Genomic DNA, 57671 nt, shown 5'->3' with positions numbered 1-57671 from the left:
AGTATTTATCGTTTATTCAACAAAGTAATATGGAAAATACACTTATTATTGATATTACATGCTTGGATTTTGTCAAAAATAAGGAAGATTACGATTATATAATTCAAAAAATAAGCAATTTTTCAAAATAGAAACGTAAAACCTCAGCTTTTAGCAACTCCTTCTGACGATAAAATATTGAATTGGAGGTAAAATTACATTACTATTTTGAACAGTGTGATTTTCGTTTCAAGTCACAACATAAAACTCTGATTATTATATGCTTACACCTGTTTTATCAACAAAAAAATTAAATCTTGACCAACAAAATAGATTATTAAACAAGGGGTATCAGTTGGTAGAATGGGATTTTATTACTACTGAATATATTGATATTCAATTGGACAGAATAGGAAATCTTTTGCTTTTTACAAGTCAAAACGCTGTGAAGAGTATACTCAGAAACAGAAATATTGACTCTCTGAAGCAAATTACAACAATCTGTGTAGGTGAAAAAACAGCTGATTTATTGACAAGAAATGGTTGGAAAGTACTTTGTTATAGGGAATATGCAACGGAATTAGGAGACTATATACTGCAAAATCACACTGAAGATAACATCACATTTTTCTGTGGAAATCTGCGTAGAGATGTACTACCTAATATATTAAAAAACAACAATATAACACATAAAGAATACGAAGTATATCGCACAAATTTTTGTTCTCGTCAAATTGAAATTCCTATCAAAGCTATTCTATTCTTTAGTCCCTCAGGTGTGATAAGTTATATGCAGAAAAACCTCATTTCGGATCAAATTTGCTTTTGTATTGGGACAACCACAGCTAATGAGGCATCGAAATACACAAAAAACGTAGTTATTGCCAAGAAGCCTACGATTGATTGTGTTATAGATGCGTGTACTGGATATTTTGAGAAGGATTATAGAGAAGTTAATGATGGCAAAGCCATTTAACGACTTTTAAAAAAAATCTCCTGTTTGAAATCTTTCGTTTATTTTTTCATATTCAAACATCTAAATTTCTGTAATCATCTCTTTAGACTTTTGCAGAAAGAATTTCTTACAAGGAGATTTTAAATTAACTTTAATTTTTCGTTGCAAAGATAGTGTTATTTTTTATCAATCCACATATTATAGCGAATTTTATAGTAAAATTAACATTTTTTACAATTGAATGAATAAAATATTCTCATAAAAACGTCTCAAATTACCTTTTTTTGATTATTTTTTAGAATATTTCATTGAAGAAATATAATTTGAGAATATGACTTACAAGTTTTTCATATTGAGAATTTTGATTCGCCATTCCTTCTTTGGTTTGCTGAAAGTTTATATGTGTAGTGAATTTAAAATAATTTGTTTTCCGTATCTTTGCCTTCGTGAAAAAATAAAGCAATGAAAAAAGTACTTATCACGGGCGGAGCAGGTTTTTTAGGTTCGCATCTATGCGAACGTTTCCTTACAGAGGGTTTTTATGTCATCGCTATGGATAATTTAATCACCGGAGACATCAAAAACATAGAGCATCTGTTACCTGACCCTAACTTCGAATTTCAACATTACGACGTAACCAAATTTGTACACGTTCCAGGAAATTTAGATTATATCCTACATTTTGCCTCTCCTGCAAGTCCAATTGATTATCTCAAAATACCTATACACACGCTCAAAGTAGGTTCTATCGGCACATACAATTTATTGGAATTGGCCAAAAATAAAAAAGCTCGTATCCTAATAGCTTCGACCTCTGAAGTTTATGGAGACCCCTTGGTGCATCCGCAATCGGAGGAATACTACGGAAATGTAAGCACTATTGGGCCTCGTGGAGTATATGACGAAGCCAAACGTTTCATGGAATCCATCACTATGGCATACCATCGTTCTTACGGATTGGAAACACGTATCGCGCGGATTTTCAACACGTATGGGGAACGTATGCGACTCAATGATGGACGCGTAATACCTGCCTTTATCGGACAAGTGCTTCGAGGTGAAGACCTTACCATTTTTGGCAATGGAGAGCAAACACGTTCTTTCTGTTACGTAAGTGACCAAATTGAAGGTATTTTTCGATTACTGATGAGCGACTATATTTATCCTATAAACATCGGTAATCCAGAAGAAATTTCTATCAATCAATTCGCACAAGAAATTTTAGAAATTACTCAAACTCAACAGAAAATCACTTATCTACCTCTACCAGAAAATGATCCACTACAACGACAACCCGATATTAGCAAAGCACGGGAAATTCTGGGCTGGGAACCTCGTATAAGCCGAAAAGAAGGGATGCTACGAACGTATAACTACTTCAAATCATTACCTAAAGAGGAACTTCTTAAAAAGGAACATCGAAATTTTGAAAATTATTTATAACCTCCACTAATCATAAAAAATTCAACCCTTGTGGCGTTGGTAAAAAAGAGACATGTCTCATCTCTACACTAAAATACAATTTGTATTTCTTCTTTGTAGTATTGTATCGTAGCGTTGAGACTTGTCGTCCACCCATCTACAAAGATTTTACCGTTATTTTTGGAAATATCTTTAATGACGTTAGCAAAATAATCTTCACTAATGCGTTGACTGTTGGTAATGTAATAATAATGACCGATTTTGTATATACAATCCTTTAAAACCTCCTGTGGCACTTGGCTTGGCTCGTCTAAACCTACTTTGAAAATCATCGTATAGATACGCGATAAAGCATCAGTGTGCAAGGTAGGGAATAGGATTTGTCCGTTTTCGTCGGTGGTGAGTTTTGGGGCGTTGGTATGGTCAAAGACTTTAAAACCGTAGTCCGTATCCTCCCCCAACCCCCTCCTTCGGAGGGGGCTTTGCGAAGCGTTTTCCAATTTTTCTGATGAAAACAAATCTGTTTTTGGGTGCTTTTTTGCTCCCTCTCCTTCGGAGAGGGCAGGGGGAGAGGATACCCTTTTTAACCGCTCGATGGTGATGCTGGATATTACAGGCGGTAGGTCGTTGTCTATACAAAACTGATAGGCAGGCTTACCCTCGGCGATAGGCTCGTCTATCTGACAAAGGATAAACTTGCGGTTACCCCCATCTTCGGCATTAAGTGCCATTACGGCGTGTCCCGTGGTGCCTGAACCTGCGAAAAAATCAAGGATGATATCATTGTCTTGGGTACAAGAACTTATAATATCGTATACAAATTTAACTCCCTTTGGATAAGAAAAATACTCTACCAATTCCATTTCTTTTAATTCTTTGGTGGCTACTTGGTTCATATACTTGTTATCTGTAAAGTTCAAACTATCCAATGTACTATCCAAAGTTTTAAGGTCCTTTAAATATCTTTTATAGATAAATCCTCTTTCATCGGGTTTATGTTCTTTTTTAAAACAGATACGTCCTTCATCTATGTGTTTTTGAATCGTGTTTTTAGAAAACCTCCAAAACATTCCTTTTGGTGGATAATCTTCCTTACCTGTATAAGGGTTAATTACTGGGAAATAACCATTTTGAAAGCTCCCAGACTTGGCTGATGGGTCAGTAACAGCCCACCTGCCATTAGGGTCATTGTCTGGATTGGTATATTTTGTAGTATCTTTAAGACCTCCCTTCAGACGGTCTATTTTTTCGATATTTTTAGCATAACATAGTAAAAATTCGTGTTGATAATTTACGCCAGTTTTTGCGTCATTTGTTGTGGACTTTGTTTTACGAATAAAATCCGCCACAAAATTTTCTTCTCCAAAGATTTCATCACAAAGGAGTTTGAGGTTGGCTTGTTCGTTGTCATCAATAGAGATAAATATAACGCCGTCTTTTGAGAGTAAATCCCTTGCCAACAAAAGGCGTGGGTACATAAAGGCAAGCCAACCGTTATGGCTCCTTTTGGTTTTAAAGCTAAATTCCATACGGTCAAAATCCTCATCAGAAAGGCTTTCGGCAATGCCCAATACTTCGGCTTCGTGGCGGTCAAACTTATCGGGGTAAACAAACTCATCGCTACTGGTGTTGTAGGGTGGGTCTATGTAGATGCACTTTATCTTACCGCTATAATGGGGTTTTAGCAGTTTGAGACTATCGAGATTATCACCTTTGAGTACCATATTTTGGGTGGTGTTGGTGTTTCTGCTTAGTGTTCGGTTGAGCAACAATTCTTTTTGAGTTTCTTGTGCGTATTTGGCACGAGCCACGCCACGCCCTACAAAGTTCAGCCCGTAGCCATTTACTTTTTCGTCAATGGGCAATCCTAAAACGGCTTTGAGTTCGGTAAGGTTTAGTTCGCCGTCTTTCAGTACTTGTGGATAGTGTTCTTTTAGAAAATGTATCAATTTATTTTCCTTGTTTTCGGTGTTTAGTACGGAAAATCCAGCGTTTATGAATGTTTGTTTATCGTTCATTTTTTTTCTTTTATACTTTATGTACTTTGTCAAAGTTTGAGACTTTGACAAAGTGCTATCGCTCTATTGTTTTTGATTTATTTTTTTATTGTGTTATCTACTTTGTCAAAGTTTGAGACTTTGACAAAGTGCTAAGTGCTAAAAGTAAAATGTTAATTGTTAATAATTCCATCGATATAAACTTTCTTTTTGATGACAAAATACGAAATTTTCTACATCTTCAAAAAGTGCAATTACTTCTCTTCTTTTTATATCGGTAATTGCTGTAGATAAAATAGTTGGATATGATGAAAATAGATAATCTTCCATTTTATTGTTAATATCCAAAGAATTACGATGTACATAAACAATTGCCTGTCTTAAATATTCTTCACTAATAATTCGTTTTCTTTTAAATGGCTTTTCCAATAATGCACCGTGTCTATGGTATTTTTTGTTAAATGCTTGTGTATAGCTACTCATTAACTTTCCTATTTGTTTACTTACGATAGATTGCTGCGAATGTAAGCCCATTTTAGGTTTTAATGGCGTCAGAGTAATATTGTTTTTAATCCTCAATATCAAATGATAATGATTAGACATTAAACAATAAGCATAAAAATCAACATAATCTAAAAGGTATTCTTTTAATCTTTTAAGAAAAAAATATTTATCATTATCATCTTTAAAAATGACACAACTATTTATTCCTCTATTGTAGATATGATAAAAATATCCACTTTCTAAAAAATCTACCCTTATATCCATTTCAATGCTCTTTTAGTTATATTTTTTCAGGTACTTTTTAGGTACTTTGTCAAAGTTTCAGACTTTGACAAAGTGCTAAAATCTACCCTTTTACCAACGCCGATAACTGCGTTCTGTTAATTCGTTCCTTGAATGATATTTTTATGTACTTTGTCAAAGTTTTAGACTTTGACAAAGTGCTAAAACTTACCCTTTTACTAACGCCGATAATTGCTGTCCTTTTATTCGTTCTTTAAAGGAGATTTTTATATTTTGTTTTTTGTAATATTCATTGAGTTTCTCAAAATATTTTTTAGCAAAATCGATTTTAGCTTTTTCCTTTTTAGAAATATCGCCAGAGGTTTCATAGCCTTTTGCTTCTACCACCAAAAACACTTTATTGCCTTGTTCGCCTTTAATGGCGTAGCAAAAATCAGGGTTGTACTCGCCCAAAGGAGTTTTGATTTTGAGTTTTGGCAACTTCCCAAAAATGGCTATTTCCGAAATATTGGGGTCTCTTTCTATCACTTCCAATTCAAACTCGCTATCGTACTCGATGACTTCCTCAAAAATCCATTTTTCTTTGAGGGCAAAATCTGTATCAATATCCTTTTGGAATTTGCCTACACTCCCTTCTTTGAGATAGGTTTTGTCATTTTCCGTTTGAAATACATTGGCAAGGGCTTTCCCGCTGATGCCGTCGTATCGGATATGGGCTTTTATAGTATTGATGAGATTGTCTTCTATGATTTTTACGATTTCCTTTTGCACTTGTGCAGGATTATTGGCAATGGTTTGGGTTTTAAACACCTCGTTCAACGCATTAAAAATCTGTACTACAAAGGCAAGTGGCGTTTTGGTTTTATTGGCTATCCATTGTACCATTCTCAAAATATCCACTTGATTTTTACGCTGTTGCACTCCCACTATTTCGGTAGTAATGGCATCTTTTCGGTCTATTTTATCTACATTGAGAATTTCTCTTTTGGTTTGTAACAAGACTTGATGGATTTGCAAATTTTCTATATCGGTCTTGATATTTTCAATGAGTTGCTGTTGTCTTTTTTCGTCCAATGTATCCAATACATAAAAGGCATTTTGGCTGATGGTATTCCAAAGGGTTTTGAACTCCTGCAAATGGTTTTGCTTGATGAATATTTTTTTCTTATCTCCTGATTTATTGTTGCCATTATCTATAAAAGTATTCAGCTCCTTAGGTGAGACAAACACATGTAACAGGGCTTTTTCTTGCTCGGCAGGAAGATTTTGCTCTTTGAGTAGCGTAACAAAATTATCGGCTTTTTCGAAGATGCGTTCTCCATCAATAATCGCTTTACGCACAATCAATTTTTCGCCTCGCAAAACATCATTGATCAAAAAATCAATAGTATCATCATCAAAAGTGGTTTTTTCTTTTAAAATATGAATGATTTCTTTTTCGGTAAAATTTTCAGAAACAAGAAACGAATTACTTAAAATTTCTTTTTGAATACCTTCTACAAATCCTTGTTCTTTGCTCGATACGACAACATCTAAATTGTTGATTTTCCAAAATTCCTCTTGATTGTTATTGAGATTTTTAAAAGTTTTTCGTTGCAGATTTTGGTCCACACAGATACGCAACCCACGTCCTATCTGTTGCAGTTTAGAGATTTCGCTTCCTTGGTTAGAGAGTTTGCAAATGGTAAATACATTGGGATTGTCCCACCCCTCTTGTAACGCCCAAATGGAGAAAATAAAACGCGTAGGGCTCTCAAAGGACAAAAGTTTTTTCTTGTCTCGCAAGATTTCATCTACCCCTGCTTTTACTTTTTGGTCGGTATTTCCTTTGTCGCCCGAAAAATACCCTTTATGCACTTGCAAATTTCCGTCCGTATCAAAGCTGTTTTTCAGATAGTGATAGTAGGCTGAATTGGCATCAAGGGTAGCGATAACCTCGTCATATTTCTTTTTAAATTCTTCTTCAAAAATGATTTTAATTTTCGGATTATCGCCACGAAACAAGCGGGTATCACTTTCGATAAAAAACAAGGACAGGGCTTTGATACCCTGCTCAAAAAGCATCTGTTCTTTTTGAAAATGAATCTCGATAGTTTTTGAAATCATCGCACGGAGCGACTCATCTGTAAGGGAATAATCTACTTTTTCAATAGTATCATTTTCCAATACGATATTGTCTTTGTTGATTTTCTTGATAGTTACCTCATTAAATGTTCCGCCCACGCCTACTTCTCTTCGCACAATGGTTCCATTGCTAAGTGTGTCAATCAAAGCGATGTTTTTGGAACCTTTTTTCTCAATACTCACAAGTGTATCTATACGCTCTACAATATCTTGGGTATAGACCACGATTTTCTTTACCAAATTTTGGCGAAAAGACGAAATACTATCCAACATATACGCCACATTGGAGAGCTGTACGCTGTCTTTTTTTCGTGGAAAAGTCGCCCCAAAACGCAAGTAATAATTATTAAACCCTTCGAAATACTTTTTAAATGCATCGCCGTCAAATCGGTGGGGTTCGTCCATTATCACAATCGGATTGAGCTGTTTGAGACACTCCAAATAGGTTTTGGGCGTTTGGATTGGATTTTGGTAAGTGAATAAATTATTGATTTCGCGTTCCAAAGGTCTGTTCAAAATATTATCCTTGCTCGAAAAGGAGCTTGGCGTCATTATCAACACCGACAAATGTTGTGAATGAATAAAATTATTGACCGCCGAAATGTTTCCGCCCTCGTAAGTAAACACTTCTATTTCTTTTTCCTTTTCATTGGCATACAATCCTTTGAAATAGGCTTTGGTATCTTCCAAATTGGTTTTCGTTCCCTCGCGAATGGGCACCGTGGGAATGAGAATAATGAATTTTTGGTAACCAAAATTTCGATTCAGTTCAAAAATCGTTTTGATGAAAGTAAAGGTTTTTCCTGTACCTGTTTCCATCAGTATATCGATGTTTTTGGCATTTTGTACAGAAAAAGAGTATTGATTTTTGTTTTTGTGTTCGGTAAGTGTTTTTTCAAAAAGTTTTTGCTTTTGTTCCTGCTCTTGTAGATTGTCAAAAGGCTTTTGTTGGGACAAATTTTCAAAAATCTGCACAATATTACGGATACAATCTTCCTGATAAGATTGCGTTTCGTATTGAAATTGTTTTAGTTTCATTTCACTATCATATTTTTTATACTTTGTCAAGGTTTCGAACTTTGACAAAGTGCTTATCTTTTCAACCTCGACAAATTTACAACGGAAAAGCTGTACTTGCAAAATTATGATGTAAAGAAGAAAATTATGAGCGGAAAAAGTTAAACACGTTAAATATTATTTTGGGTACTATTTATAGTTAAACCACATAGATACATAGATTTTACTCTATATTTCTATGTGGTTTACAATTTTTCTACCTCTATCAAAACAAAAAAAAGGGTCAAATGAACATTTGATTATATACAATTATTTTTTCTTGCCTCGGGCTTTGACCACCTCGTTCATATCGTCGATGATTTTGGATGTTTCACTCACAAAAGCGGTGTATTTTGCTTCATCAACGAGCATCATTGCTACCAAATACGGAATCAGTTTTTTGTTGATAAGTTGCAAAAGCGGTTTTCTTAGGCTACTGGCAGAGGCTTTGCTTTGTTGCTGTGCAAAATCCTTTTCGTACTGGCTACGCACTTTGTTAAAATTGTTTTGTGCTGTACGAATCCCTGCTATTGCCTCGCTAACGCCCAAAAGTGCCGTAATAGCATCTTGCACCTCCGCCGCCGACAAGTCTTTGAGCAACGAATCTACAAGGTTAGACTGACTGGAATAATTTTCCTCGGTGATTTTCACGCCGTATTTCTTAAAGATGGCAGAGAGTTTTTTGCCGTGAGCGTTGAGCTCTTGCACAGGGATGTGTTCATAGCCTTTTAGGAGCTTGTCCAACACGCGAATGGCTTCGTCTCTTTGGGCATCGGCATCTTCGAGCTGTGATACGGCTTTGTCGCGCTTTACGGCTTCGGTGATGGCATCGCCTTGGGTTTTTAATTCTTTAAAAAAGGTTTTCAAAAAAGCATCGTCTTGCAAGGTAGCAGTACCTTTGTAAAGGTCTGCCAATCGATTGGCTACATCGCCTACTTCGGTAACTCTGGATTGATAATTTAATGGCTTCATACTAATATTTTTTTATGGATTACTTATTCTTGTTTCGTTCACTACAGTGAAAAGGGTGTTTTGTCTTTCGGTAAGGGTTTTCACTGGAGTTAAAGGAATGTTTGATTTCTCGGCGAACGATTTCACTGCAATGAAAAAGGCATTTGGTTTCTCGGTTAGGCTTTTCACTCTGGTGAAATACCTCTACGAACTTACCTTCTTGCTTTTCACTGGAGTGAAAGCTTTGCAAAGGTAAGGAAAATGTTTTTTTATATTTTCTAGTTTAAAATAAAGCTACCTAAAAGATTTTTAGACAGACTTATATTTTTCTTGGAAAAGGAATCTTTTTAATCAAATAGACATTTCTTTTCCCTAAGTTTATTCTTTTTCTTTTTAAAAAACTCTAAATCCTTTCAAAAAATATTCCCTCAATGTCAATCATTTAAATTTTAAACATCTAAGTACTTATCATCTTTTATCTTTACAGAATTTGTTGCTCTCAATATTACATTATGTTTCGTTTTTAAATCTGTAATTCTATCTTGTGTTAAAGTGAAATTAAGAAAAGGTTCTTCTTGCTTAGGCATTGATATGATCAAATAACAGTTGTTTGTCTTATCAAAAACACCTTTCTCTAAGTAATGATATCTCGTTTTATATAGTTGTTTAATTGCCTTATTAAAATGTTTTTTATTTCTTTTGGGTGTATTTGCATATTTTAACTCAGTAAATAATATCCAACTATCTTGATTACTCTTATATGGGAAAAGACAATCTTCACATTGAGATTTCGATTTACCATTTGGATACCTAAAACTTTGATTGTCAAAAACCACATTCCCCATTCCCACTCCATTTGGATTATGGACGCTAAAATACTCTATATCTGTAGGAGGATTATCAAATATTTCTGTTCCTCTTTTTGTGGCATTGCTTTTGGTTTGTTCTGTATAGTCAGCAACATAAACATCTCCTGAATGTTGTGTAATGGTATGATGCGGAAATTCAGTATTAATTTTTGTTTTAATCATATTTAAAGATAATTTAAATATTGATAAAAATCATCCATTACCTCTTTCATTTGTTGGTCAAAATAATTTTCACCTATCAAACCATTTTCTTTTTGAATGGATCTGTTTTTTCCATCTTCTATTTCAAAGATATTTATATCCTCTGGAGAAATCATTGAGTTTTTTAATTTTGAATCCTCATTTTTATCTTTTACCAAATGAGCCAACATACAATTATTAATAGCATACAAAATATATGGACTATGGGTAGTGAGTGTCATTATATGTTGTGTATGTTCATACATCTCATCATTGATGTATTCAGCAAGTTTATACATTAATTCTTTTTGTGTAGCAGGGAAAAGATTTTGTTCAGGCTCTTCAATAATAAGATTTGTATGATGATATCTATACAAATTAGCTCTGGCAGATATAAATTTTTCTGTATAAATACTAAGTTCTTCTTTATATTTTTCATTATCTAAGATTTCTTTTATTGTTTTTTTAGACAATGAACTTTTATGTAAATTTTTGAAAATTAATTCTTCAGCAAGTACCTCTAAAACATCACCTTTTATTCTACTCATTTCGTAAGAAGAGGTTTCTTCATCGGTATCAAATAATACGGTAGTTAAGTAATCTACCATAGTCAATAATGAAGTTACAGATTGTAATCCGCTTGAAGCTACTGACAGAGGAATACTATATCCGTCACTTTGAATAGTATTTTGTCTATTGTCTTCAGAAAAGTAATATTGAGTATTGGTATCTAGTATTCCAATTTTATTTTCTAATGAATAATTTTTCCGTATATCCAACCAATCAAATAGATAACTTCTTAAATAATTATTAGGAAACTCTACTTTTTCTATTTCTGGTAAAGCAATTAAATTTCTTTCTGATGGAATATAAGAAATCTTAGGTCTCTTGTAATCAAATCTTGATTCTAGCCACTTTATGGATACTTTAGAATTAGAATATTCTATATGGACAGCATCGCCATAGTACTCAATGTAACTATCTTCTTTAATGTATCTCTCCATTTTATGGAAAGATTTCAGATAATTTATAAAATAATCTCCATCTAAAAATTTATCAAATGACTGATTAAAGGAAATATCTTTTTCTACCCAACTACAAAAACTTAAAATCTTAGCAATGGTACTTTTACCACTACTTTGTTTTCCCATAAAAACATTGACTTTTTTAATATTGAAAGTCACTTCTATTATAGGACCTATATTTTTAATTGTTAGTTTTTTCATTTTAATATTATTTTATAAAACATTAGCCAACTACACCACCACATCCACGATTTTCCCTTTTACTACGATGATTTTTCATTCTAAACTTTGATAAAAAACTCTTGAACTATCAATTAAATTCATCATTTTTATTACCGACCCCTACTAAATGGTGTAACTTAGATATTAAAAACTTTAATTTCATAAGTGTTTTTAAGCTATAATCCTCTGTTTCTTCTTCACTCCATAAAAAATAACATTCAATAGCTCTTAAAGGAAGTTCTAAACTATACTTGCCTTTATAGTGTTCGTACTTTAAAATAAATTCCGAATAAGTATCAACTCCTACTATACCTAAATGTTTATTTATGTATTCAATATGAGTAGAGGGAATTTTAAAATTCTTGATTACAAACTCCCCTAATTCATAGAAAGCATCTACAATTTCTCTATTTTCCTCTGTATTAAAATTTGCATTATACAATCTAATTTCATCTAATCTTTTTGCAATATTTTTCATCTTTATCTATGATTTAATTTAGAACAACCTCCTTGTATTATTTAATTACATTTTTTCCTCTTCAATTAATAATAACATTATATTAGCTAAACAATCCATTTCTGTTTTTCCAAATTGCAACAAATTGCAATACTCTCCTTGTGAATTTTGTCTAAAAGCTATTACACTACCTTCATAAGCATATTTAACCACATAATCATCCTCATCTATCTTAATAAAATCTAATATAGCATAATCACTCTTACCTATTTTCCTATAAGTTCTTCCATCTGCCACATAAGTATCCGAATTAACATCTAAACTATAGGGAAGAAATGACAGAAGCTCCGAAAAAGTATAACAAAAACATACAAAATCATCTTCATTACTTTTCAGATTTGTTTCAGCAACATAAATACTACCTAAACTATTTCTATAATAACTGAAAATTGATTTCTTACAAAAGTTTATTTCTTTTATTTTTTTTGATATTTCTAATGAAGTTACTATTTGTTCTAATTTCATATCTATCATTTTTACATTACAATGTTAATAATCTTCCCTTTTACCACGATGATTTTTTTCGGAGGGTTGCCACCAAGTTGAGCTTGGGTGCGTTCGTCTGCCAAGATGATTTTTTCCACTTCTTCGTTGGGCATATCCAAAGGCAATTCGATTTTGAAACGCACTTTTCCGTTGAACGACACCGGATATTCTTTCGTGCTTTCCACCAAATATTTCTCTTCAAAAGTAGGGAACGGCACTCGGCTAATGCTTTCATTATGACCTAAAACTTCCCAAAGTTCTTCGGCAATGTGCGGTGCATACGGCGAAATCAGCACTGTTATTGGTTCTAAAATCGCTCGTTTGTTGCATTTGATTTTTTGCAATTCGTTTACCGCAATCATAAATGCCGACACCGAAGTATTGAACGAGAAATTCTCAATATCGTACTCCACTTTTTTGATGAGCGTATGCAAGATTTTGTATTCTTCTTTGGTCGGTTCTTCATCGGAAATGGAAACCGCATCGTCATCGAAATACAAGTTATAAAACTTCTTCAAGAAGCCTGAAACGCCTGTGATTCCTGCCGTGTTCCAAGGTTTTGCCTGTTCCAACGGACCTAAAAACATTTCGTACAAACGCAATGTATCTGCTCCGTATTGCTCACAAATATCATCAGGATTCACTACATTGTATTTGGATTTCGACATTTTTTCAACCTCGTGACCAACGATATATTTTCCGTTTTCGTCCAAAATAAATTCCGCATCGGCAAAATCAGGTCGCCATTGTTTAAATCCTTCAATATCCAATTCCGATGAAGTATTTACAAGTGAAACATCGGCGTGAATGGCTTGTACTTTTTTGTCGCCAATTTGCCCTTTGGAAATGAAAGTATTTGTACCTTCCAATCGGTACACAAACGCACTTGTTCCTAAAATCATTCCTTGATTTATCATTTTTTGGAAAGGCTCTTCGGCTTGTATAAATCCTCTGTCTTTGAGGAATTTATTCCAAAATCTCGAATATAATAAATGCCCTGTGGCGTGTTCGCTACCACCGATATACAAATCTACATTTTGCCAATAATTGAGGCTCTCTTGTGAGGCAAATTCCTTTTCGTTGTGTGCGTCCATATAACGCAACCAATACCAAGACGACCCCGCCCAACCCGGCATTGTGTTGAGTTCAAGAGGATAAACAGCCTCCCCTTGCCCCTCCGAAGGAGGGGAACAAACACGATTTGTTTTAGTATCCCAATACCATTCTTTAGCGTTCCCCAAAGGTGGTTGTCCGTCTTGGGTTGGGAGGTATTTTTCTACTTCTGGCAATTCGATTGGTAAATATTGCGTATCAATGGTTTGAGGTAATCCGTTTACATAATAAATTGGAAATGGCTCTCCCCAATATCTTTGACGCGAAAACACCGCATCACGCAAACGATAGTTGATTTTTGCCTCTCCAACGCCCAATTTTTCCAATTCGGAAAGAATTTTTTCGGTAGCTTCTTTATAATCCATTCCGTTGAGAAAATCTGAATTTTGTAAAGCAAATCCGCCTTTTTCAGTATATGCGTTTTCTGAAATATCTTTATCAAAAATGTTGATAATTTCAGGCATCCCTTCTACACCTACAAAATGTTTTGCAAAGGCATAATCACGTTCATCACCCGCAGGAACTGCCATTACAGCCCCTGTGCCGTAACCTGCCAACACATAATCGCCTATCCAAATTGGTAAGTAATAACCTGTTGCTGGACAGACAGCATAAGCTCCCGTAAATACGCCTGAAATAGTTTTGGTATCCGCCATTCTATCTCTTTCCGAACGCTTAGAAGTGGCTTCGATATAATCCAAAACGGCTTGTTTTTGTGCTTCGGTTGTGATTTGTAAAACCAATTCGTGTTCAGGAGCCAAAGTGAGATAAGTTACGCCGAAAATGGTGTCGGGTCTTGTTGTAAACACCTCAATCCCCCGTTCCCCCGAAGGGGGACAAACCGATGCACTCACACTAATTTCTTCTCGAACATCAACTTTTAAAGCTAATTTTTCTTGTATTTTTTGAAGGATATTATCTATATCACTGATAACTTCTTCATTTGTAAATCGAATAACCTCAAAGCCCAATTCATTTAGAATTTCTGTTCGTTCCTTATCTAAAACTTGCTGATTTTCAGCATTGTGATAACCTCCATCAATTTCTATAATCAATCTTTTGGCAAGACATACAAAATCAACGATATAATCCCCAATAACGTGCTGTCTTCTGAATTTAGCATCTAATTTCTTAGATTTTAACTTCTCCCAAAGAATGGTTTCGGCTTGGGTCATATTATTTCGTAAATCTTTTGCTTTTTCAGCCAAAAGATGGGCATTATTCCCTCCTGTCATATACCCTTGCTTGGACGATTTATCCGTCTGTGCATTTGTTCCCCCTTCGGGGGCTAGGGGGAAAATAATTTTCGCTCCCTTCGATTTTCCTATCCAATTGCGTTGGCTTTCTTTTACAGATTCACTCCAATCCACCGTTTCTAAGCCTTGCAACAATCGCTCGGAATAAGCGGTAATACGCATACTCCATTGCGTCATTTTCTTTTGAAAAACAGGATATCCGCCTCGTTCCGAAACGCCATTTACTACCTCGTCGTTCGCCAAAACCGTTCCCAAAGCCGGACACCAATTAACGGTAGTTTCGGCACGAAACGCCAAACGATAATTCAATAAAATGTTTTGTTTTTCTTCTTCGCTGTAATTTTTCCATTGCTCGGCGGTAAAATGAAGCTCTTCGGTCTGAGCCGCATTTAGGTTTTCCGTTCCGAATTTCTCAAAATGCTGAACAAGTGTTTGGATATCTTCCGCTTTATTGGTAGTGTTGTTATACCAAGAATGAAACAATTGAATAAAAATCCATTGTGTCCATTTGTAATAATCAGCATTTGAAGTTCTTACTTCTCTACTCCAATCGAACGAAAAGCCAATTTTGTCGAGCTGTTCGCGATAACGAGCAATGTTTTCACGAGTGGTTTTTTCGGGGTGTTGACCTGTTTGTATAGCGTATTGCTCGGCAGGTAATCCGAACGAATCGTACCCTTGCGGATGCAACACATTAAAGCCTTTGTGACGTTTGTATCGTGCGAAAATATCTGATGCTATATACCCAAGCGGATGCCCCACGTGCAATCCCGCTCCCGATGGATACGGAAACATATCTAATACATAAAATTTCGGTTTTTCTGAATAGTTTTCTGTTTTAAAAGTTTGGTTTTCTGACCAATATTTTTGCCATTTGGCTTCGATGTCTTTATGGTTGTAGTTCATTTCTCTCCGCAACCCTCTCCAAAAGAAAGGGAATTTTTATTAAATGGTTAATAATCTGATTAAAATGCAAAAGTAATATTTTTATGTTTAACAAACGTATCTCCAGAAAATTTATCTGTCATCGCTAAGTATGTCGTTAAAAGAAATCCAATCGCCACGAGTAAAACGCCTTAAAATACTATCTTGCTTGTATTGATTTTTGAGTATAAACAAACGCGTTACGTGGGTGGGCTGTTTGGTAGTGTCTGCCTTTACGCCATCTTCGGTAACTTCGATGCCCAATTTTAGGCTGCTTTCTTTGTTGTCGTAACGAGAGAAAATTGCTAATAGGCGGTCGTCCAACTCCCAATGGTAGGTAAATGAGCCGTTGTAAAAACTATTTTCTTTTACCGTTGGTTTGCCGTGTTTTTGCTTTAAATAATCAAGTAAGGCTTTAAAATCGTCCGTACCTTTGCTTTCGCTTTCAGTAACCAACGCCATAAAATCGCCTTTAAGGCTGGTTGCCATATTGATTTTGCAAAAGTGCATTTTCTGAAAATATGCCAAACTATCACGAGTACTCCAACTTCGCATATCGTATCGATACGCCATCGGAGTTTTTTCTTTCGTAAATTCACCTTTAAAAACGGTGTCTATTTGAATGACGTGAAAACGCAAAAGTTCCCAAATTTTCTCAGTCAATTTTTCTCTTTCCTTTTTGGAAAGATTTTCCTTGTTTCTTTTTTCCAAAAGATTATCGGATTCTTTCATATTTTTTTGAGCTTTTTCGATTTCATCGGTATAAAAAGCGGCTACATCAAAATTTAGATCGAATTTTTCCAAATCCAATTGATTTTTTCTGAGCTTGGGAGACGAACAACTATGCAACATAAGGATAAAAATAAAGAATAAGGTTAAACTTTTAATGGCTTTCATACTTTTATAAATATTTAAAAATTAAACAATTACATTATTAAAATACAGAAAATCACTTTTTGAGAACTGCATTAAAATCTATCCAATCGCCAGAGCGAAAATTACTAATGATACTATCGTGTTTGTATTGGTTATTGAGTATAAACAAATGGGTTGTATTAAATCTAATGGTATCTGTCGTTGGATTGTTTTCAGTAGCTTCTTTACTTAATTTCAGTATTAGATTTGCCTGTTTTTGTTGTTTAGAAATCATTGCCAATAGGCGGTCATCCAACTCCCAATAATAAATAGGAAAATTTCGGAAGAAGTTTTTTTCTTTTACCATTACCTTACCGTGTTTTTGCTCCAAATAACGGAGTAAGGCTTCAAAATCGTCCGTACCTTCGCCTTGGCTTTGGGCGACTAACGCCATAAAATCACCTTCAAGGTTTGTTGCCATATTTATTTTGTGAAAGTGCATCTTATGATAATTCGCCAAACTGTCAGCAGAATTCCAGCCCCACATATCATATTGATACCCTATCGGATTTCGTTCGTCCTCGTAAAATTGGGCGTTAAAAATCGTATCTTTTTGAATGCTCTTAAACTTGAGAAGTTTCCAAGCCTTTTTGACCAATTCTTTTCTTTCCTTTTCAGAAAACCCCTCCTTTTCTCTTTTTTGCTCGAGTTTCTCTAATTCTTTCATATTTTCTTTGCCTTTCTTAATTTCATCGGTATAAAAAGCATCAACATCGAAATTCAAGTCGAATTTTTCCAAATCCAAACGGTCTTTTCCGAGCTTGGGAGATGAGCAACTATACATCATAAGGGCAACTGTAAATAATGGGATTAAACTTTTAATGGTTTTCATATTTTTATCTATTTGTAATTACATTCGTATTAATGATTTTAATTGGGGGCTTTTTTCAGCGTTTTTTTATCAATTTTTCGTAAAGGTATAAATTTTTAGGTTTAAAATGACCGATACGGCTATTTTATCGCTATTTCACCAATCTCTCAATCATATACATTCCAAGGACAATGACCACGAAAAATAGCACCCAGTTGAGCATAGTCGTTACATACCAATGAGCATAAGGGTTGTATTCTTCGGATTTTTTATGGGGCGAAAGTTTGTTTTTTATGGCAGAAATCAGATAAACCACGCCAGCCACCAAAAGCATTCCCAATAAAGCCAACATTCCCAGCGTATCGCCTACGCGTCCAAAAGAAAAGATACGCAAAAAAGAAGACGCCATCGCATCGGGCATCATTGCCACAGCCACATAAACCACGATTCCGACCAGCAAAAACAGCCCTCGCATTAGTTTTTCTATAAGATTTCTTGCAGGGGGCGGCGGACTGAACAAAGTTTCGCCCTCTTGGAAGGGCATTCTTCCTTTTAGGCTCAGCCAAGCCCACCCCACGCAAATCATCAGAACGATAACGCCCAATAATACGCGTTCGGCAGACAGCTCCAAGCCCATTTTACCGAACAGAATCACCAAGCCCAGCCCAACACAAAAATAGTAGGTATTAGAATGGCAAAAAGTCGGATGACTTCTGTGCGTTTGTTGGTGCCGATGTTGTCGGCGATGTCAAAGTTATAAACTTTTTAATGATATTATGCAAAAAAAATCACTCATTAAAGAAAGAATTTAGAAAATCCGTAAAAGATTCGGAAACCAAAATATAATTTTTATCCTCTAAAAATTCGGCTTCAATGATATAAATCTTACCATAATCTGAATCATCTAATGAAATTAAGAAGATATTATCGCCATTATCATTTGCAAAAGGAATTTTATTATTAAAATCCACACCACTTTCTTGAAAGTCGTCTATCAGTTTTTCTATGGGAAGTGCTCCATATTTAATGGAATCAAAACTATTTATCGTAAAAATATTTCTCAGCCCTTTTACATATTCAAAAGAAGGATAACCTCCGTTGAATTTTAGATAGTGTTCTTTAAAATCTTGCGGAAGTTTTAGCCCGATTTTTCTTTCAAAATCATCCATATCCGCCGAGGTCAGCTTTTGTTCTGTTTGTGAAAATTCCATAATGTTTTTATTTTAATTTACCCTTGCCAATGCACCATATCGTATGGGGAGTATGAGTTGTCTTTAAAAATACTGTCATTCATACCAATTTCCCGCAACTACATTGTCCATTTGTTTATAATATATTTTTTTTAAATCTTCATCATACTTAATCAATTTAGACTTAAATTCTGCTAATCTTTTTTGTATCTCTTCTATCGGATAATTTAAAAATTTCATCAAAATTAAAGCCCTTATAAAAACATTCTCAGTATTAGCATATCTTGCCCCTGTAGCTATCTGCTCTAATAAAAAATTGAGCATATTTTGGGGCTGGGTAATAAAGGGAATAAAATCTTTTACATATTTAGTATAAGAATCTATTAGCGCCTGACTAAAAGCTGGAATATCTTCCTCTGCTCTTATAGACCATATAGGATTGTTATTTATCCAATATTCTATGTTTAAAAAATAAGATAATGGAAAAACGAAGGTATGTCCTAAAATCCCAAATCCATCTATTTTACCGAATATTTTTTCTACTTCTGTAAGCTGTACAAAAAGTACAATATCATACATATATTCAGGGTGATATTCAAGATAAGTAAAACCGTATTCAATACGATAAGCATCGGTCTTTTTTACATACGCCATATCTTTTTTTACATATTTAAACCCCTCTTGTTTGAAAAACTCTTCTGTTTGCTCTTGAATAATTGTGTTTATTTCTTTTACTCTCATATTCTTCCGTACTTTGTTCTTGACAACCTTTTTCCCCTCTAAATAATCCTTTACCTGCTGTATTTTTTGCAGGTCATTGGTCATTAAAACAAAACACCCTCTATCTTCTTGAGCAACTTTAACGCCAATAAGTTCGGATAAAATCTGCTCAAAATTGTCACTTTCCTCTTCCGAAAAATAATTTTCCTCTTCATCCATAGGAAATTCTTCAAACAACAAAAAACTCGTACCATTATCAAACACATTGATAACGGGGGTGTTATCCTCAGGATAATGATTGATTTCTATTTCTTTTATAATATTCATCATTGTATTTTTTTAACTTTTTACCAATTCCCTGCAACCACATCGTCCATTTGTTTATAACTGATTCCGATAAGCTCCAACAATACCATTATTTGTCGTCCTCTGTTTTTTGCCGTACTTGGCAACGGAAATAAAGCTCTCCCGCCTTAGCTACTTTTAGCATATCTTGGCTGTTTTCCGCATCAATTTCTTCTGTCTGTTGATAAAATTCATTCGTTTTGAAGGTAAGATGCCCTAATAATTCCTCTCCGAGGGTAAAAGTAGGCTTTTTTGCCAAAATGAGTTTTTGTTGTTGCATTTCAAGAGTGATATTGTCCGTTAGTGTATCGGAAAGAGTTTGTTTATAAGTGTTTCGCTCGTGTGTATCTTCCCAATAAAGGGTTTGGAAATCGTTCTTACTCAGATTGATATTAAACTGAAAACCTCCGAAAACCCAAATTCCCATTCGTATTTTGATGGTATCATTATCCAACACGCACGTACAATCGGTAGTGAAAGGCTCCTCTTCCGCGCTTAAAAAGGGATATTCCTTGCCTTTTGCCAAAGTTTTGATAAAGTATCGGCTGCGGTTATCTTTGTATCGCAGCGCAGTGATTTTATGTTTTTCAATCATTTTTTGAACAAACTCTTGGGGTGCTTCCGCTATAAAGGCCTTGCCGTCAAGCATCATTTGTAGTTCTTCTTTTTGGTGCTTGTCTTTCAAAGAATCCAAACGGATTTCGTTTTTAGTCAGCGTTTCAAATCGTTCCAATTGAGGAATTTTTCCGATGTGGTACGCAGTTGGCGTTTGTCCGTTACTACAAGAATACATCGCCAAAGCAACAAATAATTTCAGTAAATGCTAAATTTTTAGTTTTTTGTTCATCATTTTTCTATGTTAAAAAGTTGATATTATTTTAATGCTTCCGCTTGATTACCTCAACCGATACGTATCTATTGATTAACGGGAGCGCACCTATTTACTAACAGGTACGCTCCCGTTTAACAATGCAACCGCTTCCGTTGAAGGTTTCCAAAAAGGCGTTATTCATAATAGGTAATGACTCTTTCGGTGATGCCCGTTCGTTTATCGTTAATGTATTCATATCGAAGCATCCAATTACCTTGATTATCATACTCATACGAAAATGTTTTGGTATATGCTCCGTCTATTTCTTGTATCAAATCGCCGTTGGGGTTGTACTGCATCGTTTTTGTTTTTACAACAGCATCGTTTTCAAGTATCGTTTCCTTTAAAACCCTTCCGAGTGAATCGTTAGTATAGAGAATATCCAAAATTCCGAGCGGACTTACTTCCTGAATTTTAGAAAGATAGCCATTTTCATCATATTCCAAATTATGCTCTCCTACTGATATTTTTTTTCGGGAAAGCGTTTGTTTTATGACGTTTCCCTTCTCATTAAGGATAATTTTACTTTCGGTAACGGTATTTTCTGTCTTTAAAACAGCTCCCACAAGTAGTCCGTTTTCATAAAAATACTGAATATTTGCCCAACGACTGCTCACCGCAATCGGCTGATGGGTTGGGTTATACTTCCAAACAACGGGAATAGAATCGTGTGGGGGATGGTGTTCAGTGAGGTTTCCGTGTGGGTTGTAGTGAAACAATTCAAAAAATCGTTTTTCCTGCTTCATAAATTCTTTTCCCTGCGGAGAAAGCGAACCTTCGTTATAAAAATAAGTTTCGATTGATTTTATTTTTCCTTTGAGGTTTTCGGATTGTAGGTCGTTTTGCCAATCTAATTTTGAGAGTATCAGTCCGTTTTTCTGTTCGGAGAGCGGTCTGTATTGCTGTGCCAAGAGCATTCCGTTTAGGAAAATTAGTGCGAGTGTGATTATTTTTTTCATTGTATTCGATTGTTTTTGCCTGTGATTTATTTTACTTTTTTCAAAACAAACTCCCCTTTCGGACTGATTTCATAGGTAAAAGTTATCGCATTTTCGTAAAATTCTTTTCTCACAACAATAGAATCTTTGTTTAAAACGGATTCCGTAAATACAGCACTTTCGGCAATTTCATCATAAGCAATCAAAAGATAATCAATAATTTGATTGTTTTTATCCAAATTAAAAAGTATCGTTGAAAATTGATGTTCTCCCTGCTGAAAAGCCACCACTACGGAAGTAAAATCGTCCGAGAAAGGCACGCTATAAACGCGTTTGAAATTTTCCGCATCAGGAAACAATCCTGAAAGTAATAATCGGGCTTGATTAGCACTTAATGCGGGTAACAAATCGTAATTATCGGCGTTGGTTTGTTCTTTTTTAGGAAAAGAAACGGTCGGAAAATCAGACCACGTTACATCAGAAATGGTAGGTTTTAGAATGATTTTGTAATGGATAAATTCCATTGTTCCCTGCTCGTCATAATTGGGATGTGCAAGATACAAGGTAGTGTCATCTGCCCAAAAAGCACTGAGATTACAAAGCATTTTTGTCGTAATTTTTTCAAAAATATGGTCTAAGTTGATGGTTTTTTGCCACTGACCATTTTTGTACTGCTGAATGAAATAAAACACGCATTCTTGCCCTCCGTAGAAACCATTTAACCGAGCTTTATTATTCGGCGAAGCCACCACAAATTCAGGGTTACCGACTTCTTCGGTTTGTTTGCCATTGGAGAGATTAAAACTTACATCAGAGCTATGCCCTCCCTCGAAAAGTACGATGTCTTCAGTAGGAAAATAAGCGACAAAACCAATTTCGTTCAACAAATCATAAATGGTGTCGAGCTTGGTTCCGTTACGAAAACGAATTTCCTGCGGAAAGTGTGTCCAATCCCTATCTTTTCTAAATGTTACAATGTCTTTCAAATGTTTTTCTGCCTGAGCAAAGTTTGTAATTTTAGGAATCGAGTCGCTTTTTATTGCTTTGGATTGAGCGGTATGAAATTCCTTTTCGCTTATTTGATGAATTTCAAGGGGTAAATCTTCATTAAAAAATGATTGGATATACGTTACCTCTGTTATTGAATCATTGTTAGATGCCTCACTTTCATATATTTCATTATTTGAAACGCTCTCTTTGCTTTCTTGTTTTTTCTTTGAAGAAAAATCGCAAGAACAAAGCAATAATAGCAATAGAAATACAATATTTTTCATAAATTCAGGTGTTTAACAGTCGTGTGATTCGTAATGGAGTCGCTCGTAATGGTCTTCCATACGCTCGTAACTTTTTGGGGATTGCGGTAAGGCTTTGAGTTTCACTGGGAGTTGTTTTTTTCCGTCAGGGGCTATCCAAAGTCCTTCCAAGGTGTCGCCTTTGCGATGGAGTAGCAAAACGCCTGTATTTCCAAATTCTACGAAAGTAAATCGTTCTTCTTTATCGTCCATATAAGCCGATAACAAAATGCGTTCGTTGGATTTTTCGTATTTGTAATAGGCTTGGGCATAGGTGGTCGGACACTCATTTTCTTTAATGGCGAGGTAAAGCCCTACCTTCAAGTCCGTTCCGATAGTGCCTTCGTAATACGTTTGCGAAATGATGGTTTGTGAAAACCCTTGTAAGGAGAGTAAAAATGTTACGATTGTTGCTATTTTTTTCATTATCAATTGGTTTTGTTTGTTATTTAATATTGTAATTTTTTAATAAAACATTACTCTATCCATAGAGGTTTGGAAGACAAATGGAGAAAAAATTTTTATTTGTATCCTAAAAAAACTACTTTTCAGCATTTCCTTTATGAATTCCTTTGATGATGCCCTCAGCTAATTCTTCTTCTACATCTTCAATGTTTTTATCTTTTTCAAGATTGTCTTCCTTATTGCGTTTTGATGTACTCACGGAAAGAATTAACCCTAAGGCAAGACAAGTCATCCAAATTGAAGTACCCCCGCTACTGATAAGAGGAAGATTTTGCCCCGTAACAGGGAATATTTCAACGGCAACACCCATATTAATAAACGCCTGAAAAATAATGGGTAATCCCATCCCCAAAACTAACAACTGACCAAAAACCGTCCGTGCGTTCATGGAAATCACCATAATTCGGAATAGTAGTAACATATAGAGCAACAACACTATCAAAGCTCCGAAAGAGCCATATTCTTCCGTAATGATTGCATAAATAAAATCGGAAGAACTCTGTGGTAAAAAGTTTTTCATGGTACTCTTTCCTGCTCCTTCGCCTAAAAAACCTCCTTTAGCAATTGCCATTTTGGCTCTTTCAATTTGAAATCTTCCACTACTATTTTCATTGCTATCGGTAAATGAGTCAATACGACTAACCCATGTGGAGGCTCGGCTCGGAAGCAGTTCTGGAAAAGCTTTTGCTGTTATATAGAACATAACAACACCTACGGCACAAATTGATAGAAAATTTAAAATATTTCGCATAGGAAGTTTCCCGATGAAAGTAAGTATAATCACAGAAAAAGCAACCAACAGCGAAGTGGAAAGATTTGATGGAACAATGAGTATTATAGTAACACCAACAGGCATCCATAAGGGCCAAAAACTATCTGAAAATGTAGGTTTTTTCTCGAAATTTTCTGCCAAATATGAAGCCACATAAATCATAATCATAACGAAAGCAAAGGTTGAAGGCTGAAACGATACTCCCACGAATGGAACCTCAATCCAACGACTCGCATTAGCTCCCGCAATGACTGTTCCTTTCACAGCCGCAAAAACCAAAAATATGGCTGCCAAGACAATTCCTATTTTAGAAATAGGTCGTGAAAATCGATAAGGAACCTTGTGTACCAAATAGATGATCACGAATCCAACTCCCATCAAAAATCCGTGTTTTATGAAATGTCCAAAGGTTGTTCCTTTGCCCACAACATAAACCAAATTAGTACTGGCACTATAGACCGCCAAGAAAGATAGTAATGTGAATACCAATATGATAGCCCATACAACCTTATCTCCTTTAATGTTTTGTGCTATCCACTTTTGCATTTGAATTTATTTATAGTTTTTCTACTTCTTTTCTAAACGTATTTCCGCGGTCTTGATAGTTCTCAAATAGGTCAAAACTTGCACAAGCGGGAGCTAATAACACTGTATCTCCTACAGTGGCAAATCTACGAGCGTATTTTACGGCTTCCTCCATACTTTTTGTTTCCACTATGTTGGGAATAATGTTGCCAAAAGATTGTAAAATGGCATTATTGTCAATTCCTAAGCATACAATGGCCTTTACTTTCTCGTGAACGTAAGGCAATAAAGGAGAATAATCATTCCCTTTGTCCACACCACCTACAATCCACACTACGGGCGTTTTCATTGTGTCCAAAGCAAAGAAAACAGAGTTTACATTAGTAGCTTTAGAGTCATTTATGTAAGTTATACCCTCTACAGTTTTAACGAACTCCAAACGATGTGGTTCACCAATAAAACCTTTTAGGCTTTCGCGAATTTTTTCTTTACGAACTTTTAAAAGATGTGAGGCAACGGAACTTGCCATTGAGTTTTTCACGTTGTGTTTTCCTTTAATTGCAATTTCTTCTGTATTCATCTCTACCATATGATTATTAATCGTAATTATTATTGTATTTTTGTGATTATAAGAACCCTGTTTAATTTCTTTTTCCAATGAAAAAGGCAATTTTTTTGCTTTAATGGGATTTTTTTCAAGCCATTGCTCTATCACTGGATCATCAGCATCGTAAATGAAATAATCATCTTCGGTCTGATTTTCAGTAATTCTGAATTTCGATGCGATATAATTCTCCATTTTATAGTCATACCTGTCCAGATGGTCGGGGGTGATGTTCAGTAAAATGGCAATGTGCGGCTTAAAACTCGTAATTCCGTCCAGTTGAAAGCTGCTGATTTCCAAAACATAATATTCTTTATCATCTTCCGCTACCATTTGAGCAAAACTCTTCCCGATGTTCCCTGCTACGCCCACATTCAGTCCGCTTTCTTTCAGAATGTGATATGTTAGGCTGGTTGTGGTGGTCTTTCCGTTGCTACCTGTGATGGCAATAATCTTCCCTTTGGTATAGCGATAAGCAAATTCAATTTCGGAAATGATTTCGATATGTTTTTCCTTTGCTTTTTTGATGATTTCTACCGTATCAGGAATTCCTGGACTCTTTATGATACAATCTGCTGAGAGGATTTCACTTTCGGTATGCTTATTTTCCTCCCATCGAATGGTATGTTGATTGAGTACCTCAGCATATTTGGTTGCTACCTTGCCTTTGTCAGACAGAAACACATCCCAATGCTTCTTTTTACCAAGAATTGCAGCCCCAACACCGCTTTCGCCTCCTCCTAAAATTACTAATTTTTTCATTTTTTATATTTTGAACTATAAATCGATGTCATTTTTCATACATTGATTGTTAAGTTAGTTATCAAAGTCTTCGTCTTCTTCCATATCTTCCTGAAAACGATTATTAAACTCACTATTTCCCCTTATATTTTGCTGAGAATAGTTGTTTAAAACATTTTCATAGTTAATTAAAAGAGAATCTATCTTCTGTTTGGTTTCAATTGAGGTATTTCCTTCCTTTAGTTTTATAAGTTCTTGCTGAGCATTTTTAGTAAACTGCGTGATTGCGAGTATTTCCAACGCTCCTAACTCTCCTCCAGTGATGTTTTCTTGCAGAAGAGAAATTCTCTCGGCAATATTTTGATATTCAACTACTTTTAAAGCTACATTTTCAATACTTTCCAGATGTTTAACGTTCAGTAACTCGTTGGTGATGGCTTCCAAATTGACGTTTTTTAAAACTTCGTCTTTAATTTGGTTTGTACTTTTAGAAATTTCTGTCTCAATGCGTTCAGAGCTTTCCGATATTTCGTTACTGATATTATTTACCAATTGATTGACGTTCTCACACGAGGCAAAGATGTTTGCACAAAGTATGATAAATAGTATTTTTTGTTTCATTTTTTCTTTTATGTTAAAATTATTAATCGTTTTTACTTTAATTTCCAAATACCTGTTTTGTCACTCCCCACGCGATAGATAACTCCTTTTTCTTTAAATGCTTGGATACGTCTTTTCGCTGTACTAATACTTATTTTTAAAATCTCACTTATTTGCTTGATAGTAATATTTGGCTGCTTTTGAATGAGCAACAATAGAGGGTCATTTACAGGTTCATTTTGTGTGTTTACAGGTTCAAAGTGAACGTGCATTTCTCGATTTCTAAGCATATGATTTTCTCCTAAAAGTAAATTCGATAGAAATCGGATTAAAAAAACATCGGTTTTATGTATTCCTTGTGACAAGTCTTCATAATTAGCTCTGACAAGAGCATTACGAAAAAACCACGAATGACGAGCGAACATATCATTATTTATTTGTTTAAATCCTAATTTTCGAAGATATTTTATAAGAAAAACAGCCGTAGTCCGCGTATTTCCTTCTCCAAAAATGTGTATTTGCCACAGATAAGAAATGAAATGTGCGATATGCTCAACAATCTGTTGCTTGTTTAACCCTTTGTAGCTAAATATTTTTTCCTGAGCAAAGTCATAATCCAAAGTTTGTTTTAAATTTTCGGCACTTGCATAAATCACGGTTTCTCCATTTAACACCCATTCGGCTTTGGTAATGTTGTAGGTACGGATTTTCCCCGCGTGTGGATAAATCCCTTCAAACAATCGACGGTGAATACTCATATATTCTATGGGCGAGAATGAAAAAGTATTTTCGCCTAATATTTCCGCAATGCGAACAGAAACTTTATCAGCTTCTTCTGTGCGATTTTCTTCATTTTTAAAGTTTTGCTGCTGATAGTAGTTGTTTATTTGTTGCTTCGCTTCTTCGATAGATATATTTCCTTCAATATTCTGCTTTGCTGTTTTTATCAGATAGTCCGATGGTTTTATGCCATCAACCTCTTGTAAACCAATAGCAGTATTCCAAGCGTTTGCTTTTTCGCGCTTATTGGGTTCTCCTTGTTGCAGATACTCCTCGAAAATATCCATTTTGCTCTGAATTTTATTATTGATTGTCTGTTTGATTTTCTTTCTGAACTTCGATTACCTAATTTTTAAGGTCACGAAGGACATTATTGCCAGAATGATGCCCACAATTAGGAATCGCATCACAATTTTACTTTCGTGATAGCCTTTTTTCTGATAATGATGATGCAAAGGTGACATCAGGAAGATGCGTTTGCCCTCGCCATACTTCTTTTTTGTGTATTTGAAGTAAGAAACCTGCATCATAACCGATAGATTTTCAATCAGGAAGATACCACACAGCAACGGAATGAGCAATTCTTTACGAACTGAAATGGCAATCACAGCAATTACCCCCCCAATGGTCAGGCTACCTGTATCGCCCATAAAAACCTGAGCAGGATAGGTGTTATACCACAAAAATCCGATGAGAGCCCCAGCAAATGCAGCGATGAAGATGGTCATTTCTCCTACATTGGGGATATACATTATGTTGAGGTACTGCGAAAAAATGATATTCCCAGATACCCAAGCGAAAATCCCAAGTGTTAGCACAATGATTGCTGAACTTCCTGCTGCCAGTCCATCAATTCCGTCGGTGAGGTTAGCTCCGTTGGAGACTGCCGTCACAATTAAAATAACTATCGGAATAAAAACCACCCAAACCCAGTCTTTACTTCCTTCACCTGCCCACGAAATCAGGTCGGCATAATCAAATTCGTTGTTTTTCATAAACGGAATGGTGGTTTTGGTAGATTTTATTTCTTCTTGCTGAATTTGAACTTCGGTTACTGTACTTGCTTTTGTGCTTTCGTTCTTCACGGTTACATTAGGGTTGAAATAAAGCATCGCTCCGACAAAAAGTCCGAGACCTATTTGTCCCAAAACTTTGAATTTGCCTTTAAGTCCGTCCTTGTTCTTTCTAAAAACCTTGATGTAGTCGTCCGCAAACCCGATGATTCCCATCCAAATCATTGAAACTACAAGTAAAATGATGTACACATTTGCCAGATCAGCAAATAGAAGCACCGGCACAAGCGTTGCCAAGATGATAATCACGCCTCCCATTGTAGGTGTTCCTGCTTTTTCGTTCTGTCCTTGCAGACCTAAATCACGAATGGTTTCCCCCACCTGAAGTGCGTACAGCCTACGGATAATTTTCTTTCCGAAGATTGTAGCAATTAAAAGTGAGACAATCGCCGCAATCCCCGCACGGAACGAAAGGTATTGAAACAATCCTGCTCCCGCCAAATTGTATTCTTTTTCTAAGTAATCAAATAGATAATATAACATTTTTAAATTGTTTTTGTTGTTGTAGGGGCGTAATGCTTACGCCCTTATGATTATTTTTTTATTAAAATTATTTGTTTGGACGTACGCAAACGCCTCTACATTGTTTTATTAATAAAAACAATCCTCTTCCCATTTTGCGGGATTGTTTTCGATATATTCGTGAATTTTAAAATACGATTCCTCATTTCGGATAATGTGTTCGTAATAATTCCGTTGCCAAACGGAAAATCCTATTTTTTTCGACACCACCGATTTGTAACCGCGAACAATTGCACCTAATGTTTGCGATGGTGACCGTAGGGGCGTATTGCATACGCCTTTTTCATTATCATTGGGTGTATGCAATGTTATATCATTGGGCGTATGCAATACACCCCTACATTGGTGGGTGATTTCTATAATGGCGTGAAAATGATTTGGCATCACCACAAATGAATGTAATACCACATTTTTGCGAATTGTTTCCGTATTTATCCATTCATTATAGGCAATTTTTCCTATTTCATTCAATTGCATTTTACCATCTACAATTTCACCAAAATAATGTTCTCTGTTTTGACAACAAATCGTAATGAAATATAACCCTTCACGACTGTAATCATATCCTTTCAGACGAATCGAACGCCTCTTGTGTATGTCGGAGTTGTATTTTTTCATCGTTGATTTGTTTTTTGTTGTCGTAGGGGCGTATTGCATATGCCCTTTTTTATTTCATTATTATTGGGCGTATGCAATACGCCCCTACATTCGTAAATGGTAATTCGCCCTCTTACGGGGTTAAAATTCCTCTTTCAGTTTGCTGTACACTTCCAAATCTCGGAATGCATTTTCAGAAACGCGTTCGCCTTGCCGTTCGATGCCTTCAAAAATGAAGTTCAATCGCTTCGGAATGCTTTTACTTGCAATGTTTTCAGTGGCACAACGGATTTGTACGCGGTTCATTCCCATTTCGGTAAAGGCAAATTCACACATTCGTTTAGTGGCTTTCGTTACGATGCCCTGTTTTTGGTATGTTTCTGAAATCCAATAACCGATTTCGGTTTTTTGATTGAGTTTGTCCGTTTTGATAAAACTGATAAGCCCGACAAAATTGCCTTCTTTTCGAATGCAAAACACATATTCTTTGGTCTGTTCCATCGTTTCCAAAACCGATTTTATAAAATTTTCTTCATCAGCAAGATTTTTTATAAAAGAAACGAACGGAAGCCACTCGCCCAAATATTTTCTTTGTGTGTCTATTGTGTTGAAAATGGTTTCAGCATCAGATAATTGTGCCAATTCGAGATATAATATTTCGTTTATGATTAGTTTCATATTTTGTTTATAATGAATGGGTTATTTAATCATTGTGGCTAATGTTCCCAAAAAATTACTGAAATTATGGGACAAAATCGCTAATAATATACTTCGGCTTTTTAGGGTTATCCATCCCCAAAGGTATCCTGCAAAAGCAGTTTGTATAAAATAAATAGGTTCAAAATCAATCGCATAGTTTTTATCAAGAGTCAAACCGTGCATAAATCCAAACAAAATTGCTGTTAATAAAACACTCGGATTTCCTACAAAAGCTGTTTTTTCTTTCAATGAGGAAGCCAAAAGTCCAAGTAATATTCCGCGAAACATTATCTCCTCATCAATTCCCGGTAAGGATATTTGAAAAGCCAATGTTTCCATATCAAATTCCGATTTACCCAATAAAAACCAAACCACAGTTGATAATAATACCACTCCCACCGCTACAACGAGAGTTGGTTTAAAATTTTCTTTATTTTGCCTTATTGTGAAAAAATCATTTTCTCTAAAATACCTTCTGAAAATCAAATAACAACTTATTCCACAAATCACACCCAATGCTTTTCCTTCCCAATTCCAACGGCTTTCTACTATGTCAAACGCTAAGATTTTTGGAAGCACGAGAAAAAGCTGATACACCATATAGCAACCTACAAAAATCAATAATCGCAGAAAATTGATTTTGCTTTTTTCTTTCAGAAATAAAATTGCAAAAGGAAGCAACAGAGCAACTTGCAAAAAAGATTCGGCTAAAATTTTTATCATTTTTTTAACTTGTTATTAGGCGTATGCCTATTATTTTCATTATTGGGCGTATGCGATACGCCCCTACGGGGTCAAAAATTGTCTAATTTCCTCCATATCATCAAAATGAGTGCGTTCGCCTTTGATTTCCTGATAGGTTTCGTGTCCTTTGCCGGCAATGAGAATAATATCTCCCGACTGAGCAAACTGACAGGCGGTTTTTATTGCCTGACGGCGGTCGGCTATGGTTACGAACTTTTTGTAATTTTCTGCCTGAACCCCAGCTTCCATTTCGTCCAAAATGGTTTGTGGGTCTTCGTCTCGCGGATTGTCAGAGGTAAAAATCACTCGCGAACTTTCCTTCGTGGAAATATCCGCCATTAAAGGTCGTTTGCTCTTGTCGCGATTGCCTCCACAACCCACCACCGTGATAAGTTGTTCATTTTTGGTACGAATGTTGTTAATCGTATCCAACACGTTTTGCAGGGCATCGGGCGTGTGGGCATAATCCACAATGGCGGTAATTTTGTCTTTGGAAACAAAATATTGAAAACGTCCGCCCACCGATTGCAACGTACTCAAAGCAGTTAGATTTTGCATTTTATCAAGTCCGAGCAAATCGGCTACGGCAAAGACCGCCAACAGGTTATAAGCGTTGAACTGCCCGATGAGGTTTGTCCAAACTTCCTGTCCGTCAATTTTTAGCACCAAGCCCGAAAACTGATTTTCCAATATCTGCAAATGATAATCGGCAAAGGATTTTAGGGCGTACGATTTCTTTTTTGCTTTGGTATTTTGGAGCATTACGCTTCCGTTTTTGTCGTCTGTATTGGTCAGGGCGAAAGCGGTTTTGGGCAATCGGTCGAAAAATTTCTTTTTGGCATCGCGATAGTTGGCAAAGGTCTGATGATAGTCGAGGTGGTCGTGCGTCAAATTCGTAAACACGCCTCCTGCAAAGGTAAGCCCTTCGATGCGACGCTGTTCCACGCCGTGCGAACTGACTTCCATAAAGCAATATTCACAACCTGCATCGACCATCATTTTCAGATATTTGTTCAATGTAAGAATGTCGGGTGTAGTGTTTTTGGTGTCGTACTTCTGCTCATCAACATAAATGGCGATGGTAGAAATCAGTCCCACTTTGTAGCCCACTTTTCTAAACAACTGATACAGCAAACTCGTGGTGGTGGTTTTTCCGTTTGTACCTGTTATCCCCACTAACTTGAGTTTTTCCGACGGATTTCCATAAAAATTACTCGCCATTGTTGCCAAAGTAGAAGTAGTATCTTTTACCTTTATGTAAACGATTTCCGAAATAGTTTCTTGCGGAATCTCCTCACAAACGATGACTTTTGCTCCCATTTCGATGGCTTTGCTAATGAATTGATGTCCGTCTGATGCCGTACCTTTTATAGCAATGAATACATCACCTTGCTTAACTAACCGTGAGTCTTGCACCAAATCGCCTATTTCGGTATTGATTTCTCCCGAAAGGGAGATGATTTCTATGTTTTGTAATATATCTTTTAGGTTCATAGTTTTTGGTTTTTATGTAATAGAAAAATGTATTGTTTTTATGAAAATATTACTTTTTGTTGTTGTCGAAACAAGATACTTTCAATAAAGCAATGTGTTTTTTTCTTTCTGTTCTAACTGCTTCCACATCGTTGGGAAACAGTTTGTTGATAAGAGTTATTGCGAAATCTGTTGCCCATAATCCGTGAAATTTGGTGTGCGGACTTGCAGCAATTTGAGCCATCGTTCGGTAAAATTTTACTTTTGCTACATCACTTTCTTCTTTTGCTAATCTGCTGATTTGGAAACTTATGTTTCTTGCTTTATGATAATTGGTTTTTCCATCAAGCCATTCTTTCATCGCCTCAAAAGCCAATAACATTTCATCGCAAGGCTCAAACTTTGTAAAATCTATGAGATGTTGTGCTAATGACAGACAGAATAGCACAATTTCCTGACGATTTTTGGTGTCGAAAATCGTGATGAATTCATCGCGTAATGCAGAAATATCTTCTATTTTTCCGACAGGTTTTTGATATTTATAAAAATCCATTTTTTCATTTTTGTTATCATCGAAGCGGATATATCCGTCTCCTAATAGTACGAATTAATTTTCCATTTCCTCCGCCAACGCTACCAACTTCGTTAATGTATTCAAATTGCGTGTGGTAGCGGTGAATTTTAATCTATTTTAATTTAAGTAATTCTTTACCACGATATATTTTTTTACAATTGCTATTCAAAACATTATCATAATAACTAGATATTTTCTGGACAATATCACTATTAGAATCTCCTAGCTCTGATGTTTCTATTTTGATAGCAAAAGTCATAGCAGAATCTCTTGAAACAGGAGAAAAACCTAAATAAACAATTTTATCATCTATTATTAACATATTTATCATAGAAACAAAATTATGACTAACCTTGTAGAAAGTCATCTTTTCATAATCGTTATCTTGTAATGATTTCCTTTCAATAGATTTTTTTCTTGAATCAAAAGAGACTCCTTTCGAAAAACAACATTTATAAGTCAAATTTTGTTTAGTTTTAATACTCTCATGCAAAACATCGTAATAATCACTAATTATTTCATCATCTGTATTTTTTTTGAAGCTAGTAACTTTTATCGTATCATTTGCTTGTCTTATATCTTTTTTAGAAGATTCAAAAATACTATTTCTATTATCAAACACAATTAAATTTCTATCCTCTATTTTTTTTACTAGATATTCGATTTTTTCTAGGCTTTTTTCTTGTGGAAATACAATATAAATAAGCATTCCCCACATATTTATTAGTAACATTATTATGATGGTAATATTGTTTTTTAGAAAAGACACATCCATAAAAATTTCTAGTATTACATATATCACTGTTGCTATCATAAAAACAATGACCTTTACGTTCGTTATTTTTTTTATATATTTTCTCATGTTATTAAATTGATTGTTTATGAAATTAAACATTTGTTATTGTATCACAAATTTATCTCCCATTTCCTCCGCCATTGCCACCAACTTACTCAATGTATTCAAATTGCGTGTGGTAGCGGTAATTTTCAGTTTCTTTTCCAAAAAATTGTTACTGAGTTTGCTACGACTAGCATCGGTTGGGATATACATATATATTGCTTTTTCGGTAAAGTCAAATTTTTCCTCGCCAAAATCCTGCATTTTGAGTTCCTTTGCCAATGGTTGCGGTAGCTCGTCATTAAAAAGGGTAAAGAAAACGCGTTTGATGTCGTGGTTTTCGCTAAACGGATTTTCGTTTAAAACTTGCCTCATTTCATCAGCGGTTTTTACAATCACAGGAAGTTCGGCTCCAATATTTTCCTTGATAAGCTGATGCACTTTCCCGCTCACCCCCGCAGGGGAAAGCTCCGTTTGTAAGACCACATTTCCACTCTGAATATAAGTTTTTACATTCACAAAACCGCCTTTTTCCAAAATTTCTTTCAGAAAAGCCATACTCGGAATTTTGTTTTTCCCTGTGGGCATCACACCACGCAAAAAGACGATATAGGTGTTCATATTTTTGGTTTTTTACCATTTACTATTTCATTGTTGGGGCAAAATATTTTTTGCCCTTACATTATCGAGCGTACGCAATACGCTCTTACAATATTTTACCTTTCTATTTTGAAAGTGTTCTTAAAGCTTTTTTAATAATATATTGCGTTGATTTTGTAAGGCTTTCTTTTTCCCAACGCTTGCACAACTCCTGTACAAAGTCGGGGCGAGATTTACTTGCATCATTCAGCCAATTGCCTACGCTATCTTGCACATATTTAGCCGAATCCGATTTTAATTTCTCCAAAATAGGCAATGCCAATTCAGGTGAATTTTTCAAGGTCTCGATATGCGAACACCACACCCCACGCGGACGCAAGGCTTCCGAAGAAAAACGACGGATATTTTCATCTTTATTTTCTGCCCAAACCGATAGAAAATCAATTGAAAATGCCAAATTTTGGCTCAATTCAGGTCTGAGTGCCATCCAAACCACTTCACGCACCCCAAAATGCTTGTCTGCCACCAACGGCTGTAGCAAGCCGAGCTTTTTTTCAAGCGAAAAATCGGTATTCAGAGCCATAAAATAAGTGGCATAACAACGCACCGAATCAGACAAATGTGTGGCTATTTTTTCAAAAACAGCTAAATAATCCGTTGATTTTGCGTATTTCCCGTAAAGAAACGCTCCAATCAACTTGATGGTATTCATCGTTGACGGCTTTTTTTGATTTTTTATGAGCTCTTGAATTTCAGAAATATTCGCATTTGAAATCCCTATTTTGGGGAACACCGTAGCCACCAAAGCCGTATGATTTACAGCAAGCCACTCGGTTAAATTAACACTTGCTATCCTACCCTCGTTTAATAATTCCAACACTTCTTTCGGAATGTTTTCAAGTTTTGTTGCTCCTTTGCGGTTTTGTATTTCAGGTTTCATACTATCTATTTTCCTTTTTAAAAATTAAACGATGTGTATCTCTCATACGAGGAGGCACTTTTAAAATTTACTTTCTCAAAATATGCAAGGCTCTTTTTACTATAAAACATCTAATGAGTGCGATGTAGGTGTTCATTTTTGAGCTGTTTATTTGACACTCAGAAAAACCTCCACTTCGGACTCACTGCCGTTTTGGGATTTTTCACCATACACTTCAAAATCGTACTGGTAGGCACGATTCAGCACTTCATCTTGTTCCCAAATGGTTTTCCAAGTCTGCATAACGGCATTGGGCATTTCTCCTTTGGCAATGAATTTCTGAAATTTTGTAACAGGAAATTCTCGCCCAATCATTCCGTTTGGAATTTCGTCTAACGAACTGACTCTCTTTCCGATAATCGCGGTATAAGCTCCTTGATAATCACTTTCGTAATCGGTGTAAATGGCGATAATTTCCCCCGAAATGGTATTCGGGATTTTTGAAATGGTGTCGCTCATAAATTGTCCCCAAAGTTTGCCCAAATCTGTTGCGGCTTGTCCGTTGGCATTGGTTGTGCGTACCGCTATGCCTATAATTTTAAATTCGTGTGTCATATTTTTATTTTTTTCCAATTTTTCCCAAATGAGTATTCTTAAAATCATCGCTGTATTTGAGTCCAAAGCCTAAGATTCTATCAAAAGCCGAATGAGCTAGGAGAATATCTCCTGCCAATGTCAATTCATTTATAGATAAGTACTTACCTAATATAAAAACAATAACAGCCGTCCCGAAGTGATGAGCAAAATTATAAAACATTGCCCCAATTTTAGGATTTGCCAAATAGCCCACCATAGACAAATCAGGCACGAAGAATAGCACTAAAAACCACCACCATTCGTATTCTGATTGCCCAAACATCACAACGCCCAACACAAAAAGAGCGATGTATTCTAATTTTAAAAGTGTTTTCATAATTTACCTTTTTATGATGATTTATTTTTATATTTTTTTCTTTCTTCTCACCAAAACCATAATTCCCAATCCGAAAAATGCTAACAGATACAGTACTACAAAGAGATTTTTTAGCAAACTGAAAAAAGGCAATACCGATAAAATGGTATCCGAAAGCGACGGAAAGCGGTAAAGCGATATGCCGATGCCGATATTTTCCAAGTAGTCAAACACTGCCGCCAAAATGGGTAAAAAGATCACCCATCTTCCTCTTTTAAAGTTCAATGTATCAATGAAATGCTTTAATATCTGTCTGTAAGTAAAGGCATAAAGTAGCGGGTATATCATATCAATGGGTAATTGCCTGTACAGATAGTAATGTCTGCCCTCACTTTCTAAATATTCCAAAAGACGCACCACATATTCGCTATCGTAAAAGGGAAGGACATCAATAATATCCAGTCCGTTGGCAAGGCGGTTCAGTGTGGAGATGGTAATAAAAACCATCAGTAAGTACACCGACATTGTGATGATAAAATATAGCCAAAGTAGGGGTAAAAAATGTTTTACCCTTACATTGAGGGGCAAAAATGTTTTACCCTTACATTGAGGGGCAAAAATGTTTTACCCTTACATTGAGGGGCAAAAATGTTTTACCCTTACATTGAGGGGCAAAAAATGTTTTGCCCTTACATTGAGGAGTGAAAAATGTTTTACCCTTACTTTTATGGTTCATAAGTTTTAGATAAATGGTTATTTGCTCCTACCTAGATTTCTTTGTGTGGAGACGATGTTTTCCTATCTCTACGGAAAAAACCACCGCAGGTTTTGGGCAAAAGCACGGCAAGTTTGAAATAAAACCAAGTGTGGTTTTAGGTGAAACCACGCTTGGTTTTTAGAAATACTGCTGCTGGTTTTTATGAAAACTATTTTTTCTTCTCGAAACCTGCTGCTTTCATTGCTTCTACAATGCGGGTACCTGGGCGATAATTCACACTGACGGATTTTATCTGGTTAGCCGTAAACTCCTTTTCGGTAGCTACTCCATTACTGCTGAGCGTAGGGTATAGACTGCCGAGTTTTTCCAAACGAATGATTTTGCTATCGGCTAATCCTTGTTGAATTACATTTTCCAAAGCGATAATCACCCCGCGAATGTCCGCCTCACTAAGAGCGGAAAATTTCTCGATTTGCTTTACCAAATCATCTACCGATAGCTCTCCTTCGGTTACTACATTGGCATAAAACTTTTTGGTTCCGCCTCCGGCAACGCCCGGTTGCCCTTTCTCGATAACTTTGTACTTGATGCTCATAATTGAAAATTTTTAGAAATGATACATTTATTAAGGAATACCTTGTATGTCCTATGGCTAACAAAGATAATATTTTTAAACATTATACGGCATTGATTTTCATTTTTATATCTTTGAATTATCAGGGCTTATAGCATCTTATTTTCGATGTACTCACAGATTTGCTGTGCGATATGTTCTTTTTGGTAAAAGTTGTGATACGCCTCATCAAACAGGTATGGCGATGTTTTCATTGTATCATACCACGCAGTACTGGGCAGATGATGGTCTTTTTTACCATAAAATAGGTGAAGCTGAGCTTTTGGAGGTATTGTTTCATACCGCAATCGGGTGGAGGATACGGCTACCAAATGTTGGGCTTTTAATCCGCTGTGTAAGGCTCTCCAAGCGATGTAGCCACCTATGCTAAAACCTAGTATGGCGAAGGTTTCTTTTTCTTTGTGGGTTAAGTTTTGTACAGATTGTAGAACGCCACCGTCCATAAATTGCTGATGCAGTGCCACCTCGGTATATTGACTTACATCTATCTGCCCTAACTGACAAGCGTCATAAAAGATAACCTCAAAATGTTTGGATAAGGTTTCGGTGTAATATTGCCACCATTGTGATTGTTTTACACCCCATAAATCCGAAATAACGATGAGTTTTTTCATTGGTTTTCCTTTTTGTTTAGTAACATAATTATCATTTTCTCCAAACGCCTTTCTTTGGTTTCTTGCTTTTGGGCTTCATTTATCCATTGGATATACTCGTTTTTGTGAGACGGACTCAGTTTTTGAAACACGGCATATGCCTCGGGGGTTTCTTTTAATATGTTGGGGCGAAATATTTTTTGCCCTTACATTGTTTATTATAGGCAAATGTTGATTTGCTCTACGGGGTTATTTGTGAAAACAATCTTCTGTCCATTTTGCAGGATTATTTTCGATGTATTCGTGAATTCTGAAATACGATGCCTCATTTCGGATAATATGTTCGTAATAATTGCGTTGCCAAATTTGATGGATATTTGTATTGGAACGCACCCATTTGGTTACACCAATTTTAAAACCACGCACGATGGAACCAATGGTGTTTGATGTCCCCCGTAGGGGCGAAATATCTTTCGCCCTATTATCATCGGGCAAATGTTGATTTGCCCCTACGGGGGTTACAATTTCTATTATGCCATGAATGTGATTGGGCATCACCACAAATGTATGCAACAAAACATTTTTAAAATGATTGGGAATGTCTCTCCAACATTTTTGGGCAATTTCTCCTATTTCATTTAATTGCATTTCCTCATTGATGATTTCCCCAAAATAATGTGCTCTGTTTTGGCAACAAATCGTGATGAAATACAACCCTTCACGGCTGTAATCATATCCTTTCAGACGAATAGAACGCCTTTTGTGTTTATCGGGATTGTGTTTTTTCATAATCAATCTATTGTTGGGGCGAAACATTTTTCGCCTTTATTATAGGGCAAATATTGATTTGCCCCTACAATATTACGAAACATATATTGGAAAATCCTTAATAATTGATAATTAACCATTAACAATTGTAATAAAACCCTGTTACTTCAATACGCATACCGAAGAATTTTTCCAATTGGGGTAGATAATTATCCAAATCATATTCTTTGGCACCGAAAATTAGCGTTGGGTATTTTTGTTTTTTGTAATACACTCGCAGAGTATCGGCACCACCGCCTTTGGCAGGAAGCATTCGGTCAATGTCCACTTTTTTAATATTCGATAACGGAAAAATATTGCAAAATTCACCCACACTTACCCCGAGTTGTTTATTCACCTCATCTTTCCACAATACGGCTTGGTCGCCAAACCTTTCCGTCAGTAAAGGTGGACGGCGTTTTACGATTTCGTTTTCTTGATAGTTGGTCTCTATTCCGATATATTCTTTGGGAAATAACACCCAATCGGTAAGTTGTATATTCTCCTCATTTTCAATTGGAGTGATTAATTCGGAATATTTACGGGCATTGATAATGTTAAAAAACACATATTGATGCTCAGGTTCTCCGTAATAAACGCTAAGAAATGTCATTTCGTCTTTCTGAAAAAATGAATAGAGGTTTTCGTAAGCCTCGTAGTGTTCATTGAGGGACAAATGTTTTTCTAATTGCTGATGCACTTGCCAAAAATCAAATTTTTCTACTTGTCTGTCTCCATTGGCATAGTATTCTCGTACGGCTATATCCCTACGCTGGGTGTTGTGAATGCGAAATTCAAATTTGGAAAATAGCAAATTGCCCACCCGCACCGGATATTTAAAATAGTAATACTCATACACCTCATAATCCAAATCAAAAGGGCTGTCCCATTCCACCAAAGGCGATGCGATAACTTCCTCGTAGGTAGCGTCCCACGAAATAAATTGTTTTTCAGGTGATTGCACTTCAAATCCGAGATGATAGTCCGTGTGATTTTCTGAAAGTAATAGGATTTTTTTCATACTATTCTTCTCTTGAGATAATTTTGGTAACCAATTTCAAGAAATCCACCGCCAAGAAATATTGGTCGCCCAAAGCATTGTATGCGAAGTCTTCGGAAAGTACTCCGTGGGGGATTCCTTCGGGAATTTCACCACGATTGGAAGCGTCATAATCTTTTTGCCATTGATCGCTTCCGTAATAGGCGTTGAGTTTTTGAACTTCGGGAAGTAATTCCTGCCATTGTTTTAGAAATTCTTCCGCTTTCGGGGTGAAATCTTCTATTTTATTGAGGATTTCCTCCATTTCCGCAATGTTTTGTAATTGTTTTGGAGTCATAGCTTATTATTTTTTACATTTAATATGTAAGATTGTTTTTCTGTGTCTTTTAGAAGTAGTTTTTTATGATTTGGAAATGATTTTTTAGCCTTGAAATTGATTAACTGCGGTTAGATAATCGCTAACCGCAGTTTGATAATCAATTTCTTTGTGTATAAACTTAATTTGCGTTCGTTTCCCAACGAACTTTTTACAATGAAAATCCTCTACAATATTTTAAAAAATCCCATTATGTCAAAGAACGTTAGGGTTGCTTTACTTACCCTTATGCTGATTCTTTATAGAATCTAATTTTCTTGCTAAATCAATCACCAATTGTGGCTGTTGCTCAGCAAGATTAACCTTTTCGTTTGGGTCGTTTTTAAGGTCGTACAATTGGGGTTTGTCCGAAAAACCTGTTTCTATCCCCGTTTGCCAAGCCACTTTCATTTTACTTTTTGAAGGTTCTATATATTTGTAATCACCCTCAACTATCGACAACGTATTTTGTATAGCTTCTTGTACAATTTCTGAGCGTCCTTTTTTATCTTTTCCTATCCAAGAATCCCATTGGTTTTTAGCATCAAAGGCTTGGTTAGAATCAATTCGAACGTTTAACATTGCTCCAACTGATGCAATAAAATCAGTCTGACTAACAAGAGCTTGTGAGGTTTGCTTTTTTATATTTCCTTTCCATGAAACAATCATTGGGATTCGAGTTCCTGCTTCGTAAACACTGTATTTTGCACCTCTAAGAACCCCGAAAGGATTATGTTCTCCTGACTTTTCAATGGCTTGATCTGCATAACCATCATCAAGTACAGCTCCATTATCACTCGAAAATATAATTATAGTATTTTCAGCAATTTGTAAGCTATCCAAGGTTTTTGAAATAGAACCAACCATATCATCTAACTCTAAAATAGCATCGCCTCGCAATCCTTGTGATGTTTTCCCTTGAAAACGTGGATGAGGCATTCTCGGCACATGTATGTTGTTTGTTGCTAAGTATAAAAAGAACGGTTTTTGTTTATTTTTGATGATGAATTTTTTTGATTCACGTACAAAATCATCAGCAATATTTTCATCTTTCCAAACGGCACTCATTCCTCCTGATTGATATCCAATTCTGCTTATTCCGTTGACAATTGTCATATCATGCCCGTGTGAATATTTGAGTTTTAACAATTCAGGATTTTCTTTTCCTGTGGGTAAATTGCCTATTTTTTTCTGATAACTTACAGCCAACGTATCTGTTGGATCGAGGTTTAGAACTTTTCCATTACTTACATACACACAAGGAACTCTGTCGGAAGTGGCAGGCATAATAAAACTCTCATCAAAACCAATATCCTCAGGAATGTTACTTATTTGAGTGTTCCAATCAATTCCATTTTCATCACCTAATCCTAAATGCCATTTACCGATAACGGCAGTAGTATATCCTGCTTTTTTGAATACACTCGCCACAGTTTGTCTTCCGCTTGGGATAAGTGCTTTTTCATTTCCGTTAATAACTCCACGTCCTTTTTCTCTCCAAGCATATTCTCCGGTGAGCAATGTATAACGAGACGGAGTACAAGTCGATGCGGCAGCGTAAGCATTACAATGTAAAATTCCGTGGTCTGCCAAACGATCAATGTGAGGAGTAGCAATTTTTCCTCCATAGCTACTTAAATCACCATAGCCCAAATCATCAGCGTAAATTAAAATTACGTTGGGAAAAACAGTCTTTCCTTTTTTTTCAGTTGACTTACAGGATAAAACGAATGTCAGTAAACAAAAAAAAGATACTTTTAACCAATGCTTTTTCATATTGATAAACTATTAAATTAGGTTCCTAATGTCAAAATCACATTTTCGTTTTTTCTTATTTTTTGTCCGCTTGGCAGAGACTGCCCTCTGACTTTTCCTTCTCCTACCAACTTGACACGAACTCCCATATTTTCAAGAAGAGCAATAGCATCCATTGCATTCATTCCGAATAGATTAGGCATAACTGTTTTGTATTTTTGAGCCTTTGTGTAGTACAAATCATATTCCTTTTCTGTTTGAAGCGATGAATTTTGAACGTCTTCTATAGTATTTATTAACAATGAGTTAGTATGTATTTTTTGTGCAATACTTTTGAATACAGGCCCAGACACATCAGCTCCGTAGTATCCAACACTTTTGTCTGGCTCATGAATAACTACGATACACGAATACTTCGGTTTATCAACAGGAAAAAATCCTGCAAAAGATGAAATATAATTAAATCCCCTACCCTTTTGGTTACTTCCATAATCTTTTCGGGCGGTTCCCGTTTTTCCTGCCATCGAAAAATTTGGAGAATAGAGTTTATGCCCCGTACCGTAGGATTTTTCAACCACATCAGCAAGTAATCCTTTGGTTTTTCGAGCAGTTTCTTTAGAACAAATACGCTTATCGATAATTTCCACATTAAATTTTTCGATGGTTTTATTCCATTCTTTAACTTCCTTAATCAGACGTGGACGTACCATAACACCTTCGTTAGCAATAGCATTATAAAAAGTTAAACTTTGTAAAGGTGTAAGTTTTAGTCCATAACCAAAGGACATCCATTCGAGTGATATCCCACTCCAATTCTTATCCTTAGGCTTAGGAATGTAAGGTATTCCTTCACCCAAAATAGGCAATCCCAAAGGTTTGTCTAAATTCATTTCACTTAATTTATCGGTGAAATCTTTCGGATTTTTAGCAAATAAATGATGTACCATTTCAGTCATCCCTACGTTTGATGATATGGCAAAGGCCTTTGCTATATTGATTTTTCCTCTGAAACTTCTTTGTGAATCTTCTACGGTTTCTTTATAGTACTCTGCTTTACCTTGTTTAATATCAACTACATAAGTTGTATCTATACCACTTTCTTCCATGGAAGCAACTACTGCCATGAGCTTAAAAATGGAACCTGGTTCGTGTGTTTCTCCTACGGCATAATTATATCGCTCGGAATAAGTATTGTTTTTTGGATTTAGTTCTAAATTTGAAATAGCCTTGATTTCACCTGTACTAACTTCCATTACGACCACGCACCCGTGATGAGCTTTATATTTCTGGAGTTGCGAAAGCAAAGCGTGATGTGCAATGTCCTGAATATTAACATTTATGGTTGAAACTACATCATATCCATCCTTAGGCTCAATGATATTAAACCCACTGGCAAGTTTCCATTGTCCTTTTGCTATCTTTTGTTCCATGCGTTTGCCCTTCGTACCTACGAGGTAATTGGAATAAGCTCCCTCCAACCCTATTCGATTGACGTATCCATCTTCCCCAACACGTGAATATCCTATACTCCGATGAGCAATTCCTCCTAAAGGATATTCGCGTTTGATGATTGGTTCAACAATAATTCCGCCTTTGTTAGCTCCTAAATTAAAAAGTGGAAATTTTTTAATACGAATGTATTCTCCATAGCCTAAATTCTTACCTATCAGTAAGTAACGGTTTTTTAGATTACGTTCCTTACGGAGTAAATTTTGATAGTAAGAACTTGGTTTTTTAAACATTTTTCCCAACGAATCACTCAAAGCTCGGATATGTTTATTAAAATCCTCATTCTTGATAGAGGCCACCGCATCCCATCGGATATCGTAACGGGTCACTGAGGTTGCAAGTAAACTTCCGTCATCGGAATAAAGATTTCCTTGATTAGGCTCAATATCTGCCTCACGCAAATACCTTTTGTCGGAGTCTTCTCGATAGTCTTTTCCGTTAATTTGAATGTTTATGAGTTTAACCGATATGACAACAGCTAATATGAATAGCATAAAAGCCACCATATAGGCACGTCCTCGAATTTTGTTTTCTTTTTGAGTTTTCATTTTTATTAGGATATAGGATTCTTAATGTTCTAATCTATTCTTGGATCGCATATCTAGCCATGCAAACTTCGTATGGAAACAAAATATCAATAATTGCTTCAAACTTCGTTTATATTTTTCTTAAAGATTCATGAACTAGCAATCGAAATACCGAATGATCTGTAAAAATCAATTACTTACAATCACTTTTATCTTGTGAGGAGGGCGTTCAGGTTGTTTAAGTCCTTTACTTCGTAATTTGTCCAACAATGCTGATTCTAACTTGACTTTTTGCAATTTCGACCGAACATAAACAAATTCGCTCTTCAATTCATTAACCTCTCTATTAAGTTGTGCAATTTCGTGTACCTTGCGATCGGCATTGTGAGCACTCGTAATCATTATCACGCTCAGTACAAACAAAAAAGCAATGACTGTCCAATTTTTAATAGCATTTTTTCCCTCTACTAAAAATTTTCCACGAATAAAATTTTTTATTTCATTAGTTGCCTTTCCCATTAGTTATCAGATTCGTTCGGCAATTCGTAACTTGGCACTTCTTGCACGATTATTTTCTTTGATTTCTTCATCGGTTGGGGTTATCATTCCTCCTATTTTTTTAAATGGTACGAAAGTATTCCCATAAAAATCTTTCTCAGCAGCTCCATCAAATTTGCCATCACGAATGAATCTCTTAACCAATCTATCTTCTAATGAATGGTAACTTATGAAGCTAATACGCCCACCAACTGAAACAATATCAGGTAATTGTAATAAAAAATCTTCTAAAACTTGCATTTCTTCATTTACCTCAATGCGTATAGCTTGATAAATCTGTGCTAAAGTTTTATTTTCCTTGAATTTCTGTAAGAATGGCTTTAAAATCTCTTGTAATTCACTTCCTGTTCTGATAGGTGTATTGACTCGTGTCGCAAGAATAGCTTTGGCAATAGCCTTAGCATTTTTCAATTCGCCATAATTGTAAAACAACCTATACAGCTGATTTTCATCATATTCATTTACGATATTTTGAGCTGAAACACCTCCATTTTGATTCATACGCATATCCAAAACACCATCAAAACGAGTAGAAAATCCACGTTCCGGAACATCAAACTGATGTGATGACACACCAAAGTCGCCCAAAATACCATCTACTTTTTTAACTCCGTAGAATTTTAAAAATCGGGCAATATATCTGAAATTTTGGTTTATGAGCGTAAATCGTTCATCATCAATAGTATTTTTAATAGCATCCTCATCTTGGTCAAAAGCATAGAGTCGTCCTTTTTTTCCTAAACGATTGAGAATTTCACGCGAATGACCACCACCTCCAAAGGTAACATCAACATAGATTCCTTCTTCTTTAATATTGAGTGCATCAATACTTTCGGTTAGTAAGACGGGTTTGTGATATGAATTAGTTGTTGTCATTTCTAAGTCCTCCCATAACTTTCTCAGCCAATTGTGAAAAATCCTCTGTCGTTGTATCGATTGCTCTTTCGTAGGCATTTTTGTCCCAAATTTCAACTCGACTTCCAAGGGCTGAAAAGACAATTTCTTTGTTGATCTGAGCAAAATCAAGCAAATCTTTAGGAATTAATATTCTACCAACGGCGTCAGTTTCAACAAGTTTCACTCCCGACATAAATTTTCTGATGAAATCATCATTTTCTTTCACATATCGGTTCAAACTTCTGATTTTTAGCATTTCATTATTCCACTCCTCAGTAGTATAAAAGTCAATACAACGCTGAAAATCGGAGCGTTTCAGTACAAAACCAACTTCCAAATCTCCCAATTGTTTTTTGAGAGGAGCTGGTAATACTACTCGTCCTTTAGCGTCAATCTTACATTCATATGTCCCTATAAGAATTTTCAACGAAATATTTTTAAAATTATTTTTCGACAAAAATAGAAATTTTTTCCCACATTCCACCACTTTTTCCCACTTTGTTGATAAGTTTTTGAGAAATAGATTTTTATATACAGAAAAATAAGATTATCTGACAAAACTCAAAACAATATTTTAACGATTAAACCTGTATAAATTTCTTCTACTAAGCAGTATTTATTGCAGAATAATTTATGAACTGGATGTGATTCTAAAGTTTTGAAAATTAATAGCGGAGTTGTTGTAGGCTGAATACATGAAAAAAATTATAGCTGTTATTAAAACACATAGAAACATAAAATAAACTTCACATTTCTATGTAGTTTAAAACTTAATTTACGGAAAATTTATGTTTCTTAGTTAACTTTTAAGGCTTAAGAATAACTCAAGTAAACGAATTAAAAATTGATAAATTTCATACATCAACCTAATAAAATTCAGCAGATTAAACATATCATAAAATTATTATTTGAATGATATAGGAAAGTAGCAATTTACTGAAAAATCAAACAATAGACTTCCATTTTTTACCAAAAACAGCAGCAAAGAATCTTATTTTTCATAAATATAATTTAACCGAAAATAATGTAATTTAAATTAATTAAATAATCTTGTAAAATTCCTGCATGAACGAAAATATATAGCTATTTTCGTAAAAAAGAGTTTAACATACAAAAGAAAAATATTAACAAAATACCAATTTCCCTCCAAAAAGTATTCAAGAGTTAGATTTTTCGTATCAACTACAACCTAAAAATACTGCTATTTTTCAATAAACATAAAAAGTATAAAAAAACTACTTTTAATTTCTGAGAAATCTATAAATACATTTAAAATTCAACAGAGAAAAAAAACCGTAATGGGTAAAATTTATGTATTCAAAATAGTTTAAAAACGGAAAAATAAAAATATTAATCTTATCATGGATAACAACGAAGAATAAATAATCAACAATATAATTTAAACTTGAAATTTTAATCTCTATGTATAAAACATTTATCTACTACAAGTAAGAAGTAGTATTTTCTAGTGAATACTATGCTAAGAATATTCCACTACAAGTAGTGATGATGGTATTCGAACAAATTTCCGTGGATTTATTAGTCGATATTTTTTGTAAAAATACATTTAACAAGAAAAGAAAATTAGTAAAGATTATTTCCTTTAAAAAATTGCCGAAACATTGAGAAGTTTTCAGAAAAATGTAATTATTTAAATAAATTTCATTACAGTAACTTTAGAAAATAAATTATACAATAACTAAAAATAAACTCCCATAGTTCAGCTTAAAATAGTAATCACTATTTACATAAACCGATAGATTAATTGTAATTTAAAAATATCGTTATATTTTATATAAGCATAGGAGTATTATTAATCTTTAAAAAATTCATGATTTATAAATTTTATATATAATATGCTCTTAAAAAATATTACTTTAAATCGCAAATAATACAAATACACTTTTATTTAGAATTTCGGAAATATTTTGTTTCAATATTTCGATTTAAAACCATCTAGTACAAAATCTAAACATGAAATAATCATATTTATCATCTTCTTGAATTATCAAATCTTATTTCAAAAAATAGTTCCACGTGGAACATTTTTTTTAAAAAAAAATACAATACTGTACCTGATTTTTATAAAGAATACAAAAACAAACCGTTTTAAAAGCTGATTCTGTATACAATTTCTTAATAAAGTAACAATAATCAATTACAATACGAATAAATTATTAAATAAAATATATCTTATATTTTTAAAAAAACTGAATTTTATAACATATATACATTTATCATTTTATAAAATATTCTGATTTATATAAATAGTAATTAATAAAATTGTTCCACGTGGAACATTTTACAATAAAATACATCTACTATACTACTTTAAATTTTAGAAATGAAGTATTGCAATTTTATCAATCTCCGTAGAAGTAAAGAAATAACAATAGCTACATAAACATATATAAAAGCTACGCACCAATATAACGAATCACTATTTTTTAGTATACAGTATTTTAGTACTTCTCAAGAAGTTTAATTAATATAATTAGTTTATTATAGAAAATAAAAAGAATAATAATGTTCCACGTGGAACATATTATGATGAATTATAGTAAAACTAAAAAATATACATAAAAATACCATAACTATTTGATTATTAATAATATACAATAAAATATAAAGATTTTTTAGAAAAAATATATTTTCTAAATCAATAAATAGTACCTTTGTGAGTTAATAGGTTTAATTTAAAATGAATATTCTAAAAGTCAAAGATTACAGTGTTTCAGAAGAAGAATTTCAGTTAATTTACAATCCGGAATTGCAACTTTTTAAAACCTCCCCTACTCCTGAAAATCTTGCTAAGTACTACGAAAGTCAAGAGTATATTTCACATACGGATAGTAAAAAAACGTGGTTTGACAAGTTATATCAGTATGTAAAAATAATAAACTTGCGGAGTAAAATTAATGTGATTTCAGATTATAAAAACGAAAATATACGTTTATTAGATATCGGTGCAGGAACAGCAGATTTTATTTTAGCTTGTAAAAAGATTAAAAAATGGAATGTTGATGGCATCGAACCTAATGAAAAAGCTCGAAAATTAGCAATGCAAAAGGGAATAAATTTATTTGAAAACTACGATTCATTTGAAGAAAATTCATTTGATGTAGTTACTCTTTGGCATGTGTTAGAACATATTCCTGATTTGGAAAAGCAAATCAACCTTATAAACTTACTACTAAAAGAAAATGGAATTTTAATAATAGCTGTACCTAATTTCAATTCATGGGATGCGAAACACTATAAGAATTTCTGGGCAGCATATGACGTACCTCGCCATTTGTGGCATTTCTCAAAAACAAGTATTCAAAAAATTTTCACTGCAAAAGGCTTCGAATTGCTGAAAATAAAACCAATGCTTTACGATTCCTTTTACGTATCAATACTTTCAGAAAAATACAAAACAGGAAAGAAAAATTTTATCAAAGGTTTTTTGAATGGATTATATTCAAATTATTACGGAATGACCAAAAATGAGTATTCTTCACACATTTATATACTCAAAAAATGCAAAAAATCATTTTAAAGCTATTTTATAGCATTTCAGTATACAAAAGGTATATTCATATCACTTTTAAAAGAAAATGAATTTTTGATAGGTTTCTGAAAGTCGATTTTTATAGAAAAAATCTATAATTTTAGAATTTATTATAATTAAAATCTATAGTATAAAAATTTTAATCATTTTTCGTTCATATCAAAAAAAAAGACGATTTTTAAAAATAAGAAAGGCTCAGAAAATTCCGAGCCTTTTTAAAGAACGCAATAATTAGGATTTTCAATTTCTATCATCTCTCATTATTTTCCAGATCATCGGTTCTTCTATCTAACAATAGCTTATAGCAAAAAAGAAATTCAAAACTTTATGAAATAAAAAAAGCGAGGACTTTCTTAACTCTTATTTATTTTTAGGAAGCCTCTGGTAAGCCAATAACATATAAATAAGAGAAAAAAGCCCACGCCATATAGCGTGAGCGTTTTTGCTACTTATCCTAATGTATTGTTGAATTTACCAGATTCTCCTAAAATAGAATAGTAAGCTAACGCTTTTATGTACCGTAATTGAGGTGCATAGATAGCATTTTTTTTGAAAATACACAAATTATTTTCAAGTATATTTCAAATAAGAAAAAATGCTACCAAAAATTTAGTGTTTTGACAGCATTTTTTGTTTTATAACATCAGTAATGTGGTTTAAAAAATCACTGATTTTCAGTAAATATTTCGTTTAATTTTTCTTTGCTCTCTGGAAAAATACCTTGTGCCAACAAAAAAACTCCAAAGACTAATAAAATGATACTTATCGTTCTTTTAATTTTATAGATGTGAAAAGCAGTAAGTTTATTTTTTAATTGTTTTGCTATCAATATTTTAAGAATATCTATTATAAAATAAATTACTACAATAGAAGTAAAAAACACTAAAATTCTATTAGTATCCATATCCAATTGAGGAGCAAATACGATGATAATTCCAAGCCAAAAACCGAGTACACCAATATTTATGAAATTCAACAAAAATCCTTTCATGAAAAGAGCTAAATAATTCACTCTCTTGATAGACAAGTTATTATCCGTACTCTCTATTTTATTTTTTTGATGAAAATCTTTTTTGAGTTTTATATAAGAAATTAATCCATAGGAAATCATAATGAGCCCACCGATAATAAACAAAAGTGGGTCATCTTTCACTCGCTGAAGCAAACCACTGGTAGTAAAATAAGCAACCAAAATAAAAACTATATCAGCCAAAATGACGCCTCCATCAAAAGCTACAGCAGCTCTAAATCCCTTAGTTATAGCCGTTTCCAGCAAAACAAAGAAAACAGGACCAATGGTAAAAGCTAATATCACACCCAAAGGCAAAGCAAGTAATACATCTGAAAACATTTAATTTTTTGAGAATTATTTTTGATTAGCTCCTTGAAAATCAAGGAAAAACATTTTAACATACAAAACGACTAACAAAAATAAAGAAAAAAGAAGAAAAAGCAAAAAAATAAGGGAAAAACTTTGTAGCTTCTCCCCTATTCCATTTCGAATTATTCAACTTTATTCAGACTTCGTTTGTATTTATACAAAACGTAAAGAAAAATTAAATTTCCTACCAAATATCCCATCAAAACATAGATATTCCCCACCAATTGGTCTGGAAAAATGAACCAAATCAAAAAGGTAGCCAAGTAGAATATCAAAAAAGACAATCCAAATTTCTTTCTTATCAACTCATTTCTTGTTTCCATAATGGTAAAAATTAATTATTGAAATTCAAGTGAATATATCTAAAATGACGATACACTCGCAAAATTATAACAAAAAAATTCAAATAACAAAATTTTTATACATATTTCTGAAAAAAAAACTATAAAATTCTGATTCATATATTTTTAAATAACGAACTCAATTTTATAAACAGATTCATTTACCAAATTTTTAAGTAATTTTTCGTCATAAAAATTAAGTCGTAAACTTTCCGATGCCGTTGATAACCTAATGGAAACCAATCTTCTACGTTTTTGAAAATACGATTGTTTTATTTTTACTTCTTGTATTTTGTTTACTTGCAAATAGGTGGTTGTCAAATCCCAAATACCGCTTTTAAGTATGATAAAATCATCTTTCAAGAAAAGTTTTTCGTTTCGGTATGAAATATAAATGAGTGACAAAACAACGAAAAATAAAAGCGTAGGAATCCACGTAAATCGCAATATATCAATAAAATACATTGTAAAAATAATCATAAAAAAAGCAAAAAACAAATACATCGCTCGGATAACAACTTTCCGAAAACTCGGACGATGAAATTCTTTTACCTCTTGAAAATCCTTATCGTATATAAATCGAAATAATTTTCTCATTTCCAAATAATTAATTCCAGGAATTAGTAAACCTTGCGTCTTTTTTTCTTTATTTTCAGAAGAATCAATTTGTGAAATTCGTACCTCAAACAAATTCATCAAATGCTGAAAATAATTTTGCTGAAAATGAATCATTTGCACTTTTTTCGGCGGAACTGCCACAATGTGCGAATTTATAAGTCCGTAGGAAGCTAATAGTCGGTTATTTTTAATTTGTATTTCATAATTATAATACGTTAATAATGTACGAATTAAATTAAAAATGATGACGAAAAGTATCAAAATAAATAAGAAAAAAATCCAAAAAAATATGGTTGAATTAGCATTTGAAAATCCCGACAATTGGTCAATAAAATCAGAACGTTTTTCGTAAAATGTATCGGTTATGAAATCAATTATCTGATACGAAAAAGCAAACATCAACGAAAGTGTATAAAAATAATTTTGCGTAATCCCGATTTTAAACAAAGTTAAAATACTTATTTTCAGAGGAGTAAATTCTTCTTTGGGCTTTGTGTTTTCTGTCAAAGAAATTTCTTCCCGAATTTCAGAAATGGTTTCTTTTTCTGTTAAAATATCTTTGATAACCAATGCTTTATGATAATCTATTCCATCGATAGAAATTTCCACTTTGTTGCTTCCTGCCGTGTCTATATCTAATTTGTATAATCCTACTATTTTATGTATAAACTTCTGATTTAGATGTACTTCGTGAATTTTGTCAAACTTTACCACCGTTTCCGATTTACTTAACCAACCTTCACGAATAATCAGTTCATTATCAATAATTTGATATGAAAAATATTTATACTTTAGGTACTGAAAAATAAATATTAAAATGCTGATTACTAAAAATATAACCGAAAAAATTAAGAAAACTTCAAATTTACTATCAGAATTATTCCCTTTTTTGAAAAGAAATATGGCGAAAACTCCCCAAAAGATTTTGAAATTACTCCAAAAAGCTTTCACCAAAGCCAACCAAAAAGCCTTTTGTGAAAGTTTATTCGGAATTGAAAAATCATAATTCATCTGATTCATTTTCAATAGCTTCTATACGATTCAACAAAAAACTTTTCCAACGCTCGGCTTCCTGCAAAGACAACCCAGAAATAGAAACACCATCGTGAGAAGAAGCCGTGTACAAACACAAAGTAGCCAATCCCAAGCGTTTAGCATACCAACCCTGTTTGATGGTAATATGTTGCAAACGAACATAAGGAACAATATGCGTTGCTTGATAGATTATTCCTGTTTTGTAAATAGCATCTTGCTGACGAAAAGCATATTTTTTATACTTGTAACTTATTGAAATATACGAAATTACAAATACAAAAATGAGAAGAATACCAATAATAGCGTAATACTTTTCAACTGCATCAAAAACAAAAAAAATTGCTAACAGAAGTACCAATCCAATTCCTGAAGCAATAATAGCATTCATTTGAGCTATTTTTTTATAATCAGAATGCAGATTGGTTAATGGTATTTGCTCATAATCAGGAATTTGGTTAATAGTTACTAAATCATTCATAATATAAATTATTCTTTTGATTTTAAAACAACAAGCCCTTTTCTTTTAAAAAATTCAATAAAAAGCAAAAAAATTATTGGGATAAATGCTAAAATTATCATATAACGATAAATTTTTGGTAAATCAAAAAATAACGAAAACATTGCTAAAAGATAAATCAGTGAAGACAAAAACCACCAAAAATTACTTATCTTACTGAAAACATTAATATTATATTCCTGTAACTTACTAATGTCAAATTCATTAGATGTAAATCTACCAATGGTAACGGAAATTGTTTTTGATTGGTCAGGAACCTGAAAAACTTTGCGTTCGTTACCATAATAGTTCTGATAGAAACTTCCATCAATAAAAATTTTTCCGTCTCTATACCGAAACATACGACTTTTAGTAGAATGTAATACAATCGTTTTCATAATAATACAACTTTAATTAATGTGAAAATACTAAAAATTGCGAGATTATCGTAAAATCTCGCAATTGCTATTAATCAATTTTTTTTAATTTGTTCCCACCAACTCAAAATCCAATTGTTTTTTGAGTAAATCCGTATTTTTTACGCGAACAACTACTTCATCACCAAGCTGATACATATTTTTAGTAACTTCTCCAACCAAAGCGTATTGTTTCTCATCAAAAATATAATAATCGTCTTTAATATCTCGAGCTCTGACTAAACCTTCACATTTATTTTCCACAATTTCAACATAAATACCCCATTCGGTAACTCCTGAAATGACTCCTCTAAAATGCTGATTTTTATGATTTTCCATAAATTTCACTTGCATATATTTGATAGAATCACGCTCGGCAGACGAAGCCAAATTTTCCATCTGTGAAGAATGTTTACATTTGGTTTCGTAAACTTCCTGTTTTTCAGAGGGTTGATTGTCCAAATATTTCTGCAATAATCGATGTACCATCACATCAGGATAACGACGAATAGGCGAAGTAAAATGCGTATAGAAATCAAATGCCAAACCATAATGACCAATATTTTCTGTTGAATATGAGGCTTTTGCCATAGAACGAATGGCAAGTGTATCCACCAAATTCTGTTCTTTCTTGCCTTTTACTTCTTCCAAAAGGGAATTCAACGAATGTGTAATACTCTTTCTATCCTTCATATTGATGCCATAACCAAAACGAGAAATCACACCATTGAGCTGCATCAATTTTTCGTCATCAGGCTCATCGTGAACACGATACACAAAAGTTTTTTTCTGCTTGGCGATGAATTCGGCTACTTTTCGGTTTGCCAAAAGCATAAATTCCTCAATGAGTTTGTTGGCATCTTTGCTTTCTTTGAAATATACGTGCGTTGGATTATCGTTTTCATCTAAATGGAATTTTACTTCAATTTTGTCAAAGGAAATCGCTCCTAATCGCATTCGTTTGATACGCAATTTTTTAGCTAAATCATTGAAAATTAGAATGGATTCTTTTAAGGCATTAGGCATTAGGCAATAGGCATTAGGCTCTGCATTACTATTGCCTATTGCCTCTTCCCTATTGCCTTCTGTCTCAATAATTTCCTGTGCTTCTTCGTACGTTAATCGATGGTCTGATTTGATAACCGTTCTTCCGAGCCAAGTATTTAAAATTTCAGCTTTTTTGTTCATTTCAAAAACCGCTGAAAATGTGTACTTTTCTTCATTCGGACGTAACGAACACGCAAAATTAGAAAGCACTTCGGGAAGCATCGGCACTACCCTATCCACCAAATACACGGAAGTGGCTCGATTGTAGGCTTCTTCATCTAAAATAGTTCCTTCTTGGACATAATGCGACACGTCAGCAATGTGTACGCCAATTTCGTAATTTCCGTTTTCCAAAATTTGGAACGAAAGTGCATCGTCAAAATCTTTGGCATCTTTCGGGTCTATGGTGAAAGTCAGTACGTTACGCATATCACGGCGTTTGGCAATTTCCTCAGCTGTGATGGAGGTATCCAATTGTTTTGCAAAGGCTTCCACTTCGTGCGGAAACTCGTAAGGCAAACCATATTCTGCCAAAATGGAATGCATTTCGGTGGATTGTTCACCAGGTTTTCCGAGAATTTGCTCAATCACCCCAAAAGGCGAATTGGATTTTCCTTCCCATTTTTCGATACGAACGATAACTTTATCGCCGTTTTCAGCTCCGTTAATGTCATTTTTCGATACGAAAATATCAGTGTACATTCGATGGTCGGTTGGCAAGACGAAAGCAAAATTTTTCTGCATTTGCACCACGCCCACAAAACGCATTTTTTTACGCTCAATAATTTTAGTAACCTCGCCTTCTAATTTATTTCCTTTTCGGAATCGAGGAAAAATATAAACTTCCACCAAATCTCCGTGAAGAGCTTTGTTAAGCATATTGGAAGGAACAAACACATCTGTTTCTAACTCATCTACAACAACATAGGCATTTCCACGAGAGGTAATATCCACTATTCCTGTATAGTAATTCTGACTTGGAATAGCTTTGTATTTTCCGCGTTCAACTTCGAGGATTTTCTTTTTTTCTTTGAGTTGTACTAATCTTTTTATGAGTAGATTACGTCCTGAGGCATCGGTAATGTTCAATTTTGCTGCAATTTGTTTGTAGTTAAAACTCTCATTCTGATTGGTTTCCAATACAGAAAAGATGCCTTTTGTAAGGTCGTGTTTTTTAGCTTTAGCTGTTTTCTTTTTTTGTTTAGACATAAATAATCAATAATTTTGCTCTTTATAAAATTACGTTCTGTATTTCAAACAGAATTGATTCCAAAGATAAAAATAAAAATAGAAACTACAATTTTGAAATTATCTTTAACATATTCTGAATTTTATTTTTTTTGATGTTTTCAACAATTCAATTTAAAGAATAAAAAATATTTTTTAAAATAAAAAAATGGGTTATTATTATTATCCTGTTGAAATACTGAAAAAATAAAATATCTAAGATTTGCTTTTTCGAGTATTAGTAGTTTATAAATAGTTATTAACAACTTTTATTTATTTAATTACATTTAAAATCAGCTATTTATATATTATTGTTAATAACTCATTTTTGAAATAAACAACCTTTTTTTGATAAGTTTTAGACTCAAGAATTGTTGATAACTACAGAAAAAGTATGCATATTTTTTCTACAAATAAATTTGTTTTTTTTGGTGGTATAGCTGTATATACAACTTGTACAAAAAAGCAAATTTTATAATTGATTTTTGTTCTAAAAGTTATTCACATTTAAGAATTTTTTAGCTCTTTCATTATCAATGTTTTTTGAAAAATGACTAACAATTCTATTAAAATCTGTTGAAAGGCTCATTTTTACAGATTTCTTTTCCAATTACTATTTATTAATCAATATGATGCACATTATTTAGCAGAAGAAATAACATCATTTGTGAAGTAAACCCGATAAGCCAACCTATCAATGAACTCAAAAGTGTTTGTGCGGTCAAGTACATACGTGAAGAGGCTACAAAACCACTGATAATTACCCATAAAATGATCAGGTATGTTAAATCCATTTGGTAAAAAATACTTAGAAATACCGTAAAACCTGTAATTCCGCCGATTAGGGTAGTGAAAATACTAATTATAAATTTTAAAAAATGTAATAAAACTACTAAAAAACAGCTTATAGAGAGTTGCATCATATAAAAATACAACATTGGAAAAGAATCTAATGTGGTGATTTTTAGAGCTATGACTAATAAAATACTTATGTATCCGTAGAGCATCCATTTTCTGTTTTCATTTTCAATTTTGAAAGGAGATTTTATCCAATTAAACATATAAATGATTGCATATACTAATGTGGGAGCTACCAAAGAAACGGAAACCAACATTGTCCACATGGATTTAATTTCATCAGCAGGTTGATAGATGGAAGTAGTAAGGAAAAAAATAATACTTCCATATGCTGGAAACCATATCGGGTGGAACAAAAAAGAAACCACCGTTGCAAAATATTTCATTGATTGTAAATTTTTGGTGTAAAATTAGAAAATTTTATTTTGTTTACGAAACTTCGTTAAACATATCTTTGGCTTCGTTCAAAATTTTTACGGGATGAGTTGTTTTAGTGAGTGGTGGTTAGTAATTAGGGAATATGTGGTCAGTGGTTGGTGATATATGTTTTTGTATTTGAAATAAGTTAAGAAATGGATAAACGTTAATTATTAGTTAAATTTCAGTATTAAAAACCATCTAAAATTAATTCTTTTTAGCAAAAAATGACCGTTCATACACGATTTTGAACCGTTCATGCATTTTGTTAACAAAAGTTAATATATTACTATTTTTAGTGAATTTTTATTAAAATCGGCATTACTAATTTTTTTGTGAGCTAAACTTGAGATTACCGAAGTAAAATAGGGTGTTTATTCTGAAACGCTCAAAGTTTAAGAATCCTCTTGCTTTTGAAATAACGGATTGTATTTTTCCATTCATATTTTCGTGCTTCCCGCTGGATGTTTGAGTAACTATCGCATTGATAATCCCTTGTAAATGATTATCAAAGGTCTTTATCACTTCATTTACAGCGGTTATGGA

At 34.2% G+C, this 57671-nt stretch carries 57 protein-coding genes (2 of these 57 only partly in view); 4 read left to right on the top strand and 53 right to left on the bottom strand.

The annotated features are described in order from the left end of the window. The 3 genes from folK to CGC49_RS06280 all read left to right on the top strand — a co-directional run. Positions 1–131 carry the 3' portion of a 2-amino-4-hydroxy-6-hydroxymethyldihydropteridine diphosphokinase gene (gene folK, locus CGC49_RS06290; protein ID WP_042344640.1) on the top strand. Its footprint begins 1003 nt before the window's first position, so 131 of the gene's 1134 nt are visible here — the last part of the coding sequence; the start codon falls outside the window, past its left edge; the stop codon is at positions 129–131. A 128-nt stretch (positions 132–259) separates the two neighbouring features. Continuing rightward, positions 260–955 (top strand): uroporphyrinogen-III synthase, encoded by a 696-nt coding sequence (locus tag CGC49_RS06285; protein WP_095912149.1) that lies wholly within the window; start codon positions 260–262, stop codon positions 953–955. Between the two features lie 441 nt (positions 956–1396). Further along, positions 1397–2377 (top strand): UDP-glucuronic acid decarboxylase family protein, encoded by a 981-nt coding sequence (locus CGC49_RS06280; RefSeq protein ID WP_095893739.1) that lies wholly within the window; start codon positions 1397–1399, stop codon positions 2375–2377. 68 nt (positions 2378–2445) lie between these two features. Here the strand turns inward: CGC49_RS06280 and CGC49_RS06275 are convergent, their stop codons facing one another. The 45 genes from CGC49_RS06275 to CGC49_RS06055 all read right to left on the bottom strand — a co-directional run bounded on the left by CGC49_RS06275 (position 2446) and on the right by CGC49_RS06055 (position 46163). Continuing rightward, on the bottom strand, positions 2446–4374 hold the full coding sequence (locus CGC49_RS06275; RefSeq protein WP_095912148.1) for a site-specific DNA-methyltransferase: 1929 nt from the start codon (positions 4372–4374) through the stop codon (positions 2446–2448). A gap of 159 nt (positions 4375–4533) precedes the next feature. Further along, complete coding sequence (locus tag CGC49_RS06270) at positions 4534–5121, bottom strand: hypothetical protein (protein ID WP_095912147.1); 588 nt, start codon at positions 5119–5121, stop codon at positions 4534–4536. Between the two features lie 186 nt (positions 5122–5307). Further along, positions 5308–8262, bottom strand: a complete 2955-nt coding sequence (locus CGC49_RS06265; RefSeq protein ID WP_095912718.1) for a DEAD/DEAH box helicase family protein — start codon at positions 8260–8262, stop codon at positions 5308–5310. A 288-nt stretch (positions 8263–8550) separates the two neighbouring features. Further along, positions 8551–9252, bottom strand: coding sequence for a DUF6261 family protein (locus tag CGC49_RS06260; protein WP_095912146.1), 702 nt, complete (start codon positions 9250–9252; stop codon positions 8551–8553). A gap of 428 nt (positions 9253–9680) precedes the next feature. After that, positions 9681–10262, bottom strand: coding sequence for a hypothetical protein (locus CGC49_RS06255; RefSeq protein ID WP_095912145.1), 582 nt, complete (start codon positions 10260–10262; stop codon positions 9681–9683). Between the two features lie 2 nt (positions 10263–10264). After that, the gene (locus CGC49_RS06250) at positions 10265–11506 is read right to left on the bottom strand and encodes an ATP-binding protein (protein ID WP_095912144.1); all 1242 of its coding nucleotides are present in this window, start codon (positions 11504–11506) and stop codon (positions 10265–10267) included. Positions 11507–11615: 109 nt separating this feature from the next. Further along, positions 11616–12005 (bottom strand): hypothetical protein, encoded by a 390-nt coding sequence (locus CGC49_RS06245; RefSeq protein WP_095912143.1) that lies wholly within the window; start codon positions 12003–12005, stop codon positions 11616–11618. A 45-nt stretch (positions 12006–12050) separates the two neighbouring features. Beyond that, the gene (locus CGC49_RS06240; protein ID WP_157909009.1) at positions 12051–12509 is read right to left on the bottom strand and encodes a hypothetical protein; all 459 of its coding nucleotides are present in this window, start codon (positions 12507–12509) and stop codon (positions 12051–12053) included. 11 nt (positions 12510–12520) lie between these two features. Beyond that, positions 12521–15805, bottom strand: a complete 3285-nt coding sequence (leuS, locus tag CGC49_RS06235; protein WP_095912141.1) for a leucine--tRNA ligase — start codon at positions 15803–15805, stop codon at positions 12521–12523. 111 nt (positions 15806–15916) lie between these two features. Continuing rightward, positions 15917–16720, bottom strand: a complete 804-nt coding sequence (locus CGC49_RS06230) for a hypothetical protein (RefSeq protein WP_095912140.1) — start codon at positions 16718–16720, stop codon at positions 15917–15919. Positions 16721–16772: 52 nt separating this feature from the next. Beyond that, a complete protein-coding gene (locus tag CGC49_RS06225; protein ID WP_095912139.1) occupies positions 16773–17570 on the bottom strand; it encodes a hypothetical protein in 798 nt (265 codons plus the stop codon). 130 nt (positions 17571–17700) lie between these two features. Beyond that, complete coding sequence (locus CGC49_RS06220; RefSeq protein WP_232745159.1) at positions 17701–18186, bottom strand: hypothetical protein; 486 nt, start codon at positions 18184–18186, stop codon at positions 17701–17703. Positions 18187–18337: 151 nt separating this feature from the next. Then, on the bottom strand, positions 18338–18760 hold the full coding sequence (locus tag CGC49_RS06215; RefSeq protein ID WP_095912138.1) for an SMI1/KNR4 family protein: 423 nt from the start codon (positions 18758–18760) through the stop codon (positions 18338–18340). Between the two features lie 75 nt (positions 18761–18835). Further along, positions 18836–19786: a hypothetical protein gene (locus CGC49_RS06210; RefSeq protein ID WP_157909008.1), complete on the bottom strand. Its 951-nt coding sequence runs from the start codon at positions 19784–19786 to the stop codon at positions 18836–18838. 88 nt (positions 19787–19874) lie between these two features. After that, positions 19875–20603 (bottom strand): hypothetical protein, encoded by a 729-nt coding sequence (locus CGC49_RS06205; protein ID WP_232745158.1) that lies wholly within the window; start codon positions 20601–20603, stop codon positions 19875–19877. 206 nt (positions 20604–20809) lie between these two features. After that, positions 20810–21634, bottom strand: a complete 825-nt coding sequence (locus tag CGC49_RS06200; protein WP_095912136.1) for an RHS repeat protein — start codon at positions 21632–21634, stop codon at positions 20810–20812. A 26-nt stretch (positions 21635–21660) separates the two neighbouring features. Next, positions 21661–22887, bottom strand: coding sequence for a hypothetical protein (locus CGC49_RS06195; protein WP_095912135.1), 1227 nt, complete (start codon positions 22885–22887; stop codon positions 21661–21663). A 12-nt stretch (positions 22888–22899) separates the two neighbouring features. Beyond that, on the bottom strand, positions 22900–23331 hold the full coding sequence (locus CGC49_RS06190; RefSeq protein WP_095912134.1) for a hypothetical protein: 432 nt from the start codon (positions 23329–23331) through the stop codon (positions 22900–22902). 115 nt (positions 23332–23446) lie between these two features. After that, on the bottom strand, positions 23447–24688 hold the full coding sequence (locus tag CGC49_RS06185; protein ID WP_095912133.1) for an FtsW/RodA/SpoVE family cell cycle protein: 1242 nt from the start codon (positions 24686–24688) through the stop codon (positions 23447–23449). Between the two features lie 10 nt (positions 24689–24698). Next, positions 24699–26033 (bottom strand): UDP-N-acetylmuramoyl-L-alanine--D-glutamate ligase, encoded by a 1335-nt coding sequence (gene murD / locus CGC49_RS06180; RefSeq protein ID WP_095912132.1) that lies wholly within the window; start codon positions 26031–26033, stop codon positions 24699–24701. 54 nt (positions 26034–26087) lie between these two features. Next, the gene (locus tag CGC49_RS06175) at positions 26088–26633 is read right to left on the bottom strand and encodes a hypothetical protein (protein WP_232745157.1); all 546 of its coding nucleotides are present in this window, start codon (positions 26631–26633) and stop codon (positions 26088–26090) included. Between the two features lie 32 nt (positions 26634–26665). Further along, on the bottom strand, positions 26666–27679 hold the full coding sequence (locus CGC49_RS06170) for a Fic family protein (protein WP_095912131.1): 1014 nt from the start codon (positions 27677–27679) through the stop codon (positions 26666–26668). A gap of 54 nt (positions 27680–27733) precedes the next feature. Beyond that, positions 27734–28948 (bottom strand): phospho-N-acetylmuramoyl-pentapeptide-transferase, encoded by a 1215-nt coding sequence (gene mraY, locus CGC49_RS06165; RefSeq protein WP_095912130.1) that lies wholly within the window; start codon positions 28946–28948, stop codon positions 27734–27736. A 108-nt stretch (positions 28949–29056) separates the two neighbouring features. Further along, the gene (locus tag CGC49_RS06160) at positions 29057–29605 is read right to left on the bottom strand and encodes a transposase (protein ID WP_095912716.1); all 549 of its coding nucleotides are present in this window, start codon (positions 29603–29605) and stop codon (positions 29057–29059) included. Positions 29606–29725: 120 nt separating this feature from the next. Next, the gene (locus tag CGC49_RS06155) at positions 29726–30262 is read right to left on the bottom strand and encodes a GNAT family N-acetyltransferase (RefSeq protein WP_095912129.1); all 537 of its coding nucleotides are present in this window, start codon (positions 30260–30262) and stop codon (positions 29726–29728) included. 21 nt (positions 30263–30283) lie between these two features. After that, positions 30284–31006: a CPBP family intramembrane glutamic endopeptidase gene (locus CGC49_RS06150; protein ID WP_095912128.1), complete on the bottom strand. Its 723-nt coding sequence runs from the start codon at positions 31004–31006 to the stop codon at positions 30284–30286. A gap of 63 nt (positions 31007–31069) precedes the next feature. Further along, the gene (locus tag CGC49_RS06145) at positions 31070–32521 is read right to left on the bottom strand and encodes a UDP-N-acetylmuramoyl-L-alanyl-D-glutamate--2,6-diaminopimelate ligase (RefSeq protein WP_095912127.1); all 1452 of its coding nucleotides are present in this window, start codon (positions 32519–32521) and stop codon (positions 31070–31072) included. A 49-nt stretch (positions 32522–32570) separates the two neighbouring features. Continuing rightward, positions 32571–33053: a putative immunity protein gene (locus tag CGC49_RS06140; protein WP_095912126.1), complete on the bottom strand. Its 483-nt coding sequence runs from the start codon at positions 33051–33053 to the stop codon at positions 32571–32573. Between the two features lie 133 nt (positions 33054–33186). Then, on the bottom strand, positions 33187–33936 hold the full coding sequence (locus CGC49_RS06135) for a hypothetical protein (protein ID WP_157909007.1): 750 nt from the start codon (positions 33934–33936) through the stop codon (positions 33187–33189). Positions 33937–33972: 36 nt separating this feature from the next. Next, the gene (locus tag CGC49_RS06130) at positions 33973–34533 is read right to left on the bottom strand and encodes a DUF1697 domain-containing protein (RefSeq protein ID WP_095912124.1); all 561 of its coding nucleotides are present in this window, start codon (positions 34531–34533) and stop codon (positions 33973–33975) included. Positions 34534–34636: 103 nt separating this feature from the next. Further along, a complete protein-coding gene (locus CGC49_RS06125; RefSeq protein WP_095912123.1) occupies positions 34637–35452 on the bottom strand; it encodes a DNA alkylation repair protein in 816 nt (271 codons plus the stop codon). 147 nt (positions 35453–35599) lie between these two features. Further along, a complete protein-coding gene (locus CGC49_RS06120) occupies positions 35600–36046 on the bottom strand; it encodes a GyrI-like domain-containing protein (protein WP_095912715.1) in 447 nt (148 codons plus the stop codon). A gap of 4 nt (positions 36047–36050) precedes the next feature. Beyond that, on the bottom strand, positions 36051–36404 hold the full coding sequence (locus CGC49_RS06115) for a DUF4260 domain-containing protein (protein WP_095912122.1): 354 nt from the start codon (positions 36402–36404) through the stop codon (positions 36051–36053). A gap of 27 nt (positions 36405–36431) precedes the next feature. Next, positions 36432–36908, bottom strand: a complete 477-nt coding sequence (locus CGC49_RS06110) for a hypothetical protein (protein WP_232745156.1) — start codon at positions 36906–36908, stop codon at positions 36432–36434. 401 nt (positions 36909–37309) lie between these two features. Continuing rightward, a complete protein-coding gene (locus tag CGC49_RS06105) occupies positions 37310–37696 on the bottom strand; it encodes an HU family DNA-binding protein (protein ID WP_002664579.1) in 387 nt (128 codons plus the stop codon). 128 nt (positions 37697–37824) lie between these two features. Further along, positions 37825–38349, bottom strand: coding sequence for an alpha/beta hydrolase (locus CGC49_RS06100; protein ID WP_002664580.1), 525 nt, complete (start codon positions 38347–38349; stop codon positions 37825–37827). Further along, positions 38346–38510, bottom strand: coding sequence for a YdeI/OmpD-associated family protein (locus CGC49_RS11395; protein ID WP_369801117.1), 165 nt, complete (start codon positions 38508–38510; stop codon positions 38346–38348). Before CGC49_RS11395 ends, CGC49_RS06100 begins: the two co-directional genes overlap by 4 nt. 67 nt (positions 38511–38577) lie before the next feature. Continuing rightward, the gene (locus tag CGC49_RS06090; protein WP_095912714.1) at positions 38578–39117 is read right to left on the bottom strand and encodes a transposase; all 540 of its coding nucleotides are present in this window, start codon (positions 39115–39117) and stop codon (positions 38578–38580) included. A 118-nt stretch (positions 39118–39235) separates the two neighbouring features. Further along, positions 39236–40156 (bottom strand): hypothetical protein, encoded by a 921-nt coding sequence (locus tag CGC49_RS06085; RefSeq protein WP_095912120.1) that lies wholly within the window; start codon positions 40154–40156, stop codon positions 39236–39238. 1 nt (position 40157) lies between these two features. Further along, positions 40158–40472, bottom strand: a complete 315-nt coding sequence (locus tag CGC49_RS06080) for a DUF4298 domain-containing protein (protein WP_095912119.1) — start codon at positions 40470–40472, stop codon at positions 40158–40160. 255 nt (positions 40473–40727) lie between these two features. Next, on the bottom strand, positions 40728–42266 hold the full coding sequence (locus CGC49_RS06075; protein ID WP_095912118.1) for a sulfatase-like hydrolase/transferase: 1539 nt from the start codon (positions 42264–42266) through the stop codon (positions 40728–40730). A 17-nt stretch (positions 42267–42283) separates the two neighbouring features. Then, positions 42284–44302, bottom strand: a complete 2019-nt coding sequence (locus CGC49_RS06070) for a penicillin-binding protein (RefSeq protein WP_232745155.1) — start codon at positions 44300–44302, stop codon at positions 42284–42286. 168 nt (positions 44303–44470) lie between these two features. Beyond that, positions 44471–44800, bottom strand: a complete 330-nt coding sequence (locus CGC49_RS06065; RefSeq protein ID WP_042344100.1) for an FtsL-like putative cell division protein — start codon at positions 44798–44800, stop codon at positions 44471–44473. A gap of 6 nt (positions 44801–44806) precedes the next feature. After that, positions 44807–45715 carry a 16S rRNA (cytosine(1402)-N(4))-methyltransferase RsmH gene (gene rsmH, locus CGC49_RS06060; protein ID WP_095912117.1) on the bottom strand — a complete coding sequence of 303 codons (909 nt, stop codon included), beginning with the start codon at positions 45713–45715 and terminating at the stop codon, positions 44807–44809. Then, a complete protein-coding gene (locus CGC49_RS06055; RefSeq protein ID WP_042010407.1) occupies positions 45702–46163 on the bottom strand; it encodes a division/cell wall cluster transcriptional repressor MraZ in 462 nt (153 codons plus the stop codon). The genes rsmH and CGC49_RS06055 overlap by 14 nt, the downstream gene beginning before the upstream one ends. Before the next feature lie 2274 nt (positions 46164–48437). Between CGC49_RS06055 and CGC49_RS06050 the strand changes: the two genes are divergently transcribed. Next, a complete protein-coding gene (locus CGC49_RS06050) occupies positions 48438–49277 on the top strand; it encodes a class I SAM-dependent methyltransferase (protein WP_095912116.1) in 840 nt (279 codons plus the stop codon). A gap of 676 nt (positions 49278–49953) precedes the next feature. On the opposite strand, the gene CGC49_RS06045 is transcribed toward CGC49_RS06050, so the two are convergent. The 8 genes from CGC49_RS06045 to CGC49_RS06010 form a co-directional block, all read right to left on the bottom strand. Beyond that, the gene (locus CGC49_RS06045; protein WP_042005761.1) at positions 49954–50640 is read right to left on the bottom strand and encodes a LysE family translocator; all 687 of its coding nucleotides are present in this window, start codon (positions 50638–50640) and stop codon (positions 49954–49956) included. 152 nt (positions 50641–50792) lie between these two features. Then, a complete protein-coding gene (locus CGC49_RS06040) occupies positions 50793–50993 on the bottom strand; it encodes a hypothetical protein (protein ID WP_095912115.1) in 201 nt (66 codons plus the stop codon). Positions 50994–51137: 144 nt separating this feature from the next. After that, complete coding sequence (locus CGC49_RS06035) at positions 51138–52649, bottom strand: PH domain-containing protein (RefSeq protein WP_095912114.1); 1512 nt, start codon at positions 52647–52649, stop codon at positions 51138–51140. Further along, on the bottom strand, positions 52630–53142 hold the full coding sequence (locus tag CGC49_RS06030; RefSeq protein ID WP_095912113.1) for a PH domain-containing protein: 513 nt from the start codon (positions 53140–53142) through the stop codon (positions 52630–52632). Before CGC49_RS06030 ends, CGC49_RS06035 begins: the two co-directional genes overlap by 20 nt. Positions 53143–53150: 8 nt before the next feature. Then, positions 53151–53558 (bottom strand): hypothetical protein, encoded by a 408-nt coding sequence (locus tag CGC49_RS06025; protein WP_095912112.1) that lies wholly within the window; start codon positions 53556–53558, stop codon positions 53151–53153. Positions 53559–53642: 84 nt separating this feature from the next. Further along, on the bottom strand, positions 53643–55832 hold the full coding sequence (rnr, locus tag CGC49_RS06020; RefSeq protein ID WP_095912111.1) for a ribonuclease R: 2190 nt from the start codon (positions 55830–55832) through the stop codon (positions 53643–53645). Positions 55833–56470: 638 nt separating this feature from the next. Then, on the bottom strand, positions 56471–57094 hold the full coding sequence (locus CGC49_RS06015; RefSeq protein WP_231554067.1) for a hypothetical protein: 624 nt from the start codon (positions 57092–57094) through the stop codon (positions 56471–56473). 355 nt (positions 57095–57449) lie between these two features. Next, positions 57450–57671, bottom strand: the end of a protein-coding gene (locus CGC49_RS06010) for an ISL3 family transposase (RefSeq protein ID WP_095912110.1). Its footprint extends 984 nt past the window's final position; 222 of the gene's 1206 nt are visible here — the last part of the coding sequence; its start codon lies beyond the right edge, outside the window; it ends in the stop codon at positions 57450–57452.

The sequence above is a fragment of the Capnocytophaga sp. H4358 genome, assembly GCF_002302515.1.
Taxonomy (GTDB): domain Bacteria; phylum Bacteroidota; class Bacteroidia; order Flavobacteriales; family Flavobacteriaceae; genus Capnocytophaga; species Capnocytophaga canis.
This window is presented reverse-complemented; position numbering and strand designations above follow the sequence as displayed.

Coding starts and splice junctions, on each gene's coding strand:
- CGC49_RS06285 (WP_095912149.1), top strand. CDS start 260: ATGCTTACACCTGTTTTATCAACAAAAAAATTAAATCTTGACCAACAA.
- CGC49_RS06280 (WP_095893739.1), top strand. CDS start 1,397: ATGAAAAAAGTACTTATCACGGGCGGAGCAGGTTTTTTAGGTTCGCAT.
- CGC49_RS06275 (WP_095912148.1), bottom strand. CDS start 4,374: ATGAACGATAAACAAACATTCATAAACGCTGGATTTTCCGTACTAAAC.
- CGC49_RS06270 (WP_095912147.1), bottom strand. CDS start 5,121: ATGGATATAAGGGTAGATTTTTTAGAAAGTGGATATTTTTATCATATC.
- CGC49_RS06265 (WP_095912718.1), bottom strand. CDS start 8,262: ATGAAACTAAAACAATTTCAATACGAAACGCAATCTTATCAGGAAGAT.
- CGC49_RS06260 (WP_095912146.1), bottom strand. CDS start 9,252: ATGAAGCCATTAAATTATCAATCCAGAGTTACCGAAGTAGGCGATGTA.
- CGC49_RS06255 (WP_095912145.1), bottom strand. CDS start 10,262: ATGATTAAAACAAAAATTAATACTGAATTTCCGCATCATACCATTACA.
- CGC49_RS06250 (WP_095912144.1), bottom strand. CDS start 11,506: ATGAAAAAACTAACAATTAAAAATATAGGTCCTATAATAGAAGTGACT.
- CGC49_RS06245 (WP_095912143.1), bottom strand. CDS start 12,005: ATGAAAAATATTGCAAAAAGATTAGATGAAATTAGATTGTATAATGCA.
- CGC49_RS06240 (WP_157909009.1), bottom strand. CDS start 12,509: ATGAAATTAGAACAAATAGTAACTTCATTAGAAATATCAAAAAAAATA.
- leuS (WP_095912141.1), bottom strand. CDS start 15,805: ATGAACTACAACCATAAAGACATCGAAGCCAAATGGCAAAAATATTGG.
- CGC49_RS06230 (WP_095912140.1), bottom strand. CDS start 16,720: ATGAAAGCCATTAAAAGTTTAACCTTATTCTTTATTTTTATCCTTATG.
- CGC49_RS06225 (WP_095912139.1), bottom strand. CDS start 17,570: ATGAAAACCATTAAAAGTTTAATCCCATTATTTACAGTTGCCCTTATG.
- CGC49_RS06220 (WP_232745159.1), bottom strand. CDS start 18,186: ATGGGCTTGGAGCTGTCTGCCGAACGCGTATTATTGGGCGTTATCGTT.
- CGC49_RS06215 (WP_095912138.1), bottom strand. CDS start 18,760: ATGGAATTTTCACAAACAGAACAAAAGCTGACCTCGGCGGATATGGAT.
- CGC49_RS06210 (WP_157909008.1), bottom strand. CDS start 19,786: ATGAATATTATAAAAGAAATAGAAATCAATCATTATCCTGAGGATAAC.
- CGC49_RS06200 (WP_095912136.1), bottom strand. CDS start 21,634: ATGAAAAAAATAATCACACTCGCACTAATTTTCCTAAACGGAATGCTC.
- CGC49_RS06195 (WP_095912135.1), bottom strand. CDS start 22,887: ATGAAAAATATTGTATTTCTATTGCTATTATTGCTTTGTTCTTGCGAT.
- CGC49_RS06190 (WP_095912134.1), bottom strand. CDS start 23,331: ATGAAAAAAATAGCAACAATCGTAACATTTTTACTCTCCTTACAAGGG.
- CGC49_RS06185 (WP_095912133.1), bottom strand. CDS start 24,688: ATGCAAAAGTGGATAGCACAAAACATTAAAGGAGATAAGGTTGTATGG.
- murD (WP_095912132.1), bottom strand. CDS start 26,033: ATGAAAAAATTAGTAATTTTAGGAGGAGGCGAAAGCGGTGTTGGGGCT.
- CGC49_RS06175 (WP_232745157.1), bottom strand. CDS start 26,633: ATGAAACAAAAAATACTATTTATCATACTTTGTGCAAACATCTTTGCC.
- CGC49_RS06170 (WP_095912131.1), bottom strand. CDS start 27,679: ATGGATATTTTCGAGGAGTATCTGCAACAAGGAGAACCCAATAAGCGC.
- mraY (WP_095912130.1), bottom strand. CDS start 28,948: ATGTTATATTATCTATTTGATTACTTAGAAAAAGAATACAATTTGGCG.
- CGC49_RS06160 (WP_095912716.1), bottom strand. CDS start 29,605: ATGAAAAAATACAACTCCGACATACACAAGAGGCGTTCGATTCGTCTG.
- CGC49_RS06155 (WP_095912129.1), bottom strand. CDS start 30,262: ATGAAACTAATCATAAACGAAATATTATATCTCGAATTGGCACAATTA.
- CGC49_RS06150 (WP_095912128.1), bottom strand. CDS start 31,006: ATGATAAAAATTTTAGCCGAATCTTTTTTGCAAGTTGCTCTGTTGCTT.
- CGC49_RS06145 (WP_095912127.1), bottom strand. CDS start 32,521: ATGAACCTAAAAGATATATTACAAAACATAGAAATCATCTCCCTTTCG.
- CGC49_RS06140 (WP_095912126.1), bottom strand. CDS start 33,053: ATGGATTTTTATAAATATCAAAAACCTGTCGGAAAAATAGAAGATATT.
- CGC49_RS06135 (WP_157909007.1), bottom strand. CDS start 33,936: ATGAGAAAATATATAAAAAAAATAACGAACGTAAAGGTCATTGTTTTT.
- CGC49_RS06130 (WP_095912124.1), bottom strand. CDS start 34,533: ATGAACACCTATATCGTCTTTTTGCGTGGTGTGATGCCCACAGGGAAA.
- CGC49_RS06125 (WP_095912123.1), bottom strand. CDS start 35,452: ATGAAACCTGAAATACAAAACCGCAAAGGAGCAACAAAACTTGAAAAC.
- CGC49_RS06120 (WP_095912715.1), bottom strand. CDS start 36,046: ATGACACACGAATTTAAAATTATAGGCATAGCGGTACGCACAACCAAT.
- CGC49_RS06115 (WP_095912122.1), bottom strand. CDS start 36,404: ATGAAAACACTTTTAAAATTAGAATACATCGCTCTTTTTGTGTTGGGC.
- CGC49_RS06110 (WP_232745156.1), bottom strand. CDS start 36,908: ATGTCGGTGTACTTACTGATGGTTTTTATTACCATCTCCACACTGAAC.
- CGC49_RS06105 (WP_002664579.1), bottom strand. CDS start 37,696: ATGAGCATCAAGTACAAAGTTATCGAGAAAGGGCAACCGGGCGTTGCC.
- CGC49_RS06100 (WP_002664580.1), bottom strand. CDS start 38,349: ATGAAAAAACTCATCGTTATTTCGGATTTATGGGGTGTAAAACAATCA.
- CGC49_RS06090 (WP_095912714.1), bottom strand. CDS start 39,117: ATGAAAAAACACAATCCCGATAAACACAAAAGGCGTTCTATTCGTCTG.
- CGC49_RS06085 (WP_095912120.1), bottom strand. CDS start 40,156: ATGAAAAAAATCCTATTACTTTCAGAAAATCACACGGACTATCATCTC.
- CGC49_RS06080 (WP_095912119.1), bottom strand. CDS start 40,472: ATGACTCCAAAACAATTACAAAACATTGCGGAAATGGAGGAAATCCTC.
- CGC49_RS06075 (WP_095912118.1), bottom strand. CDS start 42,266: ATGAAAAAGCATTGGTTAAAAGTATCTTTTTTTTGTTTACTGACATTC.
- CGC49_RS06070 (WP_232745155.1), bottom strand. CDS start 44,302: ATGAAAACTCAAAAAGAAAACAAAATTCGAGGACGTGCCTATATGGTG.
- CGC49_RS06065 (WP_042344100.1), bottom strand. CDS start 44,800: ATGGGAAAGGCAACTAATGAAATAAAAAATTTTATTCGTGGAAAATTT.
- rsmH (WP_095912117.1), bottom strand. CDS start 45,715: ATGACAACAACTAATTCATATCACAAACCCGTCTTACTAACCGAAAGT.
- CGC49_RS06050 (WP_095912116.1), top strand. CDS start 48,438: ATGAATATTCTAAAAGTCAAAGATTACAGTGTTTCAGAAGAAGAATTT.
- CGC49_RS06045 (WP_042005761.1), bottom strand. CDS start 50,640: ATGTTTTCAGATGTATTACTTGCTTTGCCTTTGGGTGTGATATTAGCT.
- CGC49_RS06040 (WP_095912115.1), bottom strand. CDS start 50,993: ATGGAAACAAGAAATGAGTTGATAAGAAAGAAATTTGGATTGTCTTTT.
- CGC49_RS06035 (WP_095912114.1), bottom strand. CDS start 52,649: ATGAATCAGATGAATTATGATTTTTCAATTCCGAATAAACTTTCACAA.
- CGC49_RS06030 (WP_095912113.1), bottom strand. CDS start 53,142: ATGAATGATTTAGTAACTATTAACCAAATTCCTGATTATGAGCAAATA.
- CGC49_RS06025 (WP_095912112.1), bottom strand. CDS start 53,558: ATGAAAACGATTGTATTACATTCTACTAAAAGTCGTATGTTTCGGTAT.
- rnr (WP_095912111.1), bottom strand. CDS start 55,832: ATGTCTAAACAAAAAAAGAAAACAGCTAAAGCTAAAAAACACGACCTT.
- CGC49_RS06015 (WP_231554067.1), bottom strand. CDS start 57,094: ATGAAATATTTTGCAACGGTGGTTTCTTTTTTGTTCCACCCGATATGG.